The organism is Roseomonas aeriglobus (assembly GCA_016937575.1).
GTDB lineage: Bacteria > Pseudomonadota > Alphaproteobacteria > Sphingomonadales > Sphingomonadaceae > Sphingomonas > Sphingomonas aerigloba.
On record JAFHKN010000002.1, the window covers coordinates 1416335 to 1474005 of the forward strand.

At 67.1% G+C, this 57671-nt stretch carries 43 protein-coding genes, 1 tRNA gene and 1 riboswitch (2 of these 45 running past the window's edge); of the genes, 18 read left to right on the forward strand and 26 right to left on the reverse strand.

From position 1 onward, the window contains the following. The 3 genes in view from kdpB to kdpF are tightly spaced (at most 12 nt apart) and all read right to left on the reverse strand, a layout consistent with a single transcriptional unit that may run on beyond the window. Positions 1–1109: the 5' portion of a potassium-transporting ATPase subunit KdpB gene (kdpB, locus tag JW805_07205; protein ID MBN2971801.1), read on the reverse strand. Its footprint begins 922 nt before the window's first position; 1109 of the gene's 2031 nt are visible here — the first part of the coding sequence; its start codon is at positions 1107–1109; the stop codon falls past the left edge of the window. Positions 1110–1121: 12 nt separating this feature from the next. Beyond that, positions 1122–2825 carry a potassium-transporting ATPase subunit KdpA gene (kdpA, locus tag JW805_07210; GenBank protein ID MBN2971802.1) on the reverse strand — a complete coding sequence of 568 codons (1704 nt, stop codon included), beginning with the start codon at positions 2823–2825 and terminating at the stop codon, positions 1122–1124. 1 nt (position 2826) lies between these two features. After that, positions 2827–2916: a K(+)-transporting ATPase subunit F gene (kdpF, locus tag JW805_07215; GenBank protein MBN2971803.1), complete on the reverse strand. Its 90-nt coding sequence runs from the start codon at positions 2914–2916 to the stop codon at positions 2827–2829. Positions 2917–3140: 224 nt separating this feature from the next. Here kdpF and JW805_07220 point away from each other — a divergent pair, with 224 nt between their 5' ends. Next, complete coding sequence (locus JW805_07220) at positions 3141–5744, forward strand: sensor histidine kinase KdpD (protein ID MBN2971804.1); 2604 nt, start codon at positions 3141–3143, stop codon at positions 5742–5744. Between the two features lie 370 nt (positions 5745–6114). On the opposite strand, the gene JW805_07225 is transcribed toward JW805_07220, so the two are convergent. The 5 genes from JW805_07225 to JW805_07245 form a co-directional block, all read right to left on the reverse strand. Beyond that, positions 6115–6189: transfer RNA gene (locus tag JW805_07225), tRNA-Glu, on the reverse strand. Between the two features lie 82 nt (positions 6190–6271). After that, entirely contained in the window at positions 6272–8026 is a 1755-nt protein-coding gene (recJ, locus tag JW805_07230; protein MBN2971805.1) for a single-stranded-DNA-specific exonuclease RecJ, read from the reverse strand. Positions 8027–8039: 13 nt separating this feature from the next. Further along, positions 8040–8720 carry a 2OG-Fe(II) oxygenase gene (locus JW805_07235; protein MBN2971806.1) on the reverse strand — a complete coding sequence of 227 codons (681 nt, stop codon included), beginning with the start codon at positions 8718–8720 and terminating at the stop codon, positions 8040–8042. Positions 8721–8794: 74 nt separating this feature from the next. Beyond that, positions 8795–9799, reverse strand: coding sequence for an RcnB family protein (locus JW805_07240; protein MBN2971807.1), 1005 nt, complete (start codon positions 9797–9799; stop codon positions 8795–8797). Between the two features lie 123 nt (positions 9800–9922). Further along, positions 9923–10465 (reverse strand): (2Fe-2S)-binding protein, encoded by a 543-nt coding sequence (locus JW805_07245; GenBank protein MBN2971808.1) that lies wholly within the window; start codon positions 10463–10465, stop codon positions 9923–9925. A 113-nt stretch (positions 10466–10578) separates the two neighbouring features. Between JW805_07245 and JW805_07250 the strand changes: the two genes are divergently transcribed. Then, positions 10579–10794, forward strand: coding sequence for a hypothetical protein (locus JW805_07250; protein MBN2971809.1), 216 nt, complete (start codon positions 10579–10581; stop codon positions 10792–10794). A 93-nt stretch (positions 10795–10887) separates the two neighbouring features. Here the strand turns inward: JW805_07250 and JW805_07255 are convergent, their stop codons facing one another. From JW805_07255 to JW805_07265, 3 genes are read right to left on the reverse strand one after another with little or no spacing between them, the layout of a single operon-like run. Next, positions 10888–12366, reverse strand: coding sequence for an efflux transporter outer membrane subunit (locus JW805_07255; GenBank protein MBN2971810.1), 1479 nt, complete (start codon positions 12364–12366; stop codon positions 10888–10890). Then, the gene (locus JW805_07260) at positions 12366–15578 is read right to left on the reverse strand and encodes a multidrug efflux RND transporter permease subunit (GenBank protein MBN2971811.1); all 3213 of its coding nucleotides are present in this window, start codon (positions 15576–15578) and stop codon (positions 12366–12368) included. Before JW805_07260 ends, JW805_07255 begins: the two co-directional genes overlap by 1 nt. Then, positions 15575–16786: an efflux RND transporter periplasmic adaptor subunit gene (locus JW805_07265; GenBank protein ID MBN2971812.1), complete on the reverse strand. Its 1212-nt coding sequence runs from the start codon at positions 16784–16786 to the stop codon at positions 15575–15577. The genes JW805_07260 and JW805_07265 overlap by 4 nt, the downstream gene beginning before the upstream one ends. A gap of 105 nt (positions 16787–16891) precedes the next feature. Between JW805_07265 and maiA the strand changes: the two genes are divergently transcribed. The 5 genes from maiA to JW805_07290 all read left to right on the forward strand — a co-directional run bounded on the left by maiA (position 16892) and on the right by JW805_07290 (position 22294). Continuing rightward, complete coding sequence (gene maiA, locus JW805_07270; GenBank protein MBN2971813.1) at positions 16892–17521, forward strand: maleylacetoacetate isomerase; 630 nt, start codon at positions 16892–16894, stop codon at positions 17519–17521. Between the two features lie 18 nt (positions 17522–17539). Next, positions 17540–17726: riboswitch (cobalamin riboswitch) on the forward strand. 149 nt (positions 17727–17875) lie between these two features. Beyond that, positions 17876–19762: a TonB-dependent receptor gene (locus JW805_07275; protein ID MBN2971814.1), complete on the forward strand. Its 1887-nt coding sequence runs from the start codon at positions 17876–17878 to the stop codon at positions 19760–19762. Further along, positions 19759–20586, forward strand: coding sequence for an ABC transporter substrate-binding protein (locus JW805_07280; protein MBN2971815.1), 828 nt, complete (start codon positions 19759–19761; stop codon positions 20584–20586). The genes JW805_07275 and JW805_07280 overlap by 4 nt, the downstream gene beginning before the upstream one ends. Next, on the forward strand, positions 20583–21557 hold the full coding sequence (locus JW805_07285; protein MBN2971816.1) for an iron ABC transporter permease: 975 nt from the start codon (positions 20583–20585) through the stop codon (positions 21555–21557). Before JW805_07280 ends, JW805_07285 begins: the two co-directional genes overlap by 4 nt. Next, positions 21554–22294, forward strand: coding sequence for an ABC transporter ATP-binding protein (locus JW805_07290; GenBank protein ID MBN2971817.1), 741 nt, complete (start codon positions 21554–21556; stop codon positions 22292–22294). Before JW805_07285 ends, JW805_07290 begins: the two co-directional genes overlap by 4 nt. 3 nt (positions 22295–22297) lie before the next feature. On the opposite strand, the gene hutC is transcribed toward JW805_07290, so the two are convergent. Continuing rightward, positions 22298–23005, reverse strand: a complete 708-nt coding sequence (hutC, locus tag JW805_07295; protein MBN2971818.1) for a histidine utilization repressor — start codon at positions 23003–23005, stop codon at positions 22298–22300. Then, positions 23002–24333: a formimidoylglutamate deiminase gene (locus JW805_07300; GenBank protein MBN2971819.1), complete on the reverse strand. Its 1332-nt coding sequence runs from the start codon at positions 24331–24333 to the stop codon at positions 23002–23004. The genes hutC and JW805_07300 overlap by 4 nt, the downstream gene beginning before the upstream one ends. A gap of 48 nt (positions 24334–24381) precedes the next feature. Here JW805_07300 and JW805_07305 point away from each other — a divergent pair, with 48 nt between their 5' ends. From JW805_07305 to JW805_07330, 6 genes are all read left to right on the forward strand, one after another. Further along, complete coding sequence (locus JW805_07305; protein MBN2971820.1) at positions 24382–25581, forward strand: imidazolonepropionase; 1200 nt, start codon at positions 24382–24384, stop codon at positions 25579–25581. Further along, complete coding sequence (gene hutH / locus JW805_07310; protein MBN2971821.1) at positions 25578–27104, forward strand: histidine ammonia-lyase; 1527 nt, start codon at positions 25578–25580, stop codon at positions 27102–27104. The genes JW805_07305 and hutH overlap by 4 nt, the downstream gene beginning before the upstream one ends. Before the next feature lie 134 nt (positions 27105–27238). Next, positions 27239–28015: an N-formylglutamate deformylase gene (gene hutG / locus JW805_07315; GenBank protein ID MBN2971822.1), complete on the forward strand. Its 777-nt coding sequence runs from the start codon at positions 27239–27241 to the stop codon at positions 28013–28015. After that, positions 28012–29667, forward strand: coding sequence for a urocanate hydratase (locus JW805_07320; GenBank protein MBN2971823.1), 1656 nt, complete (start codon positions 28012–28014; stop codon positions 29665–29667). The genes hutG and JW805_07320 overlap by 4 nt, the downstream gene beginning before the upstream one ends. Before the next feature lie 49 nt (positions 29668–29716). Next, a complete protein-coding gene (locus JW805_07325; protein ID MBN2971824.1) occupies positions 29717–30028 on the forward strand; it encodes a hypothetical protein in 312 nt (103 codons plus the stop codon). A 356-nt stretch (positions 30029–30384) separates the two neighbouring features. Further along, positions 30385–31086, forward strand: a complete 702-nt coding sequence (locus JW805_07330; protein ID MBN2971825.1) for a Crp/Fnr family transcriptional regulator — start codon at positions 30385–30387, stop codon at positions 31084–31086. 9 nt (positions 31087–31095) lie between these two features. On the opposite strand, the gene JW805_07335 is transcribed toward JW805_07330, so the two are convergent. From JW805_07335 to JW805_07345, 3 genes are all read right to left on the reverse strand, one after another. Then, positions 31096–32106, reverse strand: a complete 1011-nt coding sequence (locus JW805_07335; protein ID MBN2971826.1) for a glycosyltransferase family 4 protein — start codon at positions 32104–32106, stop codon at positions 31096–31098. Continuing rightward, positions 32103–33689 (reverse strand): DUF3459 domain-containing protein, encoded by a 1587-nt coding sequence (locus JW805_07340; GenBank protein MBN2971827.1) that lies wholly within the window; start codon positions 33687–33689, stop codon positions 32103–32105. The genes JW805_07335 and JW805_07340 overlap by 4 nt, the downstream gene beginning before the upstream one ends. Positions 33690–33753: 64 nt before the next feature. Continuing rightward, positions 33754–35106 carry a TolC family protein gene (locus JW805_07345; protein MBN2971828.1) on the reverse strand — a complete coding sequence of 451 codons (1353 nt, stop codon included), beginning with the start codon at positions 35104–35106 and terminating at the stop codon, positions 33754–33756. Positions 35107–35240: 134 nt separating this feature from the next. On the opposite strand from JW805_07345, the gene JW805_07350 reads away from it, so the two are divergent. After that, positions 35241–36470: an HlyD family efflux transporter periplasmic adaptor subunit gene (locus JW805_07350; GenBank protein ID MBN2971829.1), complete on the forward strand. Its 1230-nt coding sequence runs from the start codon at positions 35241–35243 to the stop codon at positions 36468–36470. Next, on the forward strand, positions 36467–38590 hold the full coding sequence (locus JW805_07355) for a peptidase domain-containing ABC transporter (GenBank protein ID MBN2971830.1): 2124 nt from the start codon (positions 36467–36469) through the stop codon (positions 38588–38590). Before JW805_07350 ends, JW805_07355 begins: the two co-directional genes overlap by 4 nt. Before the next feature lie 48 nt (positions 38591–38638). Here JW805_07355 and JW805_07360 read toward each other — a convergent pair whose 3' ends face one another. The 8 genes from JW805_07360 to JW805_07395 form a co-directional block, all read right to left on the reverse strand. Further along, positions 38639–38803 carry a hypothetical protein gene (locus JW805_07360; protein MBN2971831.1) on the reverse strand — a complete coding sequence of 55 codons (165 nt, stop codon included), beginning with the start codon at positions 38801–38803 and terminating at the stop codon, positions 38639–38641. 129 nt (positions 38804–38932) lie between these two features. Beyond that, on the reverse strand, positions 38933–40390 hold the full coding sequence (locus tag JW805_07365; protein MBN2971832.1) for an efflux transporter outer membrane subunit: 1458 nt from the start codon (positions 40388–40390) through the stop codon (positions 38933–38935). Continuing rightward, positions 40383–43616 carry a multidrug efflux RND transporter permease subunit gene (locus tag JW805_07370; GenBank protein ID MBN2971833.1) on the reverse strand — a complete coding sequence of 1078 codons (3234 nt, stop codon included), beginning with the start codon at positions 43614–43616 and terminating at the stop codon, positions 40383–40385. Before JW805_07370 ends, JW805_07365 begins: the two co-directional genes overlap by 8 nt. Before the next feature lie 6 nt (positions 43617–43622). Further along, entirely contained in the window at positions 43623–44831 is a 1209-nt protein-coding gene (locus JW805_07375; GenBank protein ID MBN2971834.1) for an efflux RND transporter periplasmic adaptor subunit, read from the reverse strand. Between the two features lie 61 nt (positions 44832–44892). Beyond that, positions 44893–45462, reverse strand: a complete 570-nt coding sequence (locus JW805_07380; protein ID MBN2971835.1) for a TetR family transcriptional regulator — start codon at positions 45460–45462, stop codon at positions 44893–44895. Positions 45463–45573: 111 nt separating this feature from the next. Beyond that, entirely contained in the window at positions 45574–46590 is a 1017-nt protein-coding gene (locus tag JW805_07385; protein ID MBN2971836.1) for a putative sulfate exporter family transporter, read from the reverse strand. A gap of 72 nt (positions 46591–46662) precedes the next feature. After that, entirely contained in the window at positions 46663–47982 is a 1320-nt protein-coding gene (locus JW805_07390) for a sigma-54-dependent Fis family transcriptional regulator (GenBank protein MBN2971837.1), read from the reverse strand. Next, positions 47979–49742, reverse strand: coding sequence for a sensor histidine kinase (locus JW805_07395; GenBank protein MBN2971838.1), 1764 nt, complete (start codon positions 49740–49742; stop codon positions 47979–47981). The genes JW805_07390 and JW805_07395 overlap by 4 nt, the downstream gene beginning before the upstream one ends. Before the next feature lie 203 nt (positions 49743–49945). Here JW805_07395 and JW805_07400 point away from each other — a divergent pair, with 203 nt between their 5' ends. From JW805_07400 to JW805_07410, 3 genes are read left to right on the forward strand one after another with little or no spacing between them, the layout of a single operon-like run. Continuing rightward, positions 49946–51301 carry a dicarboxylate/amino acid:cation symporter gene (locus JW805_07400; protein MBN2971839.1) on the forward strand — a complete coding sequence of 452 codons (1356 nt, stop codon included), beginning with the start codon at positions 49946–49948 and terminating at the stop codon, positions 51299–51301. A 53-nt stretch (positions 51302–51354) separates the two neighbouring features. Then, complete coding sequence (locus JW805_07405; protein MBN2971840.1) at positions 51355–54462, forward strand: TonB-dependent receptor; 3108 nt, start codon at positions 51355–51357, stop codon at positions 54460–54462. 1 nt (position 54463) lies between these two features. After that, positions 54464–55366 (forward strand): PEP-CTERM sorting domain-containing protein, encoded by a 903-nt coding sequence (locus JW805_07410; GenBank protein MBN2971841.1) that lies wholly within the window; start codon positions 54464–54466, stop codon positions 55364–55366. A gap of 20 nt (positions 55367–55386) precedes the next feature. On the opposite strand, the gene JW805_07415 is transcribed toward JW805_07410, so the two are convergent. Further along, a complete protein-coding gene (locus tag JW805_07415; protein MBN2971842.1) occupies positions 55387–57516 on the reverse strand; it encodes a TonB-dependent receptor in 2130 nt (709 codons plus the stop codon). A gap of 124 nt (positions 57517–57640) precedes the next feature. Further along, positions 57641–57671: the 3' portion of a hypothetical protein gene (locus JW805_07420; GenBank protein ID MBN2971843.1), read on the reverse strand. The gene runs 1271 nt beyond the window's last position; only the last 31 of its 1302 coding nucleotides appear in the window; its start codon lies off the right edge, out of view — the gene reads right to left on this strand; it ends in the stop codon at positions 57641–57643.

A 57671-nucleotide genomic window follows, 5' to 3' on the forward strand; every position in this document is an offset into this window, starting at 1 on the left:
AAGGGGATGACCTCCGCATCGTGCGGAAGGGCGGTCAGGGCAATGCCGAAGGCATCGCGGGCAAGGACGACGATCGAGCGGCCTTCGGGCGTTTCGTCGGCTAGGCTGGCAAGCAGGGCCGCCTCGGCCAGCTCGGCCTGCGTCGCACCCCCGACCGCGCGGAACTCGGTGGCTTGGCGGTCGCCGATGGTGATCGTGCCGGTCTTGTCGAGCAGCAGCACGTCTATGTCGCCGGCGGCCTCCACCGCACGGCCCGACTTGGCGAGCACGTTGAAGCGGACCAGCCGATCCATGCCGGCAATGCCGATCGCAGAGAGCAGGGCGGCGATCGTCGTCGGGATAAGGGTGATGAGCAGCGCCGCCAGAATCGCGACCGGCACGCTGCCGCCCGCGTAGGACGCAAATCCTGGCACCGTCGCGACCGCGATCAGGAAGATGATCGTCAACCCGACGAGCAGGATGGTCAGCGCAACCTCGTTCGGTGTCTTCTTGCGCTCGGCGCCTTCGACCAGCGCGATCATGCGGTCGAGGAAGCCTTGGCCTGGATCGGCAGTGACGCGCACGGTGATCCTGTCGGACTGGACACGCGTGCCCGCAGTCACGGCCGATCGGTCGCCGCCCGCTTCGCGGATGACGGGTGCGCTCTCGCCAGTGATCGCGGCTTCATTGACGCTCGCCACGCCGGCGATGACTTCGCCGTCCGCCGGGATCAGTTCTCCCGCGGAGATGACCACCGTGTCGCCGGCGCGCAGCTGGCTGGCGGGCACCTTTTCGCAGGTGTCCCCGACGCCCAGCAGGCGCATCGCCCACAGTTCGGCTTTGGCGGCCCGCAGGCTCGCCGCCTGCGCCTTGCCGCGCCCTTCCGCCAGCGCCTCGGCAAAGGTGCCGAATAGGACGGTCAGCCAAAGCCAGACGATGAGCTGGAGCTTGAAGCCGGCTGCAAGGCCGTCGCCGCCGATCGCAAGCAGCATAGTCAGCAGCAGCGCGACGACGGCGGTGACGAACATTACCGGGTTGCGCACGAGTTGCGCGGGGGAGAGTTTGCGAACCGCATCGAGCAGCGCAGGCGCGATCAGCTCGGGCGTGAACAGGGTGGCGGCGCGGGCCATAGGATCGATTCCTTAGGAAAGCTGGCCGCGGATCATCGCGAGATGATCGGCGATGGGGCCGAGCGCGAGGCTGGGCAGGAAGGTGAGGCCACCCAAGATCAGGATGATCCCGACCAGCAGCCCGACCCACAGGCCCCCAGTCGTCGGGAACGAGCCCGTCGAGGGCGGCGTGTAGCGCTTGGCGGCGAGCGAGCCGGCGATGGCGAGCATCGGCACGATCACGAAGAACCGCCCGACCCACATCGCGATGCCGAGCAACGCATTGTAGTACGGCGTGCCCGAGGTGATGCCGCCGAATGCCGACCCGTTGTTTCCGACCGCGCTAGTGAAGGCGTAGAGCATCTCGGTGAAGCCGTGCGGCCCCTTGTTCAGCGGCCCCGCCAGGCCGGCAGATGTGACTGCGCTGACTGCGGTCATCCCGAGGATTGTCAGAGGCAGGACGGCGATGGCCAGGACGGCGAGCTTCACCTCGCGCGCCTCGATCTTCTTGCCGACATATTCGGGCGTGCGGCCGACCATCAGCCCGGCGACGAAGACCGCCAGGATGGCGAACAGCAAGAAGCCATAGATGCCCGCGCCGACGCCGCCGATCACGACTTCGCCCACTTGCATGTTGAACAGCGGGATCATGCCGCCCAGCGGCGTAAAGCTGTCGTGCATCGCATTGACCGCGCCGCACGAGGCGGCGGTGGTGACGACCGAGAAGAGCGCGCTGGCGGCGAGGCCGAAGCGGACTTCCTTGCCCTCCATGTTCCCGCCGGCAAGGCCCAGGGAGTGCAGCAGCGGCGTGCCGTTCGCTTCCTGCCAATAGGTCACCGCCGCGCCGGCGACGAACAGGATCAGCATCGCGCCGAGGATCGCCCAGCCCTGGCGGGTGTCGCCCACCGCCTTGCCGAAACACCATGTCAGCCCGACGCCAATCGCAAAGATCGACAGCATCTGGACGAAGTTGGTGAGCGCACCCGGATTCTCGAACGGGTGCGCCGAATTGGCGTTCAGAAAGCCGCCACCGTTGGTGCCCAGCAGCTTGATCGCTTCCTGGCTGGCGATCGGCCCCAGGCTGAGGGTCTGCTTGGCGCCTTCGAGCGTCGTCGCCACGACCTGCTGGTCCAGCGTCTGCGGCACGCCGCTGGCGATCAGGAACAGCGTATAGACGACGCAGATCGGCAGCAGCAGGTAGAGCGTGACGCGCGTCGCATCCGCCCAGAAATTGCCCAGCGTTTTCGCCTCGCGCCGGGCAAAGCCGCGGAACAGCGCGAAGGCGAGGGCGATGCCGGTCGCCGCGCTCAGGAAGTTGTGGATCGTCAGCCCCAGCATCTGGCTGAGGTTCGACAGTGTCGCCTCGGGCGAATACCATTGCCAGTTGGTGTTGGTCGTAAAGCTGATCGCGATGTTCCACGCGCCGTCGGGCGCGACGCCGGCCGTGTCGGGCGCGTTGAGCGGTAGGACTGCCTGCAACCGCAGGACGGCGTAAGTCAGCAGCAGCAACGCGACATTGAACGCCAGCGTGTGCACGGCGTAGCGCCGCCAGCCCATCTCCGCGTCTGGATCGACGCGCGCGAGCCGGTAGAAACCACGCTCGACAGGGCCGAGCACTGTGTGGAGCGGCGTTCGGCGCCCCTCGTACAGCGCAAAAATCCAGAGCCCTATCGGCTTTGCCAGCGCGATGAGGCAGGCGACGAACAGCGCGATGAGCGCCCAGCCTTGCACGGTCATGTCAGAAGCGCTCCGGTCGCAACAGGACGGCGACGAGATAGGCGAGCAGCAGAACGGCGGTGATCGCCGCTAGCGTCAGGTCGATACCCATGGCGTCAGGCCGCGTCGCACAGGCGGATGAGGGCCAGCGTCGCGGCGACAAGCCCGGCCAGGCCGGCGAGCCAGAAAAGATCGGTCATGTTGCAAATCCCGAATGATGTCGGGGAGGCAGCTAGGATGCGCGGCCATTAAAATGCGTGGGGGAAAACGCCTGCGCGCCATAAGGATCCCATAAGAATGGGTGCGGCGGCGGCCCCTGCCGCCTATCGGATCAGGATGACCGAAGCTGCCGCTCCTTCCCCCGACGCGCTGCTCGCCGCCGCCCGCCAAGATGGGCGGGGGCGGCTCAAGATCTTTTTGGGCGCCGCGCCCGGCGTCGGTAAGACGTTCGAGATGTTGCGCGAAGGGGCGGAGCGGCTACGTGACGGCACCGATGTCGTCGTCGCGGTGGTCGAAACGCATGGCCGCGCTGAAACAGCAGCGCTGGTCGATCCCTTCGAGATCGTTTCCAAGCGCGCGCTCGACTATCGCGGTCACCGGTTGGAAGAAATGGACCTGGACGCCGTCCTCGCCCGCGCACCGTCGCTCGCGCTGGTCGACGAATATGCTCACACCAACGTCGAGGGCAGCCGCCATCCGAAGCGCTGGCAGGACGTCGCCGAACTGCTGGACGCGGGTATCGACGTCTATACGACGCTGAACGTCCAACACCTCGAAAGCCTCAACGACGTCGTTGCCAGTTTCACCCGCGTGCGGGTGCGCGAAACGGTGCCCGACAGCGCGTTCGAGGGCGCGGAGGTCGAGGTCGTCGACCTTCCGCCCGACGAACTGATCGCGCGGCTTAGGGACGGCAAGGTCTATGTGCCCGAGGAGGCGAGCCGCGCGCTCGGTCATTTCTTCTCGAAGCCGAATCTGTCGGCATTGCGTGAGATGGCGCTGCGTCGTGCCGCGCAGAGCGTCGACCGCGCGATGCGCGAACATCTTGACGCACACGCCGTCGCGGGGACTTATGCCGGCGCGGAGCGGGTGCTGGTCGCGGTCAGCGAGCTCGCCGGCAGCGACACGCTTGTCCGCGCGGCGAAGCGGCTGGCGGATGCGCTGCATGCCGACTGGACCGCGGTGTTCATCGAAACGCCACGCGCGGAAAGTTTCGGTGACGACGACCGCCGTCGGATTGCAGATGCTCTGGCACTCGCAGCCAGTCTCGGCGCGTCGATCGCGACCTTGCCGGCGGAAAGCGTCATCGCCGGGCTGACCGCGCAGATCATCGCGATGCGGGCGACACAGCTCGTCATCGGCAAATCGCGGCGCAGTTGGTGGTTCGAACTGCGCCATCGCTCGGTCGTGGCGGCGATGCTGGAGAGCGGCGGCGGCCTAGCGGTCCACGTCATTCCCGCGGGGGACACGACGCCGAGACGCCCTACGCGCCGTAAGCCACCCAAGCCTGCGCCCTACTCGATTGGTCTGGCGATGGTAGCCGCTGCGACCGGGGTTGCGTGGGCGATCGAGCCCTATCTCGGCACGGGTGCGCTCGACCTCGTCTATCTGGTGCCCGTGTTGATCGCCGCGAGTCGGCTCGGTCTGCGTCCCGGCCTCTTCACCGGCCTCGCCGCTGCACTCGCCTATAATTTCTTCTTCCTGCCGCCGATCCACACCTTCACGGTCGCCGATCCGCGCAGCGTCGTGACGTTGCTGGTTCTGCTCGGGGTCGGTGCCTTCACCAGCCATCTCGCCGGGGGCCTGCGCTCGCGCGCGGCGATCGGTGTGCGGGGCGCGCGCGAGAATGCCGCGGTGGCCGCTTTCGGACAAGCGCTGGCGCGGGTCGGGGATGCGGAGGCGACGGCGCAGATCACCTGCGATCACGTCGCCCGGTTGCTCGCCGTAGATACCGTGCTGCTCGCTCACCGCGACGGTCGGCTGGAACCGGTCGCTGGCACGCCCGCCGATCCGACGATCGGTCCGGTCGATCAGGCTGCCGCCGAATGGACCGCGGCGCGCGGCGAGCCCGCCGGCAGCGGAACGGCGACGCTGAATGCGGCGGACTGGCAGTTCCATCCGCTGCAGACCGCGATGGGCGTGCTGGCGGTGCTCGGCATCGCCCGCCACGACGGCCGCGACCCGCTGCCGCCCGACCGCGCGCTGTTGCTGACGACGTTAACCGGGCAAGCGGCGCTGGCGCAGGAGCGATTGCGGCTTGAGGTCAATGCCAAGGCGCTGTCGGTGCTGCAGGAACGCGATCGACTGCGCGCCGCCCTGCTGTCGTCGATCGGCCATGACCTGCGCACACCGCTGACCTCGGTCATCGCCGCGATCGATGCGATGGGGCCGGGGCCACACGTCGCCGCCGCCCGCGCTGAGGTCCAGCGACTGAAGCGCTTTCTGGACAACCTCCTCCAGATGGTCCGCATCGACACCGCCGCGCTGACGCCCGAGATGGAAGCGACCGACTTGACCGACGCGGTCGCCGCCGCTGTCCGCGACCTGCGCGACACGCTCAAGCACAATCGCATCGACTTCGACGTACCGGCGACTCTGCCGCTGGTCCGCGCCGACCCGCGGCTGCTGCACCACATCCTCATCAACCTGCTCGCCAACGCTGCGCAGCATGGCGGCGCCGGCACCCCTATCCGCCTGATCGGCCGCCGCGAACGCGATGCCGTGACGCTGGCCATCGCGGACGCTGGGCCGGGTCTGGGAGACAAGGCCGGCGACATCTTCAAAAGCTTCGTCCGCGGTACCGGCACCGACCGCAGCGGCGGCAGCGGCCTGGGCCTCGCGATCGTCAAGGGCTTCGCCGACGCAATGAAGGTGGAGGTCATGGCGCTCACGTCCCCAGAGGGAGGGGCGCAACTCACCTTGCGTTTTAGCGATTTGGCATAACCTCCTCGAGTGCGAGCATGCCTGAATAAGATGGCCGGACCGGCCTTTGGAATCGAAACAGATGAACGAGCGGCTGCTTTCCGGAATTAAGTTATAACGCACGAACGTCCACAATTGGGTCAAGTTAACCCGGCCAACCCCAGCCCTACGCTTTGCCCTGCAAGTCATTGTCTGTGCGGGGATGCCGAGGCAGACACCAGTCAGCCATACGATTCGTAAGCCAATAACGGCATCGCAAAACCGCGCAGCTTCTCCTAAGTCGCGCCATTCGGCGTCACCAGAACCGCAAATAAATGTGGGGAAAAATAGTGGGCTGAATATCGCCCGGGTCGCCAAAAACGGCAAAACACTGCCGATTTCCGCTTGACCATGGTGACCCCTACGGGAATCGAACCCGTGTTTCAGCCGTGAAAGGGCCGCGTCCTAACCGCTAGACGAAGGGGCCACGTCGCCGTGGGCTGCGCTCCGTTAGGCAAGGACGCGGCGGGGGTCAACTGTGTTTCTTGGCTTTTCGTGTCGTGTCTTTGTCAATCTGCCCACGCGGCATCGTCGATGTGGAGTTCGGCGGCCCGGCTGCTCGACCAGTCGTCGATCTTGGCGCGGCCGGCGAGCCACAGGCGGCGGTGCGGTGCGGCGCCGAGCAGGGCGACGCCGAGCGCCGTGTCGGCGGCACGGAAGGCCATGGCCTTCAGGCTGCGGCCGTCGTTGCCGGCGACGATGGTACGGACGTGGCCGTTGCCGACGACACTCGCCCTGACGATCCGCACCGGGCCGGCGGCAACGCGCGGAGAGGGCCAGCCCATGCCATAGGGGCCGCCGACCTCCAGCGCCTCGACGAGATCCGGGCAGACGCCGGCGGGGGCGAGAACGGCGTCAAGGAGCAGCGCGCGGTTCTCCGAGGCGTGGGCGACGGCTTCGGCCAGGCGTTCCTCGAGGAAGTCGGCGAAGGCGGCGACCTTGTCGGCGTCGATCGTCAGACCTGCAGCCATGGCGTGACCACCGCCGGCGATCAGCAGTCCGTGTTCCTTCGCCGCCATCACCGCAGCGCCCAGGTCGACGCCGGGAATCGAACGGCCCGAGCCCTTGCCGACGCCGTCGCCGTCGATCGCGATGACGATCGCCGGCCGACCGAGTCGTTCCTTCAGCCGTCCCGCAACGATACCAATCACGCCCGGATGCCAGCCTGCGCCCGCGACGACCGCGACCTGCCGATCGACACCGAGCATCGCATCGGCATCGCTTTGAACCGCGAGCTCGATCGCGCGCCGTTCCTCGTTCAGCCGGTCGAGCTCCTCGGCGATCACGCGCGCCTCGTCCGGGTCGTCGGTGGTGAGCAGGCGGACGCCGAGATCGGACTTGCCGACGCGGCCACCGGCGTTGATCCGCGGGCCCAGCGCGAAGCCGAGGTCAGTCGCAGTCGGCGCGCGAGTCAGCCGCGACGCGGTGATGAGCGCGTCGATCCCGGGATTCCGGCGATTGGCCATGACCTTCAGGCCCTGCGCGACATAGGCGCGGTTCAGGCCCTTCAGCTGTGCCACGTCGGCGACCGTGCCCAGCGCGACGAGATCGAGCAGGTCGAGCAGCCTCGGTTCGGCGCGGTCGGCGAAAAAGCCCCGGGCGCGCAGCGTGCGGAGGAGCGCGGCGCCAAGCAGGAAGGCGACGCCGACGGCGGCCAGATGGCCGTGCGCGGCGCCGTCGCCCTCGTCGAGGCGGTTGGGGTTCACGAGCGCATGCGCAACGGGCAGGGCGGAGGCGCATTTGTGATGATCGACGACGATCACGTCGATGCCGGCGTCACGCGCGTCCTGCAGCGCGTCGAACGCCTGGGCGCCGCAGTCGACCGTGACGATCAGGCTGGCGCCCTGTTCCCCGAGCCGTCGCATGGCGATGCCGGAGGGCCCATAGCCTTCGATCAAGCGATCGGGGATGTAGGCCGTGGGCGCCAGGCCGAGGTCGCGAAGCAGGCGGATGACCAGTGCCGCGGAGGTCGCGCCATCGACGTCATAGTCCCCGAACACGGCGACAGCTTCGCCGGCCTGCACGGCATCGGCAAGGCGTTGCGCGGCGCGGTCCATGTCGCGAAAGATCGACGGGTCGGGCATGAAGCCGCGGATGCTGGGGCTGCGGTGCGCCTCCAGCGCCTCGCGCGGGCAGCCGCGCGACAGCAGCAGCTGCGTCACCAGATCGTCGGGCACGAAGCCGCCGCCGACGTCGCCAGCCAGGCCCCGCCAACGCCATGGTTGGCCGAGGATCGACCGCTCGATGTTTAGAACCGGCGTCATGATGGGCGAAGGATCAGAGATACCATGGCTGTTCACGGAACCACTTGGTGACGACGTATTTCGTCCCCTTGGTCACGGCGGTGCCTTCGTGCAGCGTCATCGGGTTCGGACTGCCATCGGGGTTCATGTTGTTCCACGTCAGCAGCATGCGGCGGCGCGGCGGGATCTTGATGCCGGCCTGCGGGAACCAGGTGGCGCCGCCTTCCTCGACCTCGTTCAGATAAAGCATCGCCGTCCAGGTCCGCTGCCCGCCTTCCTCGGTCATGCGCTGCCAATAGGGCTGGCTGCCCTGAAAATAGTCGTGGTGTGCGCGGAACTGCTGACCCGGGGCATAGCGCTGGCCCTGCATGGTCTCGCCATGCGGCGGATCGATGCCGAGCAGATGCGCGATGCGCTCGTCGATCGGTCGGACGAGCGGCGAGAAGCGGTCCATGTCGCAGCTTTCGCTCGTCCGATACTCCGGGTCGGGCGCGTCGGACAGCAGCGTCGACGGGCGGCGATGGCGGTCGATCAGCGCCATCAGCGCGTCGCATTCGGCATTGGTCAGAAAATCGAGTTGATAATAGACCTGCGCGCTCGGCACCTTGGCCTGTACGACCGCCGGGTTCGCTTCCAGACGCGCCGCGACCGACTGGCTGAAGGCGGCGCGGGATTTTGAGGGCAGATCCGGATTGTCGACGGGTTTGCGAGCCATGACCGGCAAATCGCGCCCCGCGCGACCAAAAGCAAGGGGGCCGGCCGTCGCCGGCCGGCCCCGTATCGCCACGCTTACCAGAAGATGTCGTAGATCACGTCCACGACCTCGCCCGTGTCGATGTCGACCAGCAGCGCGTCGTTGTAGTAGCGGACCCAGCGGTATGGACCATAGGCTGGCGGCAGGCGGTAATCCCACGGGTCGTTGATCCAGTAATTCTGCTGGAACAGGATCGAGCCGAGCGTGATGCCGATGCCGAAGCGCTGGTAGCCATAGTTGTACCCCCGCGGCGGATAGTAGCGCGGCAGGCGATAGGCATAGCGGTTGCTGCCGCGCCAGCCTTGCCAGTCGTACCGGCGATCGTTGCGCCATTCGCGGTTCCACCGCTGCTGGCCGCCGCGGTTCCAGTCGCCGCCACGATTCCAGGTGCCGCCCCGGTTCCAGTCGTTGCGGCGGGGATCGCGGTTATAGTCGCGGCGGTCGTCCCGGCGTTCGGTACGGAAGTCCCGGCGGTCGTCGCGACGATCCTGACGATATTGATCAGGAGTCACGCGGCCCTGGACGAGATCGCGGCGATCCTCACGGCGTTCCTGACGGAAGTCCTGCCGATCGTCGCGACGATCCTGACGAAAGCCGTCGGGGCGCTGAACGGAGCCGCCGTTGGCACGGGCGGCATCACGCTGGGCACGGAAAGCGTCCCGATCGAATGCCGGACGCTGCACCTGCCCCTGGACCTGGACATCGGCCTGGACGCGGGCCGCCTCGCGCTGCTGGCGGAAGGCATCGCGATTGAAGGTCTGGCCGCCGGCCTGAGCCTGCGCCCGCGCGGCTTCGCGCTGCGCACGGAAGGCGTCGCGGTCGAAGCCCCCGCCGCCGCCGTTCGGCCGGGCGGTACGTTCGGGCCGCTGGAACGAGTCCATGCTGCGCTCGGGCCGAGGGGGCGGGGCGGGGCGGTCCGCCTGGGGGGTGCCGTCGCCACGGCCGGGCCCGCCGCGGCGGCCCTGCCATTCCTGCGCGCTCGCCAGCACCGGCGAGAGCGCGGTCGCCGCGACCAGCGCGGACAAGATGAACTTCTTCATGGACCAACTCTCCACTCGCCGGTCCCCCGGCCCTTCGTCGATGATGCCGGTTTACGGGAGGCGAGGTGAGCCGTGGCTGAATTGCGTTGAAAGCGATTAGTCAGGAATCGGCACGTTCGGCGTTCAGCGTTTGACGGGCGACAGCGCCGGCACGTCCTTCGCTGCTTCGGACGGGTCGATATCGGGCGGTGGCGCGGCCTCCAGCGTTTCGTCCCCGCGCGCGACGGCGGCGGCCTGGAGTATGGCGTCGATCAAACGCGGGTAGATGCCGCAGCGGCAGAGGTTCGTTATCCTTGCGCGGACATCGTCCTCGGTCGGATTGCGGTTGGTGCGCAGCAGAGCCTGCGCCGCCATCACGACGCCGGGAATGCAGTAGCCGCACTGCGCGAGGTTCGCGGCGAGAAAGGCCTGTTGCAGGGGGTGATTGCGGTCACGCGACAATCCTTCGATCGTGGTGACAAAACTCCCTTCGAGCGCGCCGATCCGGACGGTGCAGGATCGGACCGCGCGCCCGTCGATATCCACCGTGCAGGCGCCGCAATCGCCACTGCCGCAGCCATATTTGGTCCCCGTCAGGTTCGACGCGTCGCGGAGCGCGAACAGCAGGGGCGTCGCGGGATCCATCGCATAGTGGACCGGCTGATTGTTGACGGTGAAACGGGTCATCGCACGGCAGGTCCTAACCTGTCACATCCTGACGCGAAAGGCGGAACGCGTGGCCGCATCCGGTGTTTGACGAGGCGAATCGACGAACAACGCTCAAGCGAAGGAGGCCCGCGATGCCCAAGGTGCTCAGCCAGTTTTCGATCACGCAGGAGGCCGATGGCTATGTCCTGCAGATTGAGGACGAGGACGGCGAAACGACCGAATTTAGCGCGACGCTGGAGCAGATCGATGACATCGCGATCGCGATAGAGGATTTGGACATCGTCGATGAGGATGATCCCTCCCTATTGGGCGAAGACGATGATGAGCGCGAGCCGGACGAGGAATGAGATCATAGTCTCTTTCCCCGGCGCTTCGTGTCGAGCCTGTCGAAGCACGGACGAAGTGGCCGCCGTTCGAGATGCCGCGTTCTAACGGCTACCTCAGCGGCGCGGTACCGGGGTCGGCGCCGTGACCGGCTCCACCGACAGCGGCCGGGGTCCCTGAGCCGTCGTATAGAGCAGCGCATCGCCACCGAGCGTCCGGTACAGCTCTGTCAGGTTCTGCGCCTGCGCCAGCCGGGTGGCGACCAGCGACCGTTCGGCCGAATAGAGCGAGCGCTGCGCATCCAGGCTTTGTAGGAAAGTGTCGATCCCACCGCGATAGCGTGCATCGGAGAGCACATAATTGTCGCGCGATGCCGCCAACAGCGCGGTCTGGGCGCGGACCTGATCGCCGATCGTGCCACGACGAGCGAGGGCGTCACTGACCTCGCGGAAGGCAGTCTGGATCGTTCGCTCGTAGGTGGCGAGGTCCCGATCGAAGGTTGCGCGGGCTTGGTCGACCTGGGCGCGGCGCGCACCGCCGGCAAAGATGTCGTAATCGACCCCGCCGGTCGCACTCCAGGTGAAGGCGTTGCCGCTGAACAGGCTGCCCAGCGCGCCGCTGGCAAGGCCGAGCAGACCGGTCAGGCTGATTCGCGGAAACAACGCAGCCCGCGCGGCGCCGATCCGCGCATTGGCGGCGCGCAGGTCATACTCTGCCTGCACGACGTCGGGGCGGCGAAGCAGCACCCCGGAATCAAGGCCTGCCGGCAACTCCGCAAGCGTCGGCACCACCGCCTCGATCGATTCGGGAAGCAGTGTGGGATCGACATCGGCACCAACCAGGAGCCGTAGCAGATTGGCATCCTGCGCGAGGGCGGTGCGCTGCTCCGCCAGGTCCGAGTTGGCCTGGGCAAGCACAAGTTCAGCCTGGCGCAGGTCGGTTCGTGGCGCGATCCCACCGGTCAGGCGGGCGCGGGTCAGGCGCACGCTGGTTTCGGCGCTGCGCGCCGTGCGCTCGGCAATCTGCAGGAGGCTGCGGTCGGCGGCGTAGCTCGTCCAGGCGTCCGCAATATCGCCGACCAGCGCGAGGCGGGTGGCACGCGCTGCCGCTTCCGTCGCGAAATAATCCTCCAGCGCTGCCCGGCTGAGCGACGCGAGCCGCCCGAACAGGTCGATTTCGAACGCGTTGATCCCGACACCCGCCGAAAAGCTGTCGTTCACGCCGCCGCCCGATGCCACCGAGCCGTCCGGCGTGCGGGCGGCGCCCTTGCGGATCGATGCGTCGCCGCTCGCCGCGATCGTCGGGAAGCGCGCCGCGCGCTGGATGCGGAACTGGGCGCGGGCGATCGCAATATTGGCCGCAGCGATCCGCAGGTCGCGGTTGTTGACGAGTGCGGTCTCGATCAGCTGCTGCAAGCGGGGATCGCGGAAGATATCGCGATAGCTGACCGCCGGCAGCGCGGCTTCACTTTCACGCAGATAGGCGTCGCCGATCGGCCAGGACGGCGGGACGGGCGCGACCGGCCGCTCATACGTCGGGGTCATCGAACAGCCGGCGAGGGCGGTCGCGACGAGCAGGGTGATCGCACGGCGCATCACGCGTCTCCCTCTGCCGCCTTGGGTTGGCCCTGGAACCCGGTCGGCTTGCCGCGCAGCTTCGCCAGCCCGTCGCGCACCCCGCGACGGACAAGGACGAAGAACAGCGGGATGTAGAAGATCGCGAGGATCGTCGCGGTCAGCATGCCGCCGATCACCGCGGTGCCGATGGCGATGCGGCTGTTGGCTCCCGCACCGGTCGACAGGGCAAGGGGCAGCACGCCGAAGATGAAGGCAAGGCTGGTCATCAAAATCGGCCGCAGGCGCAGTCGCGCCGCCTCCAGCGCGGCATCGATGACGCGGGCGCCCTTTCGTTCGGCCTGTTCGGCGAATTCGATCATCAGGATGGCGTTCTTGGCGGCCAGGCCCATCGTCGTGAGCAGGCCGATCTGCAGATAGACGTCGTTCTCGAGCCCGCGCAGCGTGACCGCGAAGACCGCGCCGACTAGCCCGAGCGGGATGATCAGCAGCACCGCCGCCGGGATCGACCAGCTTTCGTAAAGCGCGGCGAGGCACAGAAAGACGACGAGTAGCGACAGACCATAGAGCAGCGGCGCCTGCCCCGCGGATAGCCGTTCCTGGTAAGACAGTCCCGCCCAGGCGACCGAGGTGCCCGGGATCTGGCTGGCGAGCTCCATCATACGGTTCATCGCTTCGCCAGAACTGACGCCGGGCGCCGCCTGGCCGGAGAATTCGAAGGCCGGCACGCCCGAGAAGCGCGACAGCGTCGTGGGCGCGGTCGCCCAGCTGATCGTGGCAAAGGCACTGAAGGGCACCATCTGGCCATCGCTGCCGCGGACGAACCACTTCGCGATGTCTTCCGGTGCCGCCCGATAGGGTGCATCGCCCTGGACGTAGACACGCTTCACGCGGCCGCGGTCGATGAAGTCGTTGACGTAGCGGCCGCCCCACGCGGTCGACAGCGTCGTGTTCACGTTCGCCTGGGTGAGGCCGAGCGCGGACAGCTTGGTCTGGTCGATGTCGATCTTTAGCGTCTGGATGTCGGGCAGGTCGGTCAGACGGACGGCGCGAAGCTGCGGGTCGGCGGTCGCGGCGGCAAGCAGCCGCTCTCGCCCGGCGACGAACTGGTCGCGGCTCATCCCGCTGGTGTTTTGCAACTCCATCGTGAAGCCACCGGTCTGGCCGAGGCCGCGGATCGAGCCCGGCACCAGCGCGAATACTTCCGCGTCGCGGAGCCCCCTGAACGCCGCACTGGCACGATCGGCGATCGCATCCGCACTGTTTTCGGTGCCCTTGCGCTCCGCCCAGTCCTTCAGGTTGAGGAAGCCCTGGCCGGTGTTCTGGCCCGACGCGCCGCCACCGCCGCCGCCCGCGCTGGTCAGCATGACGTCGACGTTCTTGCCCTCGGCCCCCAGGAAATAGTCGATGATCTGATCCTGGACCTGGCGGGTCCGCGCTTGGGTTGCGCCGGCCGGAAGGCGGAACTGAACCTGAATGCGGCCCTGATCCTCGGTCGGAAGGAAGCTGGTCGGCAGACGGAAGAACAGGACCGCCAGGATCGCGACGACCCCGGCGTAGATCAACAGGAACAGCCACTTGCGGTCGATGACTTTCCGCGATGTCTCGACATAGCGGTCCGACATGCGTTCGAAGAAGCGGTTGAACTTGTCGCCCATCCTGCGGAAAAAGCCGGCGACACGCGGAAACTTGCGGTCGGCCCAGCCCTGGTGCCCGTCGCCTTCGCCCTTCTGCTTCAGCAGGTTCGCGGTGAGAGCAGGGCTCAGCACCAGCGCCACGACGACCGACAGAATCATCGCCGACACGATGGTGATCGAAAACTGGCGGTAGATGACGCCGGTCGACCCGCCGAAGAACGCCATCGGGAGGAACACCGCCGACAGGACCAGCGCGATCGCGATCAGCGCGACGGTGATCTCGTTCATCGATTCGATCGTCGCCTCGCGCGGCGACATCTCGGGATTTTCCTCCATCAATCGCTCGACGTTCTCGACGACCACGATCGCGTCGTCGACGAGCAGGCCGATGGCGAGGACGAGGCCGAAGAGGGTGAGCGTGTTGACCGAGAAGCCGGCGACCGCGAACACGGCGAAGGTGCCGAGCAGCACGACCGGCACGGCGATCGTCGGAATAAGCGTGGCGCGCCAGCTCTGCAGGAACACGAACATCACGATGACGACTAGGATCACCGCCTCGATCAGCGTCTTCACCACTTCCTCGATCGACAGCTTGATGAAGGCGGTCGAATCATTGGGATAGGCGTAGGCCAGGCCCGGCGGGAAATTGCGTGCGGCATCCGTCATGAAGGCGCGCACGGCCTCTGCCGTCGCCAGCGCGTCGGCGCCCGGCGCGAGGTTCACCGCGATGCCGGCGCCCGGATGCTTGTTGGTGCGGCTGACCGAGGCATAGCTTTCCTGCCCCAGCTCGATCCGAGCGACGTCCGCCAGCCGCACGGTCGCGCCGCTCGGTTGGGTCTTCAGGATGATCTGCGCAAACTGTGCGGGCGTCTGCAGGCGCGACTGCGCGGTGACGGTTGCGTTCAGCATCTGCGTTTCGGCGTTCGGAACGCCGCCGACTTCGCCCGCTGCGATTTCGGTGTTCTGGTTCTGAATCGCGGTGATGACGTCGCTGGGCATCAGCTGCACGGCGGCCAGGCGTGACGGGTCGAGCCAGATGCGCATCGCATATTGCGATCCGAAGACGTTCGTCTCGCCGATGCCGGGAATACGCCCCAGCGCATCCTGCAGGTTGGAGACCAGATAGTCGGACACGTCGGCATTCGTCATCTTGTCGGTCTGGTCATAGACCGACACGATCATCAGGAAGTCGGGGTTCGACTTGGTGACGCGGACGCCTTGCTCCTGCACTTGCTGGGGCAGGCGGCTGATCGCCTGCTGGATGCTGTTCTGCACCTGCACCTGCGCGATGTCCGGATCGGTGCCCTTTTCGAACGTCGCGGAAATCGTCACCGATCCGCGCGAGGATGAGGACGACGTGAAGTACAGCAGGCCGTCGATGCCGGTCAGCTGCTGCTCGAGCACCTGGGTCACGCTGTTCTCGAGCGTTTCCGCCGACGCGCCGGGGAAGGTTGCGCGGACGTTGACCTGCGGCGGGGCGACGTCGGGATATTGTTCGATCGGCAGCGTCATCAGCGCGCCGACACCGGCGAGCATGATGATGATCGAGATCACCCAAGCGAAGATCGGGCGATCAATGAAAATGCGCGAGATCATGCGGATTTCTTCGCGCTGTCATCCTTGCGCCCGCCGGCGGGCGGCGGCGCGACGCGCTGGATCGCGCCGGCCGGGACCGGGCGGATGTCGGCGCCGGGCTTCAGGCGGCCGAGGCCCTGGGTAATGATCTTGTCGCCGGCATTCACGCCGCCCGTGACGACCCAATAGGCGCCTTGCGTCCGGACCGCCGTGACCTGCCGCTGGACGGCCTTGTTGTTGTCCCCAACGACATAGATGGTCGCGGTACCCTTCGCGTCGCGCGATACCGCTTGTTGCGGAACCAGGAAGGCGTTGGGCTCGATCGCCTGGTTGAATTGCGCCCGGACGAACATGCCGGGGAGCAGCAGGCCGTTGGGGTTGGGGAAGCGGGCACGCAGGGTGACGGTGCCCGTTGCCTGGTCGACCGTCACTTCGGTGAACTGGACGGTACCGGTAAAGCCATAGTCGCTGCCGTCCTCCAGCTTCAGCCGAACCTGTGCGCTGGCCGGCATGACGTCGCCGCGCGCGAGCGAGCGGCGGAGCGCCAGCATCTCGGCCGCCGACTGCTGGATGTCGACGAACATCGGGTCGAGCCGCTGGATGACCGCCATCGGATCGGCTTGGTTGTTGGTGACGAGCGCACCGACTGTTGCCAGGCTGCGTCCGATGCGGCCGGTGATCGGTGCAGGCACGCGCGTGAAGGCGAGGTTGACCTGCGCGGTTTCCAGCGCCGCGCGGTTCTGCGCGACCTGCGCGCTGGCCTGGCGCTGGGTCGCGATCGCGTCGGTATAATCCTGTTTGCTGACTGCCTCCATCTCGGCGAGCGGGCGATAGCGTTCGGCGCGGATGCGGGCGGCTTCCGCGGTCGCAGCCGCGGCGGCAACGTTGGCGCGGGCCTGATTGGCGGACGCTTGATAGAGCCGCGGGTCGATCTGGTAGAGCGTCTGCCCGGCGCGGACGAGTGCGCCTTCGGTGAACAGGCGGCGCCGGACCAACCCGGTTACCTGTGGGCGAACCTCCGACGTTTCGAACGCGGCCGTGCGCGCGGCGAGTTCGGTCGGGAGGGGGACAGCCGTCGGCCGGGCGATGACATAGCCGACCTGCGCCGGGCCCCCGCGCCCGCCCTTGGCGGCGCCGCCCTTCGACGTTTCCGCCTTGTCGCCACTACCGCAGGCGCCAAGAGTGAGGATAAGGGCGGCCGCGATGGCGCGCGAAGGATGGATGTGCACGGGGCAGTTCAACCGATAGCCAGAGAATTGGTTGCGCGAGCGGTACGACGCGTCGGCTGGCGCACAAAGCGTGAAATTGTAACTGAAATGTACGGAGAGATGACCATGATCCTTCACGACTATTGGCGGTCGTCGGCCGCGTACCGCGTTCGTATCGGGCTGAACCTGAAGGGCGTGGGGTTCGAGTCGGTGTCGCACGACCTACGAGTCGGCGAACAAAGGTTGCCTAGCTATCGAAATGTCGCACCTCAAGGCCTTGTTCCGGCTTTGGAGAACGACGGACACGTCCTGACGCAGAGCCTGGCGATCCTGGAGTGGCTGGACGAGACCTATCCGGACCCGGCCTTTCTTCCGAGCGACGCGGCCGGTCGCGCACGGGTCCGCGCGCTTGCCTATGTCGTCGCCATGGACATCCACCCGGTCAACAATCTGCGCATCCTGAAGGCGCTGAAGGTCGATTTCGGCGCGGATCAGGACGCCGTGGACGCGTGGGTTCGGCGCTGGATCGGGGAGGGCTTTGTCGCGCTGGAGGAAATGGCGGGGGAGGGCGCGTATCTCTCGGGCGACACACCCGGCCTCGCCGACATCTGCCTGGTGCCGCAGTGGTATAATGCCGAGCGGTTCGCGCTCGACACTGCCCCCTATCCGAAGCTCGCCGCCATTGTGGCGCGAGCGAACGATCACCCTGCGTTCGCCGCCGCCCACCCCAGCCGTCACCCGCACGCGACGGATTGACGCCGCGGTGCAGCACGCCTAGGCGGCGCGGCAGATGGTGCCCGCAAGGGCGAAGAGGGAAGCCGGTGCAAGTCCGGCGCTGTGCCCGCAACTGTAAGCCGGGAGCCTAGGGTCAACACGTCACTGGGCACGCAAGTGTCCGGGAAGACGACCCGAAGGTGACGATCGGCGAGCCAGGAGACCTGCCATCGCGTCGTTCGTCGCCGGGCCGGGTCCAGCCATGCGCGTCGGGGAATGATCCCTTCGTAACGACAGCCATGTGGCCGTAGTCGCGTCGCCCGTACCCGGGCGACGGGCCGTGATTGTCGTTGCTTGCTCGTGCCGGGTCGACACCGGAGGAGCGGGGGGAATTTCATGCGTAATCTGCTTCTATCCACCATTGCGTTCGGGGTGCTCGCGCTGCCCGCGTCCGCGCAGACCACCGCGGTTCAGAGCGACGACGTGGTCGTCACCGCCAACCGCACCGAGCGCCCGGTCGATCAGGTCGGCCAGTCGGTCACGGTCATCGACAGCGAGGAAATCGAAGCACGCCAGTCGCAGGCGGTCGTCGACCTGCTGCGCACAGTGCCGGGCGTTAGCTACACACGTGCAGGCGGCATCGGCACCGTCGCATCGGTCAATATTCGCGGCGCCGACCCGCAGCAGACGCTGCTGCTGGTCGATGGCGTGAAGCTCGACGATCCGGCGAGCCCGGGCGGTGGCTATGACTTCGGTAACCTGCTGGTCGGCAACATCGACCGCATCGAGGTCGTCCGCGGCGCGCAGAGCGTCATCTGGGGGAGCCGCGCGATCGGCGGCGTCGTCAACGTCATCACCCGCGCCCCGAGCGAAGACCCCGAGTTCGTCGCCAGGGGCGAATATGGCTGGCGGGACACGGTCAACACGACCGCCAATGCCTCGGGCAAGCTCGGCCCCGTGTCGGCGAGCCTGGGCGGCCAATATTTCCGCACCGATGGCTTCTCCGCCTTCAACGAAGCGCGCGGCGGGCGCGAGCGCGACGGCTATCGTCAATATGGCGCCAACGGCAAGCTGGCGGTCGATCTGACCGATGGCTTCTCTCTGGAGGCGCGCGGGCGGTATTCGGATGCGAAAATCGACCTCGACGGCTTCCCAGCGCCGGCGTTCGCGCTGGCGGACACCGGCGACTATTCGACGAACGAGGAACTGAGCGGCTACGCAGGTGCCCGGCTCGCGCTGTTCGGCGGCGCGTTCCGCAACCGGCTGGGCGTCGCCTACAGCCGGACCGACCGCGCGAATTTCGCTGCGACCGGGCCGGCGACGTTCGACTCGCGCGGCCTCAATCGCCGGTTCGAATATCAGGGCGTGGTCCAGACCGGCATCGTCCAGGCCACGATCGGTGCAGAAAGCGAGCGCTCGCGCTTCGATACGGTCAGCTTCGGCGCGGCGTCGCGGGCCCGCGCGCTGATCAACAGCGTCTACGGTGAAGTCACGTTGACTCCCATTGCCGGTGTCGCACTGACCGGCGGCGTGCGGCACGACGACCACAGCCGCTTCGGTGGCGAAACGACCGCGGCGGGGAACGTGGCGCTCAGCCCGAACGGCGGCCGTACGACCTTGCGCGCAAGCTATGGCGAAGGATTCGGCGCACCGTCGCTGTACCAGCTGTTCGGCGATTACGGGAACCAGCGTCTGGTGCCGGAACGCGCCAACAGCTGGGATGCCGGCGTAACCCAGCGTCTTCTGGGCGATGCGGTGCAGGTCCAAGCAACTTATTTTCACCGCGACACGCGCAACCAGATCGACTTCGTGTCCTGCTTCGGGGTCACCAGCGCGATCTGCGTCAACCGTCCGTTCGGCACCTATGACAATATTCGTCGCACGCGTGCGGAGGGTGTCGAGGCGACGCTTGTCCTGCAGCCGGTCGAGCCGTTCCGTGTGGCCTTCGCCTACACCTATCTGGACGCGACCAACCGCGACACTGGTCGCGAGCTCGCCCGGCGGCCGCGCGAAAGCGTGAACATGGTCGCGGACTATCGTTGGGCGTTCGGCCTGTCGACCGGCGCGACGATTACCCATGTCGGCGACAGCTTCGAGAATGCCACGAACACCCGCCGCCTCGATGGCTATGTGCTGGTCGACCTGCGTGCCAGCCTGCCCGTCGGCGACCGGTTCGAAGTGTTCGGCCGCGTCGAGAACCTATTCGACGAGGCCTATGAGACGGTCTACCTCTACGGAACGCCGCGCCGCGCGGCCTATGGCGGAGTGAGACTGAAGCTGTGATCCGCTGGCTGGCGATGCTGCTGGTGACCGTGGCCGGGTGCACTCCGGCGCCCACGCCGATGCGGAGCGGGCGCCCAATGCGCATCGTCAGCCTGGATTATTGCGCCGACCAATATGTACTGAAGCTGGTCGGGCGGGATCGCATCGCTGCGGTCTCGCCCGACGCAGCCGCCGAATTTTCCTACATGCGCGCAGCGGCAACTGGCGTGCCGCAGGTCCGACCGCAGGCGGAGGACGTGCTGCTGCTCAAGCCCGATCTGGTCGTGCGCAGCTACGGTGGCGGGCCGAACGCGGCGGCGCTGTTCGAGCGCGCCGGTGTCCCGGTGCTGCAACTGGGGTATGCGCCGGACCTGCCTGGCATCCGCAAGGTGCTGCTCGACACCGCGACCGGGCTGGGTGAGCCGGCGCAGGGCGAGGCCATGGCGGCGGCGTTCGACGCGCGGCTGATGGCATTGAGGCGGGCGTCGAGCGGTCCGTCCGCGCTGTATGTAACGCCTGGTGGCGTAACGACCGGACCGGGGTCGATCGTCGATGAACTCCTGCGTGCCGGCGGGCTGCTAAACTTTCAGACGGCGGACGGGTGGGGGCCTTTGCCGCTGGAGCGACTGGCCTATGCGCGGCCGGACGTCGTGGCGGCGGCTTTCTTCGACACGCGGTGGAACCGACCCGACCCGTGGAGTGCAGCGGCGCATCCGGTGGTCGGGCGAGCGCTGAAGGGGGTGCCGACGGCGGAGCTGCCCGGTGCCTGGACGGCCTGTGGGGGATGGTTCGTGCTGGACGCGGTCGAACGGCTGGCGGGCCTGGCGAAAGCGGCCCGTCGATGAGGCTCATCCTTCTCCTCGCGCTCGCCAGCCTGGTTGCTGTCGTCTCCGCCTGCTTCCTCGGCTCGACACCGCTGCCGGCGGAGCGCCTTCTCTCTGCCCTGGTCGGTCAGGGCCTACCCGGCGATGCCGTCGTCGTATGGATGATCCGCCTGCCGCGCGCCCTCGCCGCGTTCCTCGCCGGCGCTGCGCTCGGGATCAGCGGGGCGGCGCTTCAAGGGCTGCTGCGAAATCCACTTGCCGAACCGGGCGTGCTCGGCGTGTCTGCCTGTGCGACGCTCGCGGCGACAGTGGCGCTGTACTACGGGTTCGTCGGTGCGTCGCCGGTCGCGCTTCCTGCCGCATCGATCCTCGGCGCGCTCGCGGCCACGGCGCTGATCGCAGGCACCGCGATGCGGACGACGTCGGTCGCCACGCTCATCCTGATCGGTGTCGGTCTGTCGAGCTTTGCCGGCGCGATCATGGCGTTGATGCTCAACCTCGCGCCCGATCCGTTCAGCCTGGCCGACATGATCAACTGGACGCTGGGATCGGTCGCCAACCGCAGCTTTGCCGAGATCGCCGGGACGGCGCCCTTCATGGCCGCTGGCGGTGCGCTGCTGTTCCTGACCCGCCGCGGCCTGTCCGCACTGACGCTAGGGGAAGAAGCTGCCGCGGGAATCGGCCTCGACCTCCGCCGTCAGCGTATTGCCGTGGTGCTGGGGGCGGGGCTTGCGACCGGCGCGTCGGTCGCGCTGGCGGGGGCGATCGGTTTCGTCGGCATCGTCGCGCCGCACCTCGTGCGTCCCTGGGTCGGGCATGACCCGGCACGCAGCCTGCTGCCATCCGGCCTGCTCGCCGGCCTGTTTCTGGTCCTTGCCGATATCGGTGTACGGCTGATCCCGACGACGGCCGAGCTGCGGTTGGGCGTGGTCGCCGCACTCGTCGGTGCGCCCTTGTTCGTGCTTATCGCGGCGCGGAGGCGGGGGACGTGATCCGGGCGGCGGGCCTTCGTTATCGCAACCGCATCGCTGATGCCGGCCTGTCCGTCGCGCCGGGCGAATTGGTCGTGCTGCTCGGCCCCAACGGCGCGGGCAAGACGACGCTGCTGCAGTTGCTGCTCGGGCTTGCCGTGCCCGATGCCGGGACGGCGGAGATCGACGGTCGCCCGGCGGCTGCGATCGCGCCGATCGAGCGCGCGCGGCGCATCTCGTACCTGCCCCAGGCGCGTCCGATCGCCTGGCCGGCCTGCGTGCGCGATATCGTTGCGCTCGGCCGCTTTGCCTATGGCGCAAGCGGGCGGCTGCGGGGGCAGGATGCCGCGGCGGTCGATCGCGCCCTGACCGCCTGCGACCTGACCGCATTCGCCGGCCGTCGTGCGGATACATTGTCGGGCGGGGAGGCTGCGCGGATGCACCTTGCGCGCGCGCTCGCGGCCGAAGCGCCGGTGATTGTCGCCGACGAGCCCGTCGCTTCGCTCGATCCGCGGCATCAGCACCGTGTGCTCGCGCTGCTCGCGCAGTTCGTCGCCGACGGCGGCGGGGCGCTGGTCGTCCTCCACGATCTCGACCTCGCGGCGCGCTATGCCGACCGGCTCGTCTGGATGGCCGACGGGCGGATCGTGGCCGATGGACCGGTTGCAGAAACGATGACCGAGGAACGGGTCGCCGCCGTCTATGGGGTCAGGGCGCGGATGACCGGTGACGGTATCGCCGTTACCGGCCTGGTCTAGACCCTAACGCGCCGCCGGGCCGAAGCGCGCGGACAAGTCATAGGCCGTCCCGACGAAGATCTGACGGACATAGGTGATCGGCTCCCCACCGCGCCAGGTCCGGCGGTCGATAGCAAGGCAGGCGGTGCCCGCTGCAACCGCCAGCCGCCGGGCGGTCGCGGCGTCCGCTCCGACTGCGGCGATGCGGCTTTCCGCTTCGGTCCAGGCGACATGTTCGAGCAGCCAGGCCCCCGGCGACGTCGTCGAGAAATCGGCCCCTTCCGAATCAGGGACGGCGACCAGCGCGATCAGCCGGTCCTCGATCGCAAGCGGGATGCCGTCGGCGAGATGCGTGCCGCTCAACTGCAGCAAGGCACCGCCGCGAGCAATCTCGACTGCGACCGGGTCGCCCGGGTCGGCGGTACGGATCGTCCGCGCTTCCAGCCTATAGGCATAGGCCTGGCCGCGGTTGCGGACCTCGTGCGCGAGGTCCGGAATGTCGAGCACCATCGAATGCACCCGCGGCCGCGCGACGAAGGTCCCTGCGCGCTTGCGGCGTTCAATGAAGCCGTCTGCAGCGAGCGCCGCCAGCGCCTTGCTGACCGTCATGCGCGAGCAGCCATAGTCGGCCATCAATGCATGCTCGACCGGGATGCGCGAGCCGGGCGCTCGCGTGCCGGCCAGAATCTCGCGTTCGAGATCGCGACGGATGCGGTCGTGCAGTGGCGTCATGCGATCAGCCGCGCGAGCGTGTCGGCGTATCGTGTGGCAATGACGTCGCGCGCGACGTGGCGGCCGCCGGCGACAACACGCTTGCCTCGCCGCCAGACACCGTCGATCGCGCTCTGGCCGGCGGAAAAGAGCAGAGCGTCGAGCAGGGCATCGCCGTCACGTCCCACCAACGACGGATGGCCGGGATCGAGGGTCAGGAAATCGGCGGCGTCGCCGACGACGCCAAGCGCCTGGGCACCCCCGGCGAGTGCCGTGCGGTATAGAATGCCGCCGCTCGATCCGTTCTGTGCCAGTGGGTTGCGGACACCCCGGGTCAGCCGCTGGCCATAATCCAGCAGACGGAACTCCTCGGTCGCGTCGATGCGCACGTTCGAATCCGATCCGATGCCAAAGCGCCCGCCTGCCGCCTGCCACGCGACGGCGGGAAAGATGCCGTCGCCCAGATTGGCTTCGGTGATCGGACATAGGCCGGCGACCGCCCCGGTCCGCGCCGCGCGCTCGGTTTCCTGTGCGGTCATGTGGGTGGCATGGACGAGGCACCAGCGGTCGTCGACCGGTGCATGGTCGAGCAGCCATTCAACGGGCCGCGCGCCGCTCCAGGAGACGCAGTCGTCGACTTCCTTCACCTGCTCCGCGACATGGATGTGGATCGGGCCAGCTGTCATAGTGGGCAGCGCGGCGAGGTCATCGGGCGAGACGGCGCGCAGGCTGTGCGGGGCAATCCCCAGAACGGCGTCGGGCAGCACGGCGATGGCGGCAGCGCTGTCCTCCAGCAGCCGGGCGAAGCTGTCGCGGTTGTTGACGAAACGACGTTGCCCCTCTGTCGGGACGGCACCGCCAAACCCCGATTGTGCGTAGAAGACAGGCAGCAGGGTTAGGCCGATCCCCGTCTCACCGGCAGCAGCGGCGAGCGCACCGGCCATCGCCGCGCGATCGGGATAGGGTGTGCCGTCTGTGGCATGATGAAGATAATGGAACTCGCCGACCCGGGTGAAGCCGGCTTCCAGCATTTCGACCTGCGCCATCGCGGCGATGTCGCGAAGGTCGTCGGGCGTGATGCGGTCGACGAAGCGATACATCGCCTCGCGCCAGGTCCAGAAACTGTCAAGCGCACCCTGGGCGTTCTCGGCGAGCCCGGCCATGCCGCGCTGGAAGGCATGGCTGTGCAGGTTCGGCAGACCGGGCAGCCCGATCGCGTGGCGCTCATCGTCCTGCTGTGGTGACGCGTCGGCTTCGATCGCAGCGATCAGACCGTCACGCACAGTGATCCGCACCGACCGATCCCATCGGTCGCGGCTCAACCACTGATCGAAGAAGAAACTGGGCATGCGAATAATGTCTATACATTAAAGCGTCTGCGTGCCAAGCCGCGTGGCATGCACGGCGATACCCTCTGGCGGAATGCCCGACTGGCGACGATGACCGGCGACGGCCTGGGCATCGTCGAGAATGGGGCGATCGTTGCGAAGGGAGGGCAGATCCTCGCCGTCGGCGCCGCCGATGTGGCCGGCGCCGCGACGGCGGACCGCGTGATCGATTGCGAAGGGCGCTGGATCACACCCGGACTGATCGATTGCCATACCCATCTCGTCCACGGCGGTGACCGCGCGGCGGAGTTCGAGCAGCGTCTGGCGGGCGCGAGTTACGAGGAGATCGCGCGATCCGGCGGGGGGATCGTCTCAACGATGCGCGCGACGCGTACCGCGAGCGAAGCGGACCTCGTCGAAACCGCATTGCCGCGCCTCGATGCGTTGCTCGCGGAAGGCGTCACGACGGTCGAGATCAAATCGGGCTATGGCCTGTCGCTCGCCGACGAAGCCAAATCCCTTCGAGCAGCACGCAGGCTTGCCGAGCGCCGCGACGTGGGCGTGACGACGACGTTCCTGGGAGCACACGCCCTGCCGACGGAATGGGCGACCGATGCCGACGGGTATATCGACCATGTCTGCTACACCATTCTTCCCGCAATCGTAGCCGAGGGGTTGGCCGACGCGGTCGACGCCTTTTGCGAAGGGATCGGATTTTCGCCCGATCAGGTCGCCCGCGTCTTTGCGGCGGCGAAGCGCCACGGCTTGCCGGTCAAGCTCCACGCCGAACAGCTCTCCAACCTTCATGGTGCGCAGATTGCTGCGCAGCATAATGCGCTGTCCGCCGACCATCTCGAGTGGCTGGACGACGAAGGCATTGCCGCGATGGCAGCGAGCCGCACGGTCGCGACGCTGCTGCCCGGTGCCTATTATTTCACGCGCGAGACGAAGCTGCCGCCGGTCGAGGCCCTGCGCGCTGCCGGCGTGCCGATCGCAGTGGCGACCGACTGCAATCCGGGCACCTCGCCCCTGACGTCGATCCTGCTCGCCATGAACATGGCGGCGACCTGTTTTCGCCTGACTGTCGACGAGTGTCTACGCGGCGTGACGATCCAGGCCGCGCGCGCCCTCGGGCTGGCCGACCGCATCGGCTCGCTCGCGCCCGGCAAGGCGTGCGACCTCGCCATCTGGGACATCGAGCGTCCCGCGGAGCTTGTCTACCGGATCGGGTTCAACCCCCTTCACCAACGGATACGAAACGGCCGATGATCACGCTTGTCCCCGGCACTGTCGCGCTTCCCGACTGGCGCGCCGTCTATCGCGGTGCGGCGTCGAGACTCGACCCCGTCTGTCGCGACGCGGTCGCGGCCAGCGCTGCCGCGGTCGAGCGGATCGTCGCTCGGGGCGCGCCGGTCTATGGGATCAATACGGGGTTCGGGAAGCTGGCGAATGTCCGGATCGCGAGCGAGGATCTGACGACGCTTCAGCGCAATATCGTGCTGAGCCATGCTGCCGGCGTCGGCGCGCCGAGCCCGCGCGCAATCGTGCGGCTGATGATGGCGCTGAAGTTGGCAAGCTTTGGCATGGGGGCCTCGGGCGTGCGGCCGGCGACGGTCGCGATGATCGAGGCGATGCTGGCCGCCGATGCATTGCCGATCGTGCCATGCCAGGGGTCGGTCGGGGCAAGCGGCGACCTTGCGCCCCTCGCACATATGGCTGCGGCGATGATCGGGGTTGGCGAGATCGACGTCGCCGGATGCGTCATGCCGGCAACGGATGCGTTGCGGCGGATCGGGCTCGCGCCGCTCGAACTCGGGCCGAAGGAAGGGCTGGCGCTCCTCAACGGCACGCAATTCTCGACCGCCAATGCGCTTGCCGGATTGTTCGAAGCCGAAGCGCTGTTTCAGGCCGCACTCGTCACTGGCGCCTTGTCGACGGAAGCGGCCAAGGGGTCCGACGCGCCGTTCGACCATCGTATCCACCGCCTGCGCGGCCACGCCGGGCAGATCGCGGTCGGTGACGCCTTGCGCGGGTTGATGGCCGGCTCCGCGATCCGTGCGAGCCACCGCGAGGACGATCCGCGCGTTCAAGACCCCTATTGTCTGCGATGCCAGCCGCAAGTGATGGGCGCTGCGCTGGACGTGTTGCGTCAGGCGGCGCGGACGCTGGAGGTCGAGGCGAACGGCGTTTCGGACAATCCGCTGATCTTCGCCGATACCGACGAGGCGCTCTCTGGCGGGAACTTCCATGCCGAGCCGGTCGCCTTCGCCGCCGACATGATCGCGCTTGCGATTTGCGAGATCGGCAGCCTTTCGGAACGCCGCGTGGCAATGCTGGTCGATCCTGCGCTGTCGGGTCTGCCCGCGTTCCTGACGCCGCGGCCGGGGATCAATTCCGGCTTCATGATCCCGCAAGTGACCGCCGCAGCTTTGGTCAGTGAGAACAAGCAGCGGGCGTACCCGGCGAGCGTCGATTCGATCCCGACGTCGGCGAACCAGGAGGATCATGTGTCGATGGCGGCGCATGGCGCGCGCCGCTTGCTGGAGATGGCGGCGAATGCGCAGGCCGTGGTCGGGATCGAACTGCTGGCGGCGGGGCAGGGGTGCGACTTCCACGCGCCGCTGACATCGTCGGATGCGCTGGAGCAGGCGCGGGCGTGCCTGCGTGAGCAGGTGCCGACGCTGGCCGAAGATCGACATTTTCACCCGGATATGGAGGCCGCGACAACGCTCGTGCGGTCGGGCGCGCTGGTCGAGGCTGCCGGAGCGGCCTTGCCGGGGATATGCGCGTGACCAATCCTCCCCGGCACGGGGAGGGGGACCAGCCGCAGGCTGGTGGAGGGGGAGTGCCGCACGCGAACCCCTCGCGGATAGCCCCCTCCACCACGCCGCTTTGCGACGCGGTCCCCCTCCCCTTGCAGGGGAGGATGGAACTCCATCGTGGGGATGCTCCGCTGATCGTCGCGTTCCCGCACACCGGCACCGACCTGGCCGATTGCGCGGACGCCTTCATATCGCCGTGGCTGGCGCGGCGGGATGCCGATTGGCACATTCACGACCTCTACGGTTTCGCCCGTGACCTCGGCACGACGACCGTCCGGATGCCGATTTCGCGCAGTGTGATCGACGTAAATCGCGATCCTTCCGGCGCATCGCTCTATCCGGGGCAGGCGACGACCGAGTTATGCCCGACGACGACGTTCGACGGCGATCGGCTCTATGCCGACGCAGAGCCGGATGCCGACGAAATCGCTCGTCGCCGCGCGACGTGGTTCGACCCGTATCACGCTGCTCTTGCTGCCGAGATCGATCGGCTGAAGGCCATCCACGGCCACGTCGTCCTCTACGACGCGCATTCGATCCGCAGCCGCATCCCGCGCCTGTTCGACGGCGAGCTCCCGCAATTCAACATCGGCACCAATGGCGGTGTGACATGTTCGCCGAAGCTGACAGCGGCGGTGTCCGCCGCTTGCGGCCCGGATCAGGTCGTCGATGGCCGCTTCCGCGGCGGCTGGACGACGCGCCACTATGGCCGGCCGGCGAAGGGTGTCCACGCGATCCAGATGGAGCTCGCGATGCGCGGCTACATGGTCGAGCCCGATATCCCTCAAGAGAGCAATTGGCCGACGCCGATGCTCGATCATCCGCCGATCGCGCCGACGCTGCGCGCCATACTTCACGCCTGCCTGGATTTCCGCCCATGACCCGCCACGACCCGACCCGCGTCGTCACGCCTGCTACCGGCACGACGCTCAGCGCGAAGAGCTGGCTGACCGAAGCGCCCTTGCGGATGCTGATGAACAACCTCCATCCCGATGTCGCCGAACGGCCCGAGGACCTCGTCGTCTATGGTGGGATCGGTCGCGCCGCGCGGGATTGGGAGAGTTACGACCGCATCGTCGAGACGTTGCGTCGTCTGGAGGACGACCAGACCCTGCTCATCCAATCGGGCAAGCCGGTCGGCGTGTTTCGCACCCATAGGGACGCACCACGCGTGCTTCTCGCCAATTCCAACCTGGTGCCCCGGTGGGCGGACTGGGCGCATTTCGACGAGCTCGATCGCAAGGGGCTGGCGATGTACGGCCAGATGACCGCGGGGTCCTGGATCTACATCGGCACGCAGGGCATCGTTCAGGGAACGTACGAGACGTTCGTCGAAATGGGGCGCCAGCATTATGGCGGCGACCTGTCGGGCAAATGGCTGTTGACCGCCGGCCTGGGCGGCATGGGCGGCGCGCAGCCGCTGGCCGCAGTGATGGCGGGCGCGTCGTGCCTGGCGATCGAGTGTCAGCAGAGCCGGATCGATATGCGGCTGCGTACCGGCTATCTCGACCGTGCGACGACCGATCTGGACGAGGCGCTGGAGATCGTGACGACGGCGCGCGAACCGATTTCGGTCGGGCTGCTCGGCAATGCCGCGGAGCTTTTGCCCGAGATTTTGGCGCGCGGCGTTCGACCCGATCTGTTGACCGATCAGACCAGTGCGCACGATCCGGTCAACGGCTATCTTCCCGCCGGCTGGACGCTCGAGCGCTGGCTGGCGACGCGCGAGCAGAACCCGCAGGCGGTCGCCGAGGCCGCCAAGGCATCGATGGCGCGGCATGTCGCTGCGATGTTGGCATTCCAGGCGGCGGGCGTTCCGACGGTCGATTACGGCAATAATATCCGACAGGTCGCCGAGGACGCGGGCGTTGCCAATGCGTTCGACTTTCCCGGATTCGTCCCCGCCTATATCCGCCCGCTCTTCTGTCGCGGCGTCGGGCCGTTTCGCTGGGCCGCGCTGTCGGGCGATCCGGACGACATCTACAAGACCGACGCCAAGGTGAAGGAGCTGCTGCCCGACGACGCGCACCTCCACCGGTGGCTCGACATGGCGCGTGAGCGCATCAGGTTCCAGGGCCTGCCGGCCCGCATCTGCTGGGTAGGGTTGGGCGACCGCCACCGCCTCGGCCTGGCGTTCAACGATATGGTCGCGCGCGGCGAACTGCGGGCGCCGGTCGTGATCGGGCGCGATCACCTCGATAGCGGATCGGTCGCCTCGCCCAATCGCGAGACGGAGGCGATGCGCGACGGGTCGGACGCCGTTAGCGACTGGCCGCTGCTGAACGCGCTGTTGAACACCGCGAGCGGCGCGACCTGGGTGTCGATCCACCACGGTGGCGGGGTCGGCATGGGCTATTCGCAGCATTCGGGAATGGTCGTCGTCGCCGATGGCACGCCCGACGCGGCAAAGCGGCTGGAACGTGTGTTGTGGAACGACCCGGCGACGGGCGTGATGCGGCACGCCGATGCCGGTTATGAGATCGCCCGCGACTGCGCGCGTGCGCAGGGCCTGGACCTTCCCGGCATCCTTTGAGGGAACTGCCGCCCAGCGGGAGGCTTTACCTTCGACGAAGGAGCATCCCATGGCCGATACCGAGTTCACGCCGACGCTGAAAATGGCGGCGACCGCCAAGCGCGGGCTCAAGCTGCGCGAGAAGTTCGGTCGCGGCGGTACCGAGGTCGGGGTGAAGCGCGCCCACCAATTGGCCGACCGCAAGGCGGTGACGGCGGCGGACGTGAAGTCGATGCACAGCTATTTCGCGCGGCACAGCGTCGACAAGGACGGGAAGGGTTGGGGCGATACGAAGGACCCATCGGCCGGCTACATCGCGTGGCTGCTCTGGGGCGGCGACGACGGCAAGAAATGGGCGGACTCGAAGCGCGAAAAGCTTTGAGCGGAATCGATGCCGCCATTCGGCGTGCGCGAATCGCGTATGGCGTCGTCGTTTTCAGAGAAAACTCGGCGGCTCGGCTGCGATATCCGCAAAGGCTGGCGCCGGGTCCACTCAGTGCGATCGGGCGCGCCGCAGCGTGGAATTCGCCACTTTCCCAACGCCTTAGCGTTCCCCGAAGGCCGGCGAACAAAACTTCCGTTAAAAATCTAAGGTATACGATAGGGTGCTAAGTAAAAAATACTTCGCAAGATAGGTATTTTTGCCTTAGGTTAATGTCTGGCCGCGTACGCGATCGTACCCCTTCGGACATGAACCAAATGCAACCGCTCCAAGCCCTTAGAGCTGATAGTTCAGCAATGGACGGCGCTGCCGTCCTGACTGCCCGCTTCGCGTCGTTCAGTCCGTTGTCGCCCGGAGCGATGTCGTCGGTTCGGGGCGTGCCGTGGCAGCTCGTCGATCTCGGAACCTCGCGTTCGGCGCGCGCTTTCGACGGGTTGCGTGATCGCGTGATGGTGGTGCTGTCGGGCGTTCTGTTTCATCACGCCATCGTCCGCTCCGGCGCGCGGCAGGTGCTGTGCCTGCACCTGCCGGGTGAGCTGGTCGGCGTGGACTGCCCCGGCATGGGCACCGCGGCGATCGGTGCGCATGGTCCGGCGCAGGTGGCGGTTTTCGATTCGACCGCATGGCGCGAAATGGTCGCGGCGCAGTCGTCGATCCGCGCTGCGGTGGAACAGGAAGTCCACATGAACCTGTCGATCGCGCGGGCGTGGTTGACCAACAATTGCCGTCGCGAGGCGGCGACGCGGGTCGCGCATCTGCTGTGCGAAGTCGCCTATCGCATCGGTGGCGCGGCGTTGCCGCGTCTGACGCAGGAATTCCTCAGCGACTGCGTCGGGCTGACGTCGGTGCACACCAACCGCGTGCTGCGCCGGTTGGAGGCGATGGACTGCCTGCGTCGCGACGGCGATCGCTATCAGATCGTCGACGAGCAGCGGCTGCGCGAATTCGCCGAATTCGATCCGGTTTATCTGACACCGGTGGTTCAGGTTCCGGCCTGATCCTGCCCGTCAACCGCCGAGGATTCGGCGGTAGAGCGCGATATAGGCGTCCGCCATCCGCTCGACCGAAAAGCGATCGATGACCGACTGGCGGATCGTCGCCCGATCGAGCCCGGCGGCGCATTCGATCGCGTCGCCGACGCCTTGCAGGTCGTCGACCAGAACACCGGTCACGCCGTCATCGATCAGCTCCGGCATGGACCCGCGTCGGGTAGCGATGACGGGTGTGCCGCAGGCCATCGCCTCGATCACCGACAGACCGAATGGCTCGTCGAAGTTGATGAGGTGGAGCAGGGCGCGTGCGGCGCCGAGCGCGCGCACCCGCGCCGCGCCGCCGACCGCCCCGTGATAGCGGACGCGGTCGCCATCGATACCGGGCGCAACCTCCCGCTCGTGATAGCCGCTGTCCTGAACGATGCCGTACATGTCGAGCCGGCGTCCACTGGCGCGCGCCGCCGCGATGGCTTCCTTCGGCCCCTTGTCGGGGTGAATGCGACCGAAGAACAGCAGATCCTCGCTGCCCACCGGATCGAAGGGAAAATCGTCGATCGGGATGCCGTGATGGATGGTTGCGGCATAGTGCAGCGATGGATGGCGATCGGCGTCGCTGATCGCGACGAAATGCACCCGGTCCTGAAACGGCTGATACATCGGCAGGATGCGGGCGGATGAGAAGCCGTGGATGGTCGTGACGACCGGCGTGTCGACGAACGGCGCAAAGGCGTGAGCGGGAAAATCGGCCTGGTTGTGGATGATGTCGAACCGGTCGGCCTGGCCGAAGACATGCGCGAGATGGCGATACTCCCAGACCTTGGCATCGATGCTGGGGTCTTCGGAATAGGGGGCGGGAACGATACCGTCGAGCGTGCCGGCGGTCTGGCTGTCGAGCGTGGCGAACAGCGTGACGTCGACGCCGCGCGCGACCAGCGCCTCGGTCAACAGGCTCGTGACGAGTTCCCACGGGCCATAATGGCGCGGCGGCGTGCGCCAGGCGATCGGGGCAAGCATCGCGATCTTCATGCGAGGATCAGTCCTTCGTTGGGCGCGAGGCGGCCCGGGTTGGCCGGGGTGTCGAGCGTCGAGAGCAGCACGTCCCCCGTCCAATCGACGGCCACCGGTCTGTCGGTCAGGTTCAGCAGGATGGTCCGATCCTCCCCGTCCGCCGAACGACGATAGGCGAGCACGCCCGCCGGCACATCGATCAGCACCATCGCGCCGGTCGTCAGCGCGGGCGTCGCGCGCCGGAGGGCAAGCAGCCGGCGGTAGAGCGACAGCATCGACGTGGGATCGTCGGACTGCGCTGCCACGTTCCGTGTCGGCCAGTCCGGGTTGAGCGGCAACCACGGCTCGGTCGTGCTGAACCCCGCAAACGCGGCCGCGCTCCACGGCATCGGCGTGCGTGAGCGATCGCGGCCGATGTCGAGCTGTGGCTGGCGGAAGTGCTGGGGATCGCGGATGCGGTCTGGCGGGATGGGGACATGGCCGATGCCGATCTCGTCCCCCTGATACAGCGTTGGCGTGCCGCGCAGCGTCAGCAACAGCATCGCGGCGACCCGGGCCTGCGCCTCGCCGATCCGCGCAGCGATCCGGGCGGCGTCGTGACTGTCGAAGACCCAATTGGGCCAGCCCCAGGAAGGCAGCGACGCTTCATAGGCGGCGATTGTCCGCCGCAGCACCCCGGCATCCCAGGGATTTTCGACGAGCTGGAAGTTGAAGGGCAGATGCACTTCGGGGCGCTCGGGGGTGCCGTACCAGCGGGCGTGCGCGGTATTGGGCAGGAAGATCTCGCCGATCAAAACGCGGGCGTCGCCCTTTTCGGCGCCGTAGCGGTCGGCCAGCGCGCGCATCTCCGAGGCGATCGCATGCGCCTCGGGCTGGTCGGTCGAATAGCGCTGGATCAGCGTGTCCCGCTGCGTCCGATCGGGCGTCCAATCGGGGTTGGGCGGGTTGTCGGGGAAGCCCTGCGCCTTCACGATGTGCCAAAGCACGTCGATGCGGAAGCCATCGACGCCGCGGTCGAACCAGAAGCGCAAGACGTCGAACATCGCCGCGCGCAACTCGGGATTGCGCCAGTTGAGGTCAGGTTGCTCCTTCAGAAAGGCATGCAGGTAATATTGTCCTGTCCCCGCGTCCCATTCCCACGACGATCCGCCGAAATCGCTGATCCAATTATTGGGTGGACCACCATCGGGCGCGGGATCATGCCAGATGTACCAGTCGCGTTTGGGATTATCGCGCGACGATCGGCTTTCCCTGAACCAGGGATGCTGGTCCGAGCTGTGATTGGGCACGAAGTCGAGGATCAGCTTCAGCCCGCGTGCATGGACCTCAGCCAGCAGCCGGTCGAAGGTCGCGAGGTCGCCGAACAGCGGATCGATGCCGGTATAGTCCGCCACGTCATAGCCGAAGTCCGCCATCGGTGACGGGAAGATCGGCGACAGCCAGATGGCATCGACGCCCAGGGCGGCCACATAATCGAGCCGGTCGATGATCCCTGCCAGATCGCCCACGCCATCGCCAGTCGTGTCTTGGAAGGAGCGCGGGTAGATCTGATAGATGGTGCCGCGCTCCCACCAAGGGGGCGGCTGCGTCAGGGATGGCATGGCGGTGATACCCCTGGCGACGCGCAGGGTTCCCACATGCTCTCCGCCGGCACGGGTTTTGAGGCTATGCCGCGGTGGCCGCGTAGAGCGCGATCGTGGCGGCCAGCACTTCCTGCATCGCAATGGCGCGCGCGTCCTGCGCCGATATGAGCAGGTCCTGCGCATCGAGCAGTCGCTGCAGATCGACGTCGCCCTCCAGATATTGCCGGCGCGCGAGCGACGTCGTGGTCCGAGCCTCCGCCTCGACGTCGGCCAGCAGCGCCTCGCGCTCGCGGGCGTGACGGATCGAGGACAATGCGTTCTCCACGCCGCGCAGCGCTTCGAGCACCGATTGCCGGTAGGTCTCCGCCGCCTCGCGTTGTTGCCCGAGGCTGAGGGCGAGATCGCCCTTCAGCCGCGATCGCGCAAAGATCGGCGCGAGCAGGTCATTGCCGATCCGCGCGATCGGGACGAGCGGGCCGACCGACGCCGTCGTGGCGACGAGGCTGGCCGACAGGTTGAGCGACGGGTAGAAAGCGCGTCGGGCCGCGTCCACGTCGCCACCGGCGGCGCGCAGCCGGGCCTCCGCTGCGCGAACGTCTGGCCGCCGCTCGATAAGCACGGCGGGCGGGGGAGCGGTGAGCGCAGGTGCGATCAGGTCGTCCAGCACGCCCGTCTCGACCGAGAACCCCGGCGATTCCGCACCCGTCAAAACCGCGAGCGACGTGCGGGTTTCCTGCAAAGCTTCCGACAGGCGCGTCGCCTCCGCACGCAGCTGCTTGAGGCGGATCGCCTGGAGCCCGACGTCGACCCGCGTCGCATCGCCCTCACGCTGACGGACGCGCATGATCCGGTCGAGCTCGGCCGCCTGGGCGATGCTCGTGTCGAGCAACGTCATCCGACGTGCGAGCGTCGCGCGCTGGACATAGGCGAGTGCGATCTGCGCTTCGAGCGCGATGCCCGCCGCGACGCGATCCAGCGCGGCAGCGCGCAGCCGGCCGGCCGCGCCGCGGCGCAACGCGCGGTTGCGGCCGAACAGGTCGGGGTCGAAGCTTGCATCGATGCTGGCAAAGCTGCGATCGAAGGCGAAGAGCTCGCGCTGTCCGGGCAGGCGGGTGCCGCCGGGCTGGACGCTTGCCGTGACAACCGGCAGGGCGGTCGATCGCGCGCTCGTGAGCAGGGCAGCGGCCTGCTGAACGCGCGCGTCGCTGGCGCGCAGCGTCGGGCTTTGTTGTCGCGCGGTGGCGATCAGCGCATCCAGTTCGGGTGCCGCCAGCAGCGCGCCGAGGCTCTGATCGGCTACGGTCGGCAGGTTCGCGGCGGTCGGATCGGTCCAGTCCTGGCTAAAGAGCGATGGCGGCACCGTCAGCCGGGCCGGCGGCGCGCAGCCGGACGCCATGCCGATCGCGATCAGCGACACATAGGAACGCAGGGTCATGGGCCGCCCATAGCCCGCCGGCCCCTTACGAATGGTTTCCGTCGCAGAAAGTCCAATCGTTCAGGATTAACCGGGCCTTAGACAATATTCCTTAGGCCGCTGGATGTCAGCTCAATCCGGAACGGCAGCCCTCTTTGTCAGACGCGCTTTTCAGACAGGAAGCGATCGATGCGCAGCGCCAGCGACTGGCCGGGGCGGTCGTCGCTGCAGTGCCGCCATCGGCGCGGGTATATACCGCCGTCATCCTGGCGGTGGCGATGGCGATCGTCTTGATGCTGGTCTTCGGCAGCTATGCGACCAATGCCCCCGTCCGTGGTGTCGTCGCATACGACACCGGCGTCGCGCGCGTATATCCGCGCAGCGCCGCCGAAGTGCGCCGCGTTCTGGTGCGCGAGGGTCAGGCGGTTGCCGCCGGACAACCCCTCGTCGAGCTGGGATTGGTACAGGGCGAGCGCGGGCTGGCCGAGCAGATCGCACAGATCGATCGCCAGATCGCCGAGATCGATCGTCAGCTGGGCATCGCCGAAGGCCTCGCGTCGAGCGAGACCGGCGCCCTCGAAACCCAGCGTCGCGGGCTGATCGAGAGCGTGACGTCGCTGGAGCGGCAGCGCGGCATCGCCAGCGAGCAGGTCGGACTGGCCGAAAAGGCGGTGACGCGGAGCCAGAGGCTGGCGAAGGAGGGAGCCGGGACCCAGCGACAGGTCGATGCGGCGCGGGCCGAGCTGCTGATGCGCAAGAGCGAGGTCGAAAACCTGACGGAGCGGCTGATCACGACACGCGCGTCGATCGCCGATCTGGGCATCAAGCTGTCGCAGGGCGGGCTGACGTCGGGCAAGGCGGCATCGCAGCTGCGCAGCGAACGCTCGGCGCTGATGACACAGCGTGCCGACCTCGTCCGCTCCGACCATATCGTTCTGACCGCGCCGGTTGCGGGGCGGGTCGCCGAACTGATCGCGGAGCCAGGGCGGCACGCGACCCCGGATGGGTCCCTGGTGACGGTGGTGCCCGACGGCGGCAAGCTGGAGACATGGTTCTATGCCCCGACCCAGGCGATCGGCTTCGCACGGCCGGGGCAGGCGGTGCGCCTGCGCTTCGATGCCTTTCCGTACCAGAAATACGGCTCCGGCCGCGGGGTCGTGACCGACGTGTCGCGGGTGGCGGTGGATCCGGCCGCGGTCGATCCGGCCCTAGGTATAAAGGAGGCGAGTTTTCGCGTGCGTGTCCGGATCGACACGATCGGCTCCGCGCGCGCTACCGCCGCCGGGGTGCGACCGGGAATGACGGTGTCGGGTGATCTGGTGCTGGAGCGCCGGCCGCTGTGGGCGCTGCTGTTCGCGCCGATCCGCGAAAGCCTGATTCGATGAGCCTCGACTGGATATCGTCGCGGCGGATTCAGCCGGTGTTGCAGGCAGAGGCCGCCGAATGCGGGCTTGCCGCGATTACGATGGTCGCCGAACATCACGGCCACCGTGTCAACCTGGCGGGCTTGCGCCTGCGCTTCCCGACATCGATCAAGGGTGCGACGCTTGAACAGCTGATGGCGATCGCTGCCGAACTGGAGCTCGCGCCGCGGCCGGTGCGGCTAGAGCTCGAAGAACTGGCGGAGCTCCAACTCCCGGCGATCCTGCACTGGGACCTCAACCATTTCGTCGTGCTGGAAGCGGTGAAGCCCGGCAGATCGGCGACGATCCTCGACCCCGCGCTTGGCCGGCGAGTCCTGCCGCTGGGCGAGGTCAGCAAGCATTTCACCGGCGTCGCACTCGAACTGGCTCCGACCGCGTCGTTCAAGCCGATCGAGGCGCGGCGCAGGACCCGGCTGAGCGACCTGTGGAGCCGGATGACCGATTTCCGCGGCGCCATGGCGCAGGTCATTGCGCTGTCCGCGGTCATGCAGTTCACCGCGCTGCTCACGCCCTTCTACATTCAGATCGCGATCGACGAGGCGTTTCCGCAGGCCGACAGCAACCTGCTGTTACTGCTGATGATCGGCTTCGGTGCGGTATATATCCTTGGCGCCGTGACCCAGGCGCTGCGCGAGTGGGTGATGCTTTCGCTCGGACAGTCGCTGTCGTTCCATATGGGCGGCAACGTCGTGCGTCATCTGATCCGGCTGCCGCTCGCCTATTTCGAGCGTCGCCATATCGGCGACCTGATGTCGCGGATCGGATCGATTCAGCCGATCCAGCAACTGCTCGCGCACGGAATCGCCAGCGTAGTGATCGACGCGGCGCTCGTCGTGACGACCGTGATCGTGATGATCTTCATCAGCCCGACCCTGTCGGCGATCGTGATCGGATCGACCCTGCTCTACATCGCCTTGTCGCAGACGATGTATCCGGCGCTGCGGCGACGGTCCGAGGAGGAAATCCACGCCCGTGCGGGTGAGGAAAGCTATCTGATGGAGACGATCCGGGCGATCCGGTCCGTCAAGATCCACGGGCACGAGGCGCAGCGAGAGGGCGGGTGGCGCAACCGCTATGCCGACGTCATCCGGGCATCGTACAAGACCCGCCGCTTCGCGATCGGGCTCGATCTGGGCGAAGGGTTGCTGTTCAACCTGGCGCTGGTCGTCTGCATCTATATCGGCGGGCTGCAGGTGATAGCCGGCACGCTGACCGTCGGCACGTTGCTCGCCTTTCTGTCATATCGCTCGAGCTTCGCGGCGAGCGCGGTGTCGTTGGTCGACCGGTTCCAGGAATGGCGGCTGATCGGCCTGCACCTCGACCGATTGTCGGATATCGTCACCGAGACGAAGGAAGACTTTCCCGTCGCCCCGCGCCGCGAGCTTCTGGCGGGGCCGGCGATGGCCGTCGACGGCCTGAGCTTCAGCTATGATCCGACATCGCGACCGGTGCTCGACGGCATCGACCTCGACATCCCATCGGGCGCGTTCGTGGCGGTCGTGGGACCGAGCGGAGCGGGCAAGACGACGCTGATGCGTATCCTGCTCGGCCTGCTGACGCCGGGCGCGGGAGCGATCACGATCGACGGCGTGCGACTGAACCCGGCGACGATGGCCGGCTGGCGCGCCCGGATCGGCGCGGTGATGCAGGACGATTGCCTGCTGACCGGCACGATCGAGGACAATATCGCCTTCTTCGATGCGAGCGCGAAGCCCGAGGACGTCGTGCGCGCGGCGATGCTGGCCGAAATTCACAATGACATTGTCGCGATGCCGATGGGGTATCGCACGCTGATCGGCGACATGGGTGCCGCGCTCTCGGCAGGGCAGCGTCAGCGCGTGATGCTCGCCCGCGCGCTGTTCCGCGATCCGGACGTGCTGTTCCTGGACGAAGGGACGGCGAACCTCGATCCCGACACCGAAGATCGCATTGCCGACATGATCGCGGGGCTGCCGATCACCCGCATCGTCATCGCGCATCGACCGGCCCTGATCGACCGGGCGGAGATCGTCATCCGCGTCGACGGGGGCCAGGCCATCGTCGAGCGTCGCACGATGCCGCGAGCGCTCGGGGTCGATTGAGCCGAAACGAAGCGGGGCCGCCCTTGCCGGACGGCCCCGATCGCAATCTTAGCGGCAGCCCTTCTTGGGCTTCGGGTCGCACTTCGGGGCCGGCTCGCACTTGGGCGCCGGCGCGCACTTGACCGGCTGCGGCTTGCAAGCGAACAGCCACGACAGAAGGCCGAAGGTGCCGCCCGAAACAGCGTTCAGCTCGGAGGTACGAAGATCGCGCATGATGTCTGCTCCCGTTTTACGCGACCGATGTCGTCCGGCCGCTGTGGGCAGAGTGTACGGTCGGACGCGCGGCGGCGTCTCGAGTAAAAACGGACCGCAGAGTCCCGTTCCGAAACGATTTGTTAACCATCATCCGCTCGATGCGACTTCTCTCAGGCCGCCGCCGAGCGCGGTGTAAAGCGACACGTCATTCTGTAGCTGGGCGCTGCGCAACTGCAGCAGCTGCTGTTCCGCACTGAACAGGTTTCGCTCCGCGTCGAGCACTTCCAGATAGATCGACAGGCCGTTGTCGTAGCGCAGTCGGGCGACCCGGACGAGCCGGCGCTGCGCTTCGATCGCGCGTCCCTGCGCGTCGATTTGCTCGATATAGCGGCGTCGGGCGACCAATGCGTCGGCCACTTCGCGAAAAGCCGTCTGCGTGGCCTTCTGATAGGCCGCCACGAGTTCGTCCGCCTGAGCCTGGGTCAGGGCGATGCCGGCGCTGCGCTTGCCCCACGTCAGGATCGGCTGGGTCGCATTGGCACCCACGCGGTACTGCACCGAGTCGCCCGATATCAGACCGCCCAGCGCCGGCGAGATGAAGCCGAGCAGTCCGGTCAGCGAGATCGTCGGCAGGAACGATGCGCGGGCGACACCGATGTTGGCATTGGCCGCACGCAGCCGCTGTTCGGCCTGGAGCACGTCGGGACGATTGGCGAGCAGCGCGGAGGGCAGGCCGGGTTCGATCGCCGCGAACTGCCCGGCATCGGACAGCGGGCGGGGTGCCGGAAGCGGCCCGGGGATCGGACCGCCGATCAGCACCGTCAGCAGGTTTTCCGACTGTGCCGTCGTCCGCCGAAGCTCGGCCAGCTGCGTTTCCGCCTGGGTGACGAGCAGCCGCGCCTGATCGAAATCGACCGTGGAGGTCACCCCCGCGTCCATTCGCTTGCGCGCGATGGCGACTGCCTCGCGCCGTCCGGTCAGCGTGCGTTCCGCCAGCGCGATCTGTTCCTCGCCCGCGCGGATCTGAAGATAGGCCGCGGCCACCTGGGCGACGAGCGAGATGCGAAAGGCGCGCTCGGCCTCGACCGTCGCCAGATATTCGCGCCGTGCGGCTTCCGCGGTGTTGCGAACGCGGCCCCAGAAGTCGAGCTCGTAGCTCGGGACCTGAACGCCCAGCGAATATTGGGTGAAGGTGAAGCTTGTCGGGGACTCTGCCGCGCCACCCGTACCATTGCCCTGGTCGGTTGACGTCGTGGTCGTCGGAAAGCCCAGCGCATTGAGCGGCTGGCGCGTGCGGGTCACCCCGGCGACGCCCTCCACCTGCGGCAGGCGATCGGCGTCGGTGATGCGGTATTGGGCACGTGCCTGTGCCACGCGCGCGACCGATTGGGCCAGGTCGCGGTTGTTGGTCAGCGCCGCCGCGATATACGCCTGCAACCGCGGATCGCCGAAGAATTCGCGCCAACCCACCTCGGTCGCCGCCCGGCTCCCGGCCGTCGCTTCCGGGAACGTCGGCGCGACGGGAGCGGTGGGCTGGACATATTTCGGCGTGAAATTGCAGCCGGCGAGCGTGCTCAATCCTGCGAGCAGGATGACCTTACGCATGAGCGGGGGTTCCTTCCGAACGGTCGTCGTCGCGGGGAGACGGCGGCGGCATATCCTGCTGCTCCGCCGCCACCGATGTGGGGGCCTTGCGCGACAGCCAGCGGCGCGCGGCGAAGTAGAAGACGGGGGTGAAGAAGATGCCGAGCGCGGTGGCGGCGATCATGCCACCCATCACGCCGGTGCCGACGGCATGGCGACTCGCCGCGCCCGCACCGCTCGCGATGACCAGCGGGACCATGCCCAGGATGAAGGCGAGCGACGTCATCAGGATCGGCCGCAGGCGCTGGCGCGATGCCTCCAGCGTCGCCCCTCGCACCTTCGCTATGCCTTCGCCGTCCTGATGCTCTTCATCCTCGATCGCGAATTCCACGATCAGGATCGCGTTCTTCGCCGCCAGGCCGATGATCGTGATGAGGCCGATGTTGAAATAGACGTCGGCGGACAGCCCCCTCAGCATCGTAAACAACACGGCACCGAGCACCCCGAAGGGCACGACGAGCAGCACGGACAGCGGGACCGCCCAACTGTTGTAGAGCGCTGCAAGCAACAGGAAGACGACGATCAGCGACAGCCCGAGCAACAGCCCGATCTGGCCGCCGGCCTGTTTCTCTTCATAGGCGGTACCGGTCCATTCATAGCCGAAGCCGGGCTTCAGCACCTGATCGGCGATGCGCTCCATTTCCTTCAGCGCCGCACCCGACGACTGCCCCGGCGCCGCCTGGCCCGAAATCGTGACCGACGGATAACCGTTGTAGCGCTGGAGCTGGGTCGCGCCCGATTCCCACGCCACCTTCGTAAAGGCGGAGAAGGGGACCATCTGGCCCTGAGCGTTGCGCACGCGCAGCGCCAGCACGTCCTCGGCTCTCATTCGGCTCGGCGCATCGGCCTGCAGGTAGACGCGCTGGACCGTGCCCTGATTCGAGAAGTCGTTGGCGTAGGCCGAACCGAAGCTGATCGCGAGCGTCGCGTTGACGTCGGCGATCTGCAAGCCCAGCGCGCGCGCCTGGACGCGGTCGATATCGACGTAGAGCTGCGGCGACGGGGCCTGACCCTCCGGACGGATGCCGGTGAGGATCTTGCTCTGCGACGCCGCGCCCAGGATCGCGCCCATCGCCTGTTGCAGTCCGGCCGGATCGTTGCCGACGCGGTCCTCGATCTTCATCGAGAAGCCCGTCGCATTGCCCAGTGCCTGGATGGCGGGCGGGTTCAGCGCGAAGATCGTCGCTCCCGAAATTCCCGCGGTCGCGCCGAAGGTCTGACCGATGATCGCGTTGACCGAATTTTCGGCGCCGTGCCGATCCTCATAGGGCTTCAGCATGACGAACGAGAGAGCGGCCGACTGGCCCTGACCGAAGAAGTTGAAGCCCAGGACCGAAATGATCCGGTCGAACTGCGGCTGCTTCATCAGAAAGGCCTCGGTCTGCCGGACCGCGGCTTGCGTGCGTTCGGTCGTGGCACCGACCGGCGCGTCGTAGCTGATGACGAAATAGCCCTGATCCTCCTCCGGCAGGAAGCCGCCGGGCAGGCGCAGGAACAGCAGCGCCGTGACGCCCAGCACCGCCAGGAACACGGCAAGCCAGCGCAACGGCCGCGACAACATGCCGCCAACGCCGCGGATATAGCGGTCGGTCGCGTTCTGGAAACGATCGTTGAACCAGTTGAAGAAGCGCTGCGGATAGCCGCGCCAGCCTGCGCGAGGCTCGGGCCGTTCGTCGACATGGTGTTGATGCGGTTTCAACAACGTGGCGCACAGCGCTGGTGTCAGCGTGAGGGCCAAAACCGCGGAAAAGAAGATCGAAACGGCAAGCGTCACCGAAAACTGACGATAGATGCCGCCGGTCGACCCCGGGAAGAACGCCATCGGGATGAACACGGCAATCAGCACCAATGTAATGCCGATGATCGCGCCACGGATCTGCCCCATCGCCTTGATGGTCGCCTGAGCGGGCGGCAGACCTTCCTCCGCCATGATGCGTTCGACATTCTCGACCACGACGATCGCGTCGTCGACCAGGATGCCGATCGCCACGACCATCGCAAACAGCGACAGTGTGTTGATCGAGAAGCCGAAGAGCCACAGGCCGAGACACCCGCCCGCCAGCGCGATGGGTACGACGATCGCCGGGATGACGGTCGCGCGCCAGCTCTGCAGGAACAGGAACATCACCAGGAAGACGAGCAGCATCGCTTCGACGAGCGTGCGGATGACGTTATCGATCGACGTCGAGATGAACGGCGTCGTGTCGTAGGACACGTCCCAGGTGATGTCTTCCGGGAAGGTGCGCTGCAGCTCGCGCATCCGCTCGCTGACCGCATCGCGCGTGGCGATCGCATTGGCCCCGGCGGCCAGCTGGACCGCGATGCCGGCGACCTTGTCGCCGTTCAGCGTGGTCGAGAACTGGTAATTGTCCGCGCCGATCTCGACCCGCGCGACGTCGCCCAGCCGCACGGTCGAACCGTCGGTGTTGGCCTTGATGATGATCTGCCGGAACTGTTCGGGGGTCTGGAACCGGTTTTGCGTCACGATCTTGGCGTTGAAATCCGTCCCCGGAGTCGTCGGCTGGTCGCCGATGCCGCCGCCCGCAGTCTGGCTGTTCTGTTCCTGCACCGCGAGCAAGACGTCCGACGGCGACAGATTGAAACCGGCAAGCTTGTCCGGATCGAGCCAGATCCGCATCGCCTTCTCGGAACTGAACAACAGTGTATTGCCCACACCCGGCACACGCCGGATCTCGTTGACCACCTTCGTCGAGGCGAAGTCGCCGAGCTCGAGTGCCGGGGTCTTCCCCGATTTCGACCGCAGCGTCAGCACTTCGAGGAAGCCGGACGAATTATCGGTGATCTGGATACCCAGACGCCGCACGTCTTCGGGCAGACGCGGCTCGGCGCGGTTCAGACGATCCTGCACCTGGGTGCGGGCGACGTCGATGTTGGTACCCGACTGGAACGTCAGGACAATCTCGCCGGTGCCGTTCGCGCGGCTGGTCGACGACATGTACAGGAACTTGTCGACGCCGTTCAACTCACGCTCGATGACCGATGTGACGTTCTTGTCCATCGTGTCGGCGTCGGCGCCGTTGTAATTATAGGTCAGCGTCAGCGACGGCGGCGCGACCGAGGGATATTGCTCCACCGGCAGGTTCAGCAGCGCCATCGTGCCGAACAGCGCGACGAATGCGGCGATCACCCAGGCGAAGACCGGGCGGTGAACGAAGAAACTGTCCATGGTCGCTTACTTCTTTGCCGGCTGCTGCTGGGGCTGGCCGCCTTGGGCCGCAGGGGCGGGATCGCCCTTGACCTGCACCCGCCCGCCGGGCGGCATCATCGCCAGCTTCTGCCAGCCATCGGTGATGACCCGATCGCCCGCCTTCAGCCCGGACTTCACGAGCCAGCTATTGCCGACCTGACCGGCAAGTTGCACCGGACGCGGCGCGGTCGAGCCGTGGGCGTTGACCACTGTCACATTCGCCCCGCGCTCACCGAACTGGATCGCGCGCGCCGGGATCAGGATGCCGTTGGGCGCCGTGCCGATGGCGATGCGCCCGCGCACGAACTGGCCGGGGACGAGCAGGCGTTCGCCGTTGGGAAAGACCGCGCGCAGCACCTGGGTACCCGTCTGCGGATCGACTGACGGCGCGGCAAAGTCGAGCGTGCCGGTTGGTCCGTAATCCTTGCCGTTGGCGAGGACCAGGCGCACCTCGACCTGCCGTAGCGGCTTCAGGTTGGTCTGACCGGCGCGTTCGGTCGCCAGCATGTCGAGCAGCGCCGTATTCGATTCGGTAAACACGGCGTAGATCGGCGAGGGTTGTTCGACCGTCGTCAGCAGCGTGCCCTGCGCAGCGCTGACCAAAGCGCCTTCGGTCACCTGTGCGCGACCGACCCGGCCGGAGATCGGCGCGCGGACGGTCGTGTAGTTGAGCTGGATCTGCGCGCGGGTCAGCGCCGCGCGGGCCTGCGCGACATCGGCCGATGCCGTGCGCAGCGTCGCCTGCGCCGCGTCATACTCCTGCCCGCTGACTGCGCGTTCGTTGACCAGGGGGGCGTAGCGACGAACGACCGATTGCGCGTTGGACTGCGCCGCCTGCGCCCGGGCGAGCGTCGCGCGCGCCTGTTCGACCGCGGCGCGCAGGTCGCGCGGGTCGATGGTGAACAGCGGCTGGCCGGCGCGCACGTCCGACCCTTCGGTGAAGAGACGACGCTCGATGATCCCATCGGCGCGCGCGCGAACCTCGGCGGTGCGCACGGCTTCGATCCGGCCCGGCAATTCGACGATATTCGGGACGGTCTCGGTCTTGACGGTGATCGCCTCGACGAGCGTCGGCGGCGGTGCGCCGCCCGGGGCACCGCCGGGGGCGCCCCCGGGAGCGCCGCCCCCGCCGCCACAGGCAGCGAGAGCGAGGAAGGCGAGGGTCGAAATCGAGCTACGGAAGCGGTTCGGCACGAGAGGTCTCCGGGGGTGGCGGCCGGGAAGGGGGTAAGCGGTACGAAACGGACAGGACGGGTCAGGGCGACGCGCGAGTGAGGGCGATCAGGGCATCGTGCAGATCAGACGATACGTCGGCCACGCCCTCGACCGATCGCATCGTCGACAACCAGATGCCATCGGCCGCGAGGCGCACGATCGCGCAGGGGATATTGTCGTCGGTGGCGGCATGGCGTTCGATCTGCGCAGCGACCCAGGTCGCCCAGCGATCCTGCAGCGCCGGATCCGCGATCATCGACAGGCACAAAGCGTGCGACGTCACCGAATCCCGAATGCATCGTTTATCAAAGACGCCGTTCACATAAGCTCGCGTGAAGCGGCCATGTGGTTCCGGGTCTGCCGCCATCTCCTCATCGATCGATGCCGCCGCAAACGCGATCATCGTCTCCAGCACGCCGTCGATCAGCGCGTCCTTGGTCGGGAAATGGTGAAACAGACCGCCCTTGGTCACGCCCGCGGCGCTAGCCACGCCATCGATCGTCAGGCGCGCGAGCCCCTTGTCGGCCAGCACCACCATCGCCGCGTCGATGATCGCGGCACGGACCCCTTCGGGATCCTTCTTCCGTTCATAGGCGTTCGGGGGACTCAACGAGCGACACCGGATCTTTGTTAAAACCGACCGTCCGGTATCTTTCGCTTTTACCTGCGTCAAGCGGTCTTCGCAACTGCAGCAAAACGCAGGATTTTTCGCCGGTGCGGCTCAGCGAATCGCCAGAAACGCGCCTGCGGCAGCGAATCCCAGCATCGCCAGCGTGACGACTCCGATCAGGATCAACGGCCGCGATCCCATTTTCATCAGTTGCGGCAGCGGGGACCGGATGGCCGTCGCCGCGACGGCACACGCAAGCATTGCGCCGGCAAGCGCCTCTGCACCATGTACGACCGGCGCCGGGATGATGCCTGTCGAATTGATCCCCGCGACGACGAAGAAGCCCACGACAAACCACGGCACGCCTTGGCTTCCCGTCGCGCGTTCGCTGCGGGGAAGGAACAGTGCCAGCACGGCGAGGACCGGGGCGAGCAGGGCGACCCGGGTGAGCTTGACGATCGTCGCGATCCGCCCAGCCTCCGGGGAATAGGAATAGCCCGCGCCCAGCGCCTGGGCGACGTCGTGAATCGCGCCCCCCAGCAGGAAGCCCGCGCGGCCGTCCGAAAAGCCCGCGGCGTGGGCGAGCATCGGATAGACGACCATTGCGGTCGCGCTCATGGCCGAAATACCGATAAGAACGAGGGTCAACTGCGCCTGGCTGATCCGTCGCGTGCTGAGCGTCGTCGCCACCGCCAGCGCTGCCGATGCCCCGCAGATCGCCACGGCACCGCCGACCAGCATGCCGAACCATTGATCATACCCGAACCGCTTCGCCAGCAGCACGGCCAGCGTTATCGTGCCGGCGACGACCACCACGATCGCCAGCAGCGCGGGCAGGCCCAGATCGGCGATCTGCCCCAGCGTCACCCGCGCCCCGACGAGGACGATGCCCCACCGCAGCAGGTCCCGAGAGGCGAAGCCCAGACCGGGGTGCAGCCGCTTGTCCGCAGACAGGAAATTGAGCGCCAGGCCGATAAGCAGCGCCATCAGCGTCAGCGGGGCGCCGTACCGGTCGGAGAGGAATCCCGCGGCGAGCGTCGCGGCGACGACGAGGGCCAGTCCGGGCAGATGTTCGCGCCAACCGACACGTGGCCCCTCGACGATGTCGCCGAACAGATCGGCGGCCATGGGGTAGGTTCGGCTAGTGTCGCTCACAATCGGCTGGCTAACACGGGTCGAACGCTTTTGGCAGGGGGCGCCTCATTGCCGAAACGCACCCAGGTCGATCCCGTGTCGCGCAACCTTGTCGTAAAAGGTCTTGCGCGGGATTCCGAGGTCGCCAAGCGCGGCGGCGACCCGCCCATTATGCCGGCGTAGCGCCGCTTCGATGAGTTCGGCCTCATAGGCCGCGACCCGTGTCGGCAGATCGCAGCCTTCACGCTCGCGCGGCGTGTCCGGCGCCAGGCCCAATACCGTCTCCAGCGCGAAATTGCGCAGTTCGCGGACATTGCCGGGCCAGTCATGCTCGCGCAGCCGCCGGCTCGCCGCTTCGGTCAGCGTGAAGTCCTGCTGTCCCAGTTGAGCTTTCGCTTCTTCCACGAAGGCGGCGAACAGCCGGAATGCGTCGCCGCCTCGTTCGCGCACCGGCGGCACGCGCAGGCGGACCGTATCGAGTCGGTAGAACAGGTCGGCGCGAAAGGTGCCGGCGGCGACCGCTGCGGCCAGGTCGGTCTTGGTCGTCGCGACGATGCGCAGATCGACCGCGGTCGGTCGTGGCTCGCCGATCGGATGCACCTCGCGTTCCTCGATCACCCGCAGCAGTCGCGTCTGCAGGGAGAGGGGCAGGGTATCGATCTCGTCGAGCAACAGCGTGCCACCGCTCGCCGCCACGATCTGACCTTCGCGCGACAACCGGGTGTGCGGCACGCTGTCGGCGGCATGGCCGAACAACTCCAGTTCGGCGAGGCTGTCGGGCAGCGCGCCGCAGTTCACCGCGATGAACGGCCGGCCGCGTCGCGGTCCCTGGCGGTGGAGCAGGCTGGCCACGAGTTCCTTGCCCGTGCCCGTCTCCCCTTCGATCAGCACGTCGACATCGGCGGCGGCCAGCTGGGCAATTGTGGTGCGCAATCGAACCAAGGCGGGGCTGTCGCCGATCAGCGGGCTGCCGGCCTGTGCCGCCTCCGCCTCTGCGACCAGGCGGCGGTTCTCGATGATCAGTCGCCGCCGCTCGGCCGCCCGGTCGATGCTCGCGGTCAGGTGATCGACCGCGAAGGGCTTCGTCAGAAAATCAAAGGCGCCGCGGTGAAGCGCCGAGACCGCCATGGGAACATCGCCGTGCCCCGTGACCAGGATGATCGACAGGTCGCGGTCGCGCGTCAGCACGGCGTCCAGGAAGGCGAGCCCGTCCATCCCGGGCATGCGAATGTCGGACACGATCGCACCGGCGAAATCGACCGGGATCGCGCCCAGAGCGGCCCGCGCGTCGGCGTGCGCCTGGACGGCATATCCCGCGAGCTCGAGCGCCTGCACGGTCGCGACGCGCAGCGCTTCGTCATCCTCCACGAAAATCACGTCGGTCATGCGGCCACCTTCAACGTCAGCGCGAATCGGGCGCCCGGGCCATCGGGGCGCAGGATCAGGTCTCCGCCAAATTCGCGGGCGATATCGCGCGCAATCGCCAGCCCGAGGCCGAGACCCGAAGGCTTGCCAGACGTAAACGGCGTGAACAGCGCGTCGCGGATGTCCGGCGCGACGCCCGGACCCGTATCGGCGACCGTGATCGTCATCGTGGACGCATTCGCTGCGGCATCGACGGTTATCCGTCCGTCGGCGTCGCCGATCGCGTCGAGTGCGTTCTGGATCAGGTTGACCAGTATCTGTTCGATCCGGACACGGTCGCCGACCAGTCGCATCGCCCGCACCGCCCCGTCCGCATGCACCGTGATTCGCCCTCGCGCGCGTTCGCCGATCAGGATCGACAGGCCGTCGAGGATGTCGCCGAGCGTGGCAATGCCGCCCGACGGCGTGCGTTTCCGGGCGAAGCCGCGCAGCTCGGCAGTGATCGTGCCTATGCGGTCGGCCAGCGCGACGATCCGGCCGAGATTCTCGCGCGCAGCCCCGTCGGCGCCCCGGTCGATCAGCGTCGCACCGTTCTCGGCAAAGGTGCGAATGGCGGCGACGGGCTGATTGATCTCGTGCGCGACGCCGGCGGTGATCTGCCCCAAGGTGCCGAGCCGGTTGGCCTGCGCCAGTTCCTCCCGCGCCGCGCGGTACCGCCGGTCCGTCGCGATCCGCTCGTCGGATTCGATCCGCAGCCTTTCGTTGGCGTCGCGCAGCTCGGCGGTGCGGGCAGCGACTTCGCGCTCGAGCCGGGCGTGGGCTTCGCGTTGCAGGCGACGCCGTTCGGCGGCGCGGACGAGCACCGCGCCCACGATTCCGGCGCACAGCATCGCGCCCAGCCCCCACAGCAGGGCGAGCGTGCGCGCCGACGTCAGGGCGGGAGCGAAGGGCGTCAGATGGATCAGACGCGCGCCGGCGATCGGGGCGTCGACGACGCCGATGCGAAAGCGCTCTGCGCCCGCAATGGCATCGCGGCCAGAGACGACGAGGGGGGCGGGCAGGGGGGTGATCCCGCCGAATTGCAGCGTGCGGCGCGCGGCCTCGGCAGTTGCGGGGGCGACCGGACCGATCGAGCGGAACCGCCAGTCCGCACGGCTGGTGATGAGCACGACATTCTGCGCACCGACGACGAAGCTCGCCCCGCTCGACCGCGCCCAGGCGGCCTCGACCGTATCAAATTCGACCTTCACGACGACGACGCCCAGCGCGCGGCCGCCGTCGTCCACCCGGCGCGCCAGATACAGGCCCGGCCGACCGCTGACCGTTCCCAGCGCAAACAGCTCCGACGCGCCGCGCCGCATTGCGTCGCGAAAATAGGGCCGGAAGCTGTAATTCTGACCGACGAAGCTGGTCGGGGTGCGGTAATTGCTCGCCGCCACAGTCCGGCCGTTCGCGTCGATCACATAGAGGTTCGCCGCGTCGGTCCGGGCGGCGAGCTGCTCAAGCCGCGCATCGAGCCGCCCCGGGGCACTGGCGGATCCAGATAGTGCGGCGCGCACGTCGGGGAATTCGACGAGGACGAGCGGGAGAAGACGGAATTTCTGCAGCTCGCTCGCCAGCAGCGCCGCGTGGGAGTTCGCTGTCGTCTCCGCCGCCGCGTCGGTCAGCCGCGTTGCCTGCGCGCGCGACCAGCGATCCCCGGCGAATATCGCCAGCGCGACGATGGCCAGCGCAATCAGCACCGGCAGCAGCCAGCGGCGGGGGGCAGGGCGACTCGTCATCTGTGCGGATTGTCGCACAAACGACGCAGGAGGCGCGCGACTTTTCTTCAGCGAAGGTACCCGGTTCCAGTCGAAATATGCAATTATCGCTAGTAATAACAACAGGATAGGTCGTTATAAGCGCTGACTTGGTCGACCGATCCCGCCCAAGATACACTCTTATCGAGCCGCGGTGCATGGACACCCGACTGACGAGAGGATGTATGATCGCGATACCAGACCGTTCTCCGGACGCCGCCGCGCTCCGCAAGGTCCCCTTCTACCGCCATCTCTATTTCCAGGTGCTGGTCGCGATCGCGCTCGGCGTGACCCTCGGCGCGGTCTATCCGGACGTCGGCGCGGCACTGAAGCCGCTGGGCGACGGGTTCATCAAGCTGGTCAAGATGGTCATCGCGCCGGTCATCTTCCTGACGGTCGTCACCGGGATTGCCGGCATGCGCGAACTGACCGCGGTCGGCCGCGTCGCGGGCAAGGCGTTTGCCTATTTCCTGTTCTTCTCGACGCTGGCGCTGATCGTGGGCCTGGTCGTTGCCAATGTCGTCCAGCCGGGCGCGGGGATGAACGTCGATCCGGCGACGCTGGATAGCAAGGCCATCGCCGAATATGCGACCAAGGCCCATGACACGACGCTGACCGGTTTCCTGCTCGATATCGTCCCGACGACGATGCCGTCGGCACTGACATCCGGCTCGATCCTCCAGACGCTGTTCGTCGCGATCCTGTTCGGAATTTCCTTGAGCCTGGTCGGCAAGCCGGCCGAACCGGTGCTCGACTTCCTCGAGCGCATTACCCTGGTGGTCTTCCGCCTGGTCGGCATCCTGATGAAGGCCGCTCCGATCGGCGCGTTCGGCGCGATGGCGTTTACCATCGGCAAGTACGGGCTCGCCAGCCTCGCCAACCTGGGCGCGCTTGTTGCGACCTTCTATCTGACCTCGCTGATCTTCGTGCTCGGTATCCTCGGCCTCGTCGCCTGGGCACATGGTTTTTCGATCCTCAAGCTGATCGCCTATCTGAAGGCCGAGCTGCTCCTGGTGCTGGGCACCTCGTCATCGGAAGCGGCGCTGCCGAGCCTGATCGGCAAGCTGGAACGCGCCGGCTGCGACAAGGGCGTGGTCGGGCTGGTCGTGCCGACCGGCTATTCGTTCAACCTCGACGGTACCAACATCTACATGACGCTGGCCGCGCTGTTCATCGCCCAGGCCACCGGCATCGAGTTGAGTTGGGGCGAGCAGGCCGCGCTGCTGGGCGTTGCCATGCTGTCGTCGAAGGGGGCGGCGGGCGTGACCGGCGCCGGCTTTATCACCCTGGCCGCCACGCTCAGCATCGTGCCGTCGGTCCCGGTGGCGGGCATGGCGCTGATCCTGGGTGTGGACCGTTTCATGAGCGAGTGCCGCAGCCTGACCAACTTCATCGGCAACGCGGTCGCTGCGGTCGTCGTCGCTCGCTGGGAAGGCAAGCTCGATCGTGCCCGACTGGCCGAGGTCTTGAACGACCGCCGCGTGTCCGATGCGGAGACGATCGACGAGGACGATGCGCTGGTGACTGTCCCGGCGACCTGATTTTCGACGACGACGCAAAATATCAAAATAAAACAAGACTTAGGGGAGATATCATGACCAAGACGGCAACCGCCCTGCGGGCGGGATCGGCGCTGCTCGCCCTCGTGACGGCAGGTACTGCTGCGGCCCAGACCGCGCCGCCTGCGCAGACCACCGAAAATGTGCCCGGCATCGCCGCCGCGACCGAACAGGACGACGGTCCAGCCCAGCCGACGCAGGACGTCGTGGTCGTCGGTACGCAGATCCGGGGCGCCAGCACGACTGCGGCGCTGCCGGTCACCCTCGTCGACGCGACGCAAATCGAGGCGACGGGTGCGTTGAGCGGCGACGAATTGTTTCGCGCCATTCCCCAGGCCGGGGATGTCACCTTTAACGAAGCGAACAACCCGCAGACGTCGAACGCGGCCCGCGGCGACGTCAATTCGATCAACCTGCGCAATCTGGGGGTCGGTAACACACTGGTGCTGCTGAACGGTCGTCGCCTGGTCCAGCATCCGACGAGCCAGGCCGGCGACGGTAATGTCCCGGTGCTCGGGTACAATTCCAACGCGTTGCCGGTGGCCGGGATCGAGCGGCTCGAAATCCTGCGCGACGGCGCAGCCGCTATCTACGGCGCCGACGCCGTTGCTGGCGTCGTCAACACCGTCACCAAAGGCAACGTCAACGGCGGCCAGATCGACCTGCGGGTCGGCGGGGCGGAGGGGACGCATCGCCGCGAATATCAGGCCACGGGGCTGCTTGGCACCGACTTTGCCAGCGGTCGGGGCAATGTGTCGGTCTACGCCGACTATACCCGCCGGACAGCGCAGCTGGCGGAAGACCAGTTCTACACCGCGACCGACAACCTGCTGGCCTATTTCGCCGACGATCCCCGCTTCGCCGGCAACCTGACCGCAGACGGCCGAGCGACGCAAAGCCCCTGGGCGAACCTGGCCGTGGTCAACGGCCCCGGCACGATCCGCCGCAACCCGGGCAATGTCGCTCTCACCTCTTCCGCCGGCGCCTTTCACACCCAGTCGGTGCTGAACCCGGGCTGCGCCGTAACGCTGAACGCCGATACCTGTCTGGGCAGCGGTACGCGTGCGACCGCGACGACGCTGCGCTCCGAGCGCTTTGATACGCGTCCGGGAACTACGGTCGCGCCGTCGATCCACCGCTTCAACAGCTTCCTGTCCGCACATTACGACGTGAGCGATCGCCTCACGCTCTACACCGAACTCGGCTATTACCGGGCGGATACGACGCGTATCCAGCCGCCGACGATCAACCTGAACGCCATCGTCGTGCCCGCGTCCAACTATTGGAATCCGTTCGGCCCGGTGACCTTCGCCAATGGCACGGCCAACCCGAACCGCATTTCCGGCCTGAGCAACGTTCCCGCCGCGGGGCTGCCCGTACGACTGTCGACCTATCGCTTCGTCGATGCGGGGTATCAGCGGGTCAACGTCGACAATTGGCAGTCACGCTTCCTGGGCGGCGCACGCGGCAGGATCGGCAGCTTCGATTTCGACAGCGCGATCCTCTATTCGGAAGCGCAGGCGACCGACGTGTCGAACGCCGTGAACATGACGCGACTGCAGCAGGCGTTGTCGCTGTCGACCCCGGACGCGTACAACCCCTTCTCGGGCGGCTGTTCGGCGACGCCGTCGCTGGGCGATTGCACGCCGTCCTCGCAGGCAACGATCGACAGCTTCACCTTCGACCTCGTCCGCCGCTCGAAGACCACGCTAGCGCTTGCCGACTTCAAGCTGTCGCGCGCCGATCTGCTCGCGTTGCCGGGTGGGAATCTGGGTCTGGCGTTCGGCATCGAGGGGCGCCGTGAAACCCAGCAGGACATCCGCGACGACAATCTTAACGGCACGATCCAGTTCGTCGACGCCGTGACGGGCGATCGCAGCCTGTCGAACGTTGCGGCGGTCAGTCCGACGCCGACGACGCGTGGTCGGCGGACGGTCTTCTCGGCCTTCGCCGAGCTCGCCGTCCCCGTGATTTCGCCCGAGATGAACATTCCGCTCGTGCAGCGCGTCGACCTGCAGATCGCCGGCCGGTACGAACATTACAGCGACTTCGGATCGGTCGCGAAACCGAAAGTCGCGGGCGCCTGGGACCTGACCCGGGGCTTCCGCATCCGCGGGTCCTGGTCCCAGGGCTTCCGAGCACCGAACCTGGAGCAGACGAACACCGTTCAATATTCGCGTCTGGGCTCCAACACCGATTTCTACCGGTGCGAAGCCGATCTCCGCGCACGCCGCATCACTAATTTCGGCGCCTGCGGACGCGGGGTCAGCTATTCGATCTTCATCGCCGGCAATCCGGATCTGAAGCCGGAGGAAAGCACGAACTGGTCGGCCGGCATCGTGCTCCAGCCCGATTTCCAGAACCCGAAGCTCGGCAAACTGACGATCACCGCGGACTATTGGTCGATCCGGCAGGAGGGGATCGTCGGTCAGTTCGGGCCGCAGAATGCGCTGGTGCTCGACTATTTGCTGCGGCTGCAGGGATCGTCGAACCCCAACGTCATCCGCGCCGCGCCGACCGCGGACGACACGCCGGTCTTCACCGGCACCGGGCTCGCCACGGCCGGCGTCGTCACCCAGATCAACGACCGGTTTACCAACCTGCTGCCGCAGACGGTCGAGGGGCTCGACCTAGGCCTGCTTTACAATGTCCGCACCGGCATCGGGAAGTTCGACCTGTCGGTGAATGCCGCCCATCTGATCAAGTTCAGCCGCGACACCCCGCCGGGCGTCACCGAGCTGTTCGACGCGCGCGCGACGGGGACTATCAACGCCGCCACGCCGCTGACCGATGCGACGAATCTGATCGAGCAGCGTGGGCGCCCGAAGTGGCGGCTGACCAGCTCGCTGACATGGAGTCTGAAGCGGTTTCAGATCGGCGGGTTCGTGAACTACACCGCCGACGTCAACGACACGAACTTCCTCGATGCCAATGGTCTGCCGTACGTCGTGAAGGGGCAGGCGACGGTCAATCTCTACGCCCAATATCGGTTCAAGGGCGGGGTGCTCGACGACACGCGGGTGCGGATCGGTGCGCGAAACCTGTTCGACGTTCAGCCGCCGATCACCGCAGATGGCTATCTTGGCTCGCTCTATTCGCCCTATGGACGCTATCTGTATGCGACCATCAGCAAGAGGTTCTGACGTGAAAGCTGTTCTACTCGCGCTGGCGACCGCGATGGTCGCCGTTCCGGCCACCGCTCAGGTCGCGCCGGCGCCGGCTCGGCCGGTGGCCGCTACCGCCCCGCGCACGATCCTGTTCATCGGCAACAGCTTCACCCAGGGCGCGCACTCGCCGGTGCGCAATTACCGTGCAAGTACGGTTACCGACCTGAACGGCGATGGCTTCGGCGGCGTGCCGGCCTTGTTCAAGTTCTTCACCGAACAGGCCGGCCTCAACTATTCGGTCAGCCTGGAAACACAGGGCGGTCGTTCGCTCGGCTTTCACCTGACCGAGCGGTCTGCGCGCTTCAATCGCCCCTGGGACGTCGTCGTTCTGCAGGAATATTCGACGCTCGATCGTCAGCGGCCGGGCGACCCGTCGGCCTACATTCGCGATGCCGGTGCACTGGCCGCGATGTTTACCCGCGCCAACCGCAACGTCGACGTGTTGCTGATGCCGACCTGGAGCCGGGCGGATCAGGTCTGGCGGCCGGGCAGTCCGTGGTCGGGGACGCCCGTCAACAAGATGGCGGACGATCTGTTCACCGCGGCGATGCGCGCCAAGGCGGCGTCACGCGACATCGATGGGATCATTCCGGTCGGTCTCGCGTGGAACCGCGCCTTCTCCGCCGGCGTCGCGGATCCGAACCCCTATGACGGGGTCGCCTTTGGTCAACTCGATCTCTGGGCCTACGACCAATATCACGCAAGCACGGCGGGCTACTATCTGGAGGCGCTGACCGTATTCGGTCGCGTCACCGGGCGCGATCCACGGACGCTGGGTGCGAACGAGCGGGCCGCCGACGAGCTGGGCCTGTCGAATGCCCAGGCTACAGCCTTGCAGCGGATCGCCTTCGAAACCTTGCAGGCGGAGGGGCGGCGCTAACGCCCCCCCCGCCTGCGGGATCAGAAGCCGAACCGCACGGTCGCGCGGAGGTCGCGACCGCTCAGCGGCGCGAAATCCTTCAGCACGCTCGGGTGACGCCGGGCGAGCTGGTCGAAGATGTTGTTCGCGCTCAGCATCAGTATCGTGCGATCATTCTCGAACGGCTTGAACGACAGCGACGCGTTGACCAGCGTGTAGCCATCGGTCGGGGTTTCGAACGCGGCGACGCGATCCTGCGAGAACGCATGCTCGACTTCGGCGCGGGCGGTCAGTTTCGAACCCTGCGCTTCGATCCCGCCCAGCAGTCGGAGCGGCGGGATGCGCGGAACCGGGCCGCTGCCCGTCACCGTCGCACGAACATAGTCGCCCAGGACATCGGCGTTGATCGCGTAGGACCCGATCTGCGCCAGACGGAGCGATGCATCGGCCTCGAACCCGTAATAGCGCGCATCAGCCTGGGCATAGGCGAAACACGGCAGGTCGACGTCGCGGCCCGATGGTGCAGCGGCCGCTTCACAGACGGCCTGTTCGGTCTGGTTTTCGAAGATATAGTTGCTGAACCAGCTGTGATACGCCGAAGCGTCGAAGCTGAAGCCGTCGCCATGCGCGTGCAGCGTCGCTTCCAGGCCCCAGGATTTCTCGGTACGGAAATTCGGGTTGCCGAGTTCATAGGCTTGCGTGCCGGCATGCGGTCCGTTGGCGAACAGCTCTTCGGCCGACGGTGCTCGTGCGGTCCGCGATCCGTTGATGCCGAGGCGAACGTCGGGTGCGATCTCGACCGACGCCCCGAGCGAGCCCGACAGCGTTTCGAAGTTCCGCTTGCCCGAGAAGAACCGTGTATCGCCCGCAACGACGCGGGTCGCGTGATCGGTCAGTTCGTAGCGCAGGCCGCCCTCTGCCTTCACCCCGCCCAGATCGAACTGCTGCAGCGTGAACAGGCCGATCTGATTGGTTTCCGCTTTGGGAATGAACGCCTCGTCACCGATCGCTTGGAACGTGCGGTTGAAATATTGGACGCCGCTCGCCCCCTGCCAGCCGCCACGACGCGCCTGGACGAGCTCGAGACGGGCTTCGGTCCCCTTGTTGTAGAAGGCGGTACCGACCTCGCCATCGGTCTCCAGTTCGAAGTGACGATAATCGGCATGGCCGGCGCGCAGGCGGATGCGGTCGAGGAAACCGCCGCCCGTCTGGACCTCGGCGCGCAGGTCGACGCGGTTCTGGACGACATCCAGGCGGGGCGCTTCCTGCTCCTGCCCGACCTCGGTCGCATAGCGGATCGGCACGCCGTACAGGCTGTCGTAATGGCCGTAGGAGATGCCGAGCATCCCGGTGTCGGTGATCAGCGATGCGCCGACGCCGGCGGTCCAGGTTTCCGCGGCCGTGTTGGGGATGCGGCCGCGCAGATTGGCGCTGGCGGCGAAGTCGATCGGATCCTCGTCGGGGTCCTGCGGGCGACCGACCTGCGACAAAGCCGCGGCCCGCGCCGCGGGGCTCAGCAGATAGCCGCGCCCGATCCGCAGATCACCGGTCTTCAGATACGAGCCGTCGGCATGAAGGACGAACTTGTCACCCAGCGCGACGTCGCCCGCGACTCCGCCCGAGCGCTCGTCGGCGGCACTGCCATAGGCTGCGCGGCCGTCGACGCGGAAGCCGTTCTCTGGAATGCGGCGCGGAATGCGGGTGTCGATGACGTTGACCACGCCGCCGACCGCCGACGATCCGAACAACAGCGCGGACGGGCCGCGCAGCACTTCGATACGCTCGGCGAGCAACGGGTCGATGATGACGGCGTGATCGACCGAGGTGTTGGACACGTCGATCGAGCCGATGCCGTCTGTCAGCACGCGAACGCGCTCACCCTGGAAGCCACGCAGGATCGGACGCGAGGCATTGGGACCGAACGAGGTTGCCGACACGCCCGGCTGGCGCGCGAGCGTTTCGCCGACCGTCGAGCGGATATCGCGGGTCAGTTCCTCGCCAGTGACGACCGACGTGCCCTGCAGCACATCGCGTTCGCTGGTCAGCACCGGGGCGGTGATGATGATGTCGCCGCGGTCGGACTGGGCGACCTGTCCACCGCTCGTCTGCGCAATCGCAGGCGATGCGAAAACGAGGGGAAGCGCGGAGGCGAGGAGCAAGCGATACGACATGACGGCCTTTCGTCGGGAAATCCGACGGCCGATTACGCGCTACGTTACAACGTATCAACGGCAAATTTGCTGCGGTGCGGCGGTTCATGCCGCCAGTCGTGCGGTTGATAGATTGGCACCCCGATCAGCCGCGCGTCAGGCTGTCGAGATATTCT

What these genes read in the sequence shown, in the direction of transcription:
- kdpA (MBN2971802.1), bottom strand. Translation starts at nt 2,825, where the DNA reads ATGACCGTGCAAGGCTGGGCGCTCATCGCGCTGTTCGTCGCCTGCCTC.
- kdpF (MBN2971803.1), bottom strand. Translation starts at nt 2,916, where the DNA reads ATGGGTATCGACCTGACGCTAGCGGCGATCACCGCCGTTCTGCTGCTC.
- JW805_07220 (MBN2971804.1), top strand. Translation starts at nt 3,141, where the DNA reads ATGACCGAAGCTGCCGCTCCTTCCCCCGACGCGCTGCTCGCCGCCGCC.
- recJ (MBN2971805.1), bottom strand. Translation starts at nt 8,026, where the DNA reads ATGACGCCGGTTCTAAACATCGAGCGGTCGATCCTCGGCCAACCATGG.
- JW805_07235 (MBN2971806.1), bottom strand. Translation starts at nt 8,720, where the DNA reads ATGGCTCGCAAACCCGTCGACAATCCGGATCTGCCCTCAAAATCCCGC.
- JW805_07240 (MBN2971807.1), bottom strand. Translation starts at nt 9,799, where the DNA reads ATGAAGAAGTTCATCTTGTCCGCGCTGGTCGCGGCGACCGCGCTCTCG.
- JW805_07245 (MBN2971808.1), bottom strand. Translation starts at nt 10,465, where the DNA reads ATGACCCGTTTCACCGTCAACAATCAGCCGGTCCACTATGCGATGGAT.
- JW805_07250 (MBN2971809.1), top strand. Translation starts at nt 10,579, where the DNA reads ATGCCCAAGGTGCTCAGCCAGTTTTCGATCACGCAGGAGGCCGATGGC.
- JW805_07255 (MBN2971810.1), bottom strand. Translation starts at nt 12,366, where the DNA reads ATGCGCCGTGCGATCACCCTGCTCGTCGCGACCGCCCTCGCCGGCTGT.
- JW805_07260 (MBN2971811.1), bottom strand. Translation starts at nt 15,578, where the DNA reads ATGATCTCGCGCATTTTCATTGATCGCCCGATCTTCGCTTGGGTGATC.
- maiA (MBN2971813.1), top strand. Translation starts at nt 16,892, where the DNA reads ATGATCCTTCACGACTATTGGCGGTCGTCGGCCGCGTACCGCGTTCGT.
- JW805_07275 (MBN2971814.1), top strand. Translation starts at nt 17,876, where the DNA reads ATGCGTAATCTGCTTCTATCCACCATTGCGTTCGGGGTGCTCGCGCTG.
- JW805_07285 (MBN2971816.1), top strand. Translation starts at nt 20,583, where the DNA reads ATGAGGCTCATCCTTCTCCTCGCGCTCGCCAGCCTGGTTGCTGTCGTC.
- hutC (MBN2971818.1), bottom strand. Translation starts at nt 23,005, where the DNA reads ATGACGCCACTGCACGACCGCATCCGTCGCGATCTCGAACGCGAGATT.
- JW805_07300 (MBN2971819.1), bottom strand. Translation starts at nt 24,333, where the DNA reads ATGCCCAGTTTCTTCTTCGATCAGTGGTTGAGCCGCGACCGATGGGAT.
- JW805_07305 (MBN2971820.1), top strand. Translation starts at nt 24,382, where the DNA reads ATGCACGGCGATACCCTCTGGCGGAATGCCCGACTGGCGACGATGACC.
- hutH (MBN2971821.1), top strand. Translation starts at nt 25,578, where the DNA reads ATGATCACGCTTGTCCCCGGCACTGTCGCGCTTCCCGACTGGCGCGCC.
- hutG (MBN2971822.1), top strand. Translation starts at nt 27,239, where the DNA reads ATGGAACTCCATCGTGGGGATGCTCCGCTGATCGTCGCGTTCCCGCAC.
- JW805_07320 (MBN2971823.1), top strand. Translation starts at nt 28,012, where the DNA reads ATGACCCGCCACGACCCGACCCGCGTCGTCACGCCTGCTACCGGCACG.
- JW805_07325 (MBN2971824.1), top strand. Translation starts at nt 29,717, where the DNA reads ATGGCCGATACCGAGTTCACGCCGACGCTGAAAATGGCGGCGACCGCC.
- JW805_07330 (MBN2971825.1), top strand. Translation starts at nt 30,385, where the DNA reads ATGGACGGCGCTGCCGTCCTGACTGCCCGCTTCGCGTCGTTCAGTCCG.
- JW805_07335 (MBN2971826.1), bottom strand. Translation starts at nt 32,106, where the DNA reads ATGAAGATCGCGATGCTTGCCCCGATCGCCTGGCGCACGCCGCCGCGC.
- JW805_07340 (MBN2971827.1), bottom strand. Translation starts at nt 33,689, where the DNA reads ATGCCATCCCTGACGCAGCCGCCCCCTTGGTGGGAGCGCGGCACCATC.
- JW805_07345 (MBN2971828.1), bottom strand. Translation starts at nt 35,106, where the DNA reads ATGACCCTGCGTTCCTATGTGTCGCTGATCGCGATCGGCATGGCGTCC.
- JW805_07355 (MBN2971830.1), top strand. Translation starts at nt 36,467, where the DNA reads ATGAGCCTCGACTGGATATCGTCGCGGCGGATTCAGCCGGTGTTGCAG.
- JW805_07360 (MBN2971831.1), bottom strand. Translation starts at nt 38,803, where the DNA reads ATGCGCGATCTTCGTACCTCCGAGCTGAACGCTGTTTCGGGCGGCACC.
- JW805_07365 (MBN2971832.1), bottom strand. Translation starts at nt 40,390, where the DNA reads ATGCGTAAGGTCATCCTGCTCGCAGGATTGAGCACGCTCGCCGGCTGC.
- JW805_07370 (MBN2971833.1), bottom strand. Translation starts at nt 43,616, where the DNA reads ATGGACAGTTTCTTCGTTCACCGCCCGGTCTTCGCCTGGGTGATCGCC.
- JW805_07385 (MBN2971836.1), bottom strand. Translation starts at nt 46,590, where the DNA reads ATGGCCGCCGATCTGTTCGGCGACATCGTCGAGGGGCCACGTGTCGGT.
- JW805_07390 (MBN2971837.1), bottom strand. Translation starts at nt 47,982, where the DNA reads ATGACCGACGTGATTTTCGTGGAGGATGACGAAGCGCTGCGCGTCGCG.
- JW805_07395 (MBN2971838.1), bottom strand. Translation starts at nt 49,742, where the DNA reads ATGACGAGTCGCCCTGCCCCCCGCCGCTGGCTGCTGCCGGTGCTGATT.
- JW805_07400 (MBN2971839.1), top strand. Translation starts at nt 49,946, where the DNA reads ATGATCGCGATACCAGACCGTTCTCCGGACGCCGCCGCGCTCCGCAAG.
- JW805_07405 (MBN2971840.1), top strand. Translation starts at nt 51,355, where the DNA reads ATGACCAAGACGGCAACCGCCCTGCGGGCGGGATCGGCGCTGCTCGCC.
- JW805_07415 (MBN2971842.1), bottom strand. Translation starts at nt 57,516, where the DNA reads ATGTCGTATCGCTTGCTCCTCGCCTCCGCGCTTCCCCTCGTTTTCGCA.